The sequence below is a fragment of the Streptomyces sp. AC558_RSS880 genome, from assembly GCF_019049255.1.
Lineage (GTDB): Bacteria > Actinomycetota > Actinomycetes > Streptomycetales > Streptomycetaceae > Streptomyces.
Window position 1 is genome coordinate 1 of record NZ_JAGMUJ010000050.1, and the last position, 56,580, is coordinate 56,580.

The 56,580-nt window shown below is 72.0% G+C and carries 49 protein-coding genes, 2 tRNA genes and 2 pseudogenes (1 of these 53 only partly in view); 20 read left to right on the top strand and 33 right to left on the bottom strand.

Annotation, left to right across the window (positions count from 1 at the left end):
• The 6 genes and pseudogenes from KUM38_RS41950 to KUM38_RS19315 form a co-directional block, all read right to left on the bottom strand.
• A pseudogene (locus KUM38_RS41950) lies at positions 1-176 on the bottom strand (ABC transporter permease); the annotation flags it as partial.
• Between the two features lie 99 nt (positions 177-275).
• A complete protein-coding gene (locus KUM38_RS19295; RefSeq protein ID WP_217130699.1) occupies positions 276-1,148 on the bottom strand; it encodes a glycosyltransferase family 2 protein in 873 nt (290 codons plus the stop codon).
• Between the two features lie 8 nt (positions 1,149-1,156).
• Positions 1,157-1,936, bottom strand: coding sequence for a CDP-alcohol phosphatidyltransferase family protein (locus KUM38_RS19300; RefSeq protein WP_217130645.1), 780 nt, complete (start codon positions 1,934-1,936; stop codon positions 1,157-1,159).
• Entirely contained in the window at positions 1,914-2,975 is a 1,062-nt protein-coding gene (locus KUM38_RS19305; RefSeq protein ID WP_217130646.1) for an iron-containing alcohol dehydrogenase family protein, read from the bottom strand. Before KUM38_RS19305 ends, KUM38_RS19300 begins: the two co-directional genes overlap by 23 nt.
• Positions 2,963-3,715, bottom strand: coding sequence for a sugar phosphate nucleotidyltransferase (locus tag KUM38_RS19310; RefSeq protein ID WP_217130647.1), 753 nt, complete (start codon positions 3,713-3,715; stop codon positions 2,963-2,965). Before KUM38_RS19310 ends, KUM38_RS19305 begins: the two co-directional genes overlap by 13 nt.
• Positions 3,712-5,532, bottom strand: coding sequence for a DUF5941 domain-containing protein (locus KUM38_RS19315; RefSeq protein ID WP_217130648.1), 1,821 nt, complete (start codon positions 5,530-5,532; stop codon positions 3,712-3,714). The genes KUM38_RS19310 and KUM38_RS19315 overlap by 4 nt, the downstream gene beginning before the upstream one ends.
• Before the next feature lie 287 nt (positions 5,533-5,819).
• Between KUM38_RS19315 and galE the strand changes: the two genes are divergently transcribed.
• The 3 genes from galE (at position 5,820) to idi (ending at position 8,629) form a co-directional block, all read left to right on the top strand.
• Positions 5,820-6,791 (top strand): UDP-glucose 4-epimerase GalE, encoded by a 972-nt coding sequence (galE, locus tag KUM38_RS19320; protein ID WP_217130649.1) that lies wholly within the window; start codon positions 5,820-5,822, stop codon positions 6,789-6,791.
• Between the two features lie 146 nt (positions 6,792-6,937).
• Positions 6,938-7,876 (top strand): cation diffusion facilitator family transporter, encoded by a 939-nt coding sequence (locus KUM38_RS19325; RefSeq protein ID WP_217130650.1) that lies wholly within the window; start codon positions 6,938-6,940, stop codon positions 7,874-7,876.
• 159 nt (positions 7,877-8,035) lie between these two features.
• Entirely contained in the window at positions 8,036-8,629 is a 594-nt protein-coding gene (gene idi / locus KUM38_RS19330) for an isopentenyl-diphosphate Delta-isomerase (RefSeq protein WP_217130651.1), read from the top strand.
• Position 8,630: 1 nt separating this feature from the next.
• Here the strand turns inward: idi and KUM38_RS19335 are convergent, their stop codons facing one another.
• A complete protein-coding gene (locus KUM38_RS19335) occupies positions 8,631-9,092 on the bottom strand; it encodes an ATP-binding protein (protein WP_217130652.1) in 462 nt (153 codons plus the stop codon).
• Positions 9,093-9,230: 138 nt separating this feature from the next.
• Positions 9,231-9,887 carry an HdeD family acid-resistance protein gene (locus KUM38_RS19340; RefSeq protein WP_217130653.1) on the bottom strand — a complete coding sequence of 219 codons (657 nt, stop codon included), beginning with the start codon at positions 9,885-9,887 and terminating at the stop codon, positions 9,231-9,233.
• A gap of 113 nt (positions 9,888-10,000) precedes the next feature.
• On the opposite strand from KUM38_RS19340, the gene KUM38_RS19345 reads away from it, so the two are divergent.
• Positions 10,001-10,756, top strand: a complete 756-nt coding sequence (locus KUM38_RS19345; protein WP_217130654.1) for an enoyl-CoA hydratase/isomerase family protein — start codon at positions 10,001-10,003, stop codon at positions 10,754-10,756.
• On the opposite strand, the gene KUM38_RS19350 is transcribed toward KUM38_RS19345, so the two are convergent.
• The gene (locus KUM38_RS19350; RefSeq protein WP_217130655.1) at positions 10,743-11,378 is read right to left on the bottom strand and encodes a DJ-1/PfpI family protein; all 636 of its coding nucleotides are present in this window, start codon (positions 11,376-11,378) and stop codon (positions 10,743-10,745) included. The genes KUM38_RS19345 and KUM38_RS19350 overlap by 14 nt on opposite strands.
• A gap of 10 nt (positions 11,379-11,388) precedes the next feature.
• Complete coding sequence (locus KUM38_RS19355; RefSeq protein ID WP_217130656.1) at positions 11,389-12,357, bottom strand: GlxA family transcriptional regulator; 969 nt, start codon at positions 12,355-12,357, stop codon at positions 11,389-11,391.
• Positions 12,358-12,492: 135 nt separating this feature from the next.
• Here KUM38_RS19355 and KUM38_RS41955 point away from each other — a divergent pair, with 135 nt between their 5' ends.
• Together KUM38_RS41955 and KUM38_RS19360 are read left to right on the top strand one after the other, a co-directional pair.
• Complete coding sequence (locus tag KUM38_RS41955; RefSeq protein WP_271321520.1) at positions 12,493-12,624, top strand: LPFR motif small protein; 132 nt, start codon at positions 12,493-12,495, stop codon at positions 12,622-12,624.
• A gap of 105 nt (positions 12,625-12,729) precedes the next feature.
• The gene (locus KUM38_RS19360; RefSeq protein ID WP_217130657.1) at positions 12,730-15,075 is read left to right on the top strand and encodes a Tex family protein; all 2,346 of its coding nucleotides are present in this window, start codon (positions 12,730-12,732) and stop codon (positions 15,073-15,075) included.
• A gap of 144 nt (positions 15,076-15,219) precedes the next feature.
• Here KUM38_RS19360 and KUM38_RS19365 read toward each other — a convergent pair whose 3' ends face one another.
• Together KUM38_RS19365 and KUM38_RS19370 are read right to left on the bottom strand one after the other, a co-directional pair.
• Positions 15,220-16,866: an ABC-F family ATP-binding cassette domain-containing protein gene (locus tag KUM38_RS19365; protein WP_217130658.1), complete on the bottom strand. Its 1,647-nt coding sequence runs from the start codon at positions 16,864-16,866 to the stop codon at positions 15,220-15,222.
• Between the two features lie 48 nt (positions 16,867-16,914).
• Positions 16,915-17,937, bottom strand: a complete 1,023-nt coding sequence (locus KUM38_RS19370; protein WP_217130659.1) for an oxidoreductase — start codon at positions 17,935-17,937, stop codon at positions 16,915-16,917.
• A gap of 66 nt (positions 17,938-18,003) precedes the next feature.
• Between KUM38_RS19370 and KUM38_RS19375 the strand changes: the two genes are divergently transcribed.
• Complete coding sequence (locus KUM38_RS19375; protein WP_217130660.1) at positions 18,004-18,960, top strand: FAD-dependent oxidoreductase; 957 nt, start codon at positions 18,004-18,006, stop codon at positions 18,958-18,960.
• A gap of 216 nt (positions 18,961-19,176) precedes the next feature.
• Here KUM38_RS19375 and KUM38_RS19380 read toward each other — a convergent pair whose 3' ends face one another.
• The 4 genes from KUM38_RS19380 to KUM38_RS19395 form a co-directional block, all read right to left on the bottom strand.
• Complete coding sequence (locus tag KUM38_RS19380; protein WP_217130661.1) at positions 19,177-20,898, bottom strand: BCCT family transporter; 1,722 nt, start codon at positions 20,896-20,898, stop codon at positions 19,177-19,179.
• Positions 20,899-21,038: 140 nt separating this feature from the next.
• On the bottom strand, positions 21,039-22,997 hold the full coding sequence (locus KUM38_RS19385) for a Xaa-Pro dipeptidyl-peptidase (RefSeq protein WP_217130662.1): 1,959 nt from the start codon (positions 22,995-22,997) through the stop codon (positions 21,039-21,041).
• A 128-nt stretch (positions 22,998-23,125) separates the two neighbouring features.
• Positions 23,126-23,605 carry a macro domain-containing protein gene (locus tag KUM38_RS19390; RefSeq protein ID WP_217130663.1) on the bottom strand — a complete coding sequence of 160 codons (480 nt, stop codon included), beginning with the start codon at positions 23,603-23,605 and terminating at the stop codon, positions 23,126-23,128.
• A gap of 42 nt (positions 23,606-23,647) precedes the next feature.
• Positions 23,648-25,114: an amino acid permease gene (locus KUM38_RS19395; RefSeq protein ID WP_217130664.1), complete on the bottom strand. Its 1,467-nt coding sequence runs from the start codon at positions 25,112-25,114 to the stop codon at positions 23,648-23,650.
• 220 nt (positions 25,115-25,334) lie between these two features.
• Here KUM38_RS19395 and KUM38_RS19400 point away from each other — a divergent pair, with 220 nt between their 5' ends.
• On the top strand, positions 25,335-26,030 hold the full coding sequence (locus KUM38_RS19400) for a MerR family transcriptional regulator (RefSeq protein WP_217130665.1): 696 nt from the start codon (positions 25,335-25,337) through the stop codon (positions 26,028-26,030).
• A 31-nt stretch (positions 26,031-26,061) separates the two neighbouring features.
• On the opposite strand, the gene KUM38_RS19405 is transcribed toward KUM38_RS19400, so the two are convergent.
• The 4 genes and pseudogenes from KUM38_RS19405 to KUM38_RS43610 form a co-directional block, all read right to left on the bottom strand.
• On the bottom strand, positions 26,062-28,275 hold the full coding sequence (locus KUM38_RS19405) for a 3-hydroxyacyl-CoA dehydrogenase NAD-binding domain-containing protein (protein ID WP_217130666.1): 2,214 nt from the start codon (positions 28,273-28,275) through the stop codon (positions 26,062-26,064).
• Between the two features lie 39 nt (positions 28,276-28,314).
• Entirely contained in the window at positions 28,315-29,529 is a 1,215-nt protein-coding gene (locus KUM38_RS19410) for an acetyl-CoA C-acetyltransferase (protein WP_217130667.1), read from the bottom strand.
• A gap of 11 nt (positions 29,530-29,540) precedes the next feature.
• Positions 29,541-30,707: a CaiB/BaiF CoA-transferase family protein gene (locus KUM38_RS19415; protein WP_217130668.1), complete on the bottom strand. Its 1,167-nt coding sequence runs from the start codon at positions 30,705-30,707 to the stop codon at positions 29,541-29,543.
• A 114-nt stretch (positions 30,708-30,821) separates the two neighbouring features.
• Positions 30,822-30,914, bottom strand: a pseudogene (locus KUM38_RS43610) (MmcQ/YjbR family DNA-binding protein); the annotation flags it as partial.
• A 163-nt stretch (positions 30,915-31,077) separates the two neighbouring features.
• On the opposite strand from KUM38_RS43610, the gene KUM38_RS19420 reads away from it, so the two are divergent.
• Entirely contained in the window at positions 31,078-32,256 is a 1,179-nt protein-coding gene (locus KUM38_RS19420) for a trans-acting enoyl reductase family protein (protein ID WP_217130669.1), read from the top strand.
• A gap of 18 nt (positions 32,257-32,274) precedes the next feature.
• Here the strand turns inward: KUM38_RS19420 and mmpA are convergent, their stop codons facing one another.
• The 3 genes from mmpA to KUM38_RS19435 all read right to left on the bottom strand — a co-directional run bounded on the left by mmpA (position 32,275) and on the right by KUM38_RS19435 (position 33,655).
• Positions 32,275-32,421, bottom strand: coding sequence for a morphogenic membrane protein MmpA (gene mmpA, locus KUM38_RS19425; protein ID WP_217130670.1), 147 nt, complete (start codon positions 32,419-32,421; stop codon positions 32,275-32,277).
• Positions 32,422-32,547: 126 nt separating this feature from the next.
• Positions 32,548-33,252, bottom strand: a complete 705-nt coding sequence (locus KUM38_RS19430; protein ID WP_217130671.1) for an endonuclease V — start codon at positions 33,250-33,252, stop codon at positions 32,548-32,550.
• Between the two features lie 79 nt (positions 33,253-33,331).
• On the bottom strand, positions 33,332-33,655 hold the full coding sequence (locus tag KUM38_RS19435; RefSeq protein WP_217130672.1) for a plasmid stabilization protein: 324 nt from the start codon (positions 33,653-33,655) through the stop codon (positions 33,332-33,334).
• Positions 33,656-33,918: 263 nt separating this feature from the next.
• Between KUM38_RS19435 and KUM38_RS19440 the strand changes: the two genes are divergently transcribed.
• The gene (locus tag KUM38_RS19440; protein WP_217130673.1) at positions 33,919-34,332 is read left to right on the top strand and encodes an SsgA family sporulation/cell division regulator; all 414 of its coding nucleotides are present in this window, start codon (positions 33,919-33,921) and stop codon (positions 34,330-34,332) included.
• A 402-nt stretch (positions 34,333-34,734) separates the two neighbouring features.
• Here KUM38_RS19440 and KUM38_RS19445 read toward each other — a convergent pair whose 3' ends face one another.
• Positions 34,735-35,376, bottom strand: a complete 642-nt coding sequence (locus KUM38_RS19445) for a GPP34 family phosphoprotein (protein ID WP_217130674.1) — start codon at positions 35,374-35,376, stop codon at positions 34,735-34,737.
• A gap of 314 nt (positions 35,377-35,690) precedes the next feature.
• Between KUM38_RS19445 and KUM38_RS19450 the strand changes: the two genes are divergently transcribed.
• The 4 genes from KUM38_RS19450 (at position 35,691) to KUM38_RS19465 (ending at position 41,716) form a co-directional block, all read left to right on the top strand.
• A complete protein-coding gene (locus KUM38_RS19450) occupies positions 35,691-37,316 on the top strand; it encodes an ABC-F family ATP-binding cassette domain-containing protein (protein ID WP_217130675.1) in 1,626 nt (541 codons plus the stop codon).
• A 10-nt stretch (positions 37,317-37,326) separates the two neighbouring features.
• Positions 37,327-39,591 carry an excinuclease ABC subunit UvrA gene (locus tag KUM38_RS19455; RefSeq protein WP_217130676.1) on the top strand — a complete coding sequence of 755 codons (2,265 nt, stop codon included), beginning with the start codon at positions 37,327-37,329 and terminating at the stop codon, positions 39,589-39,591.
• A 153-nt stretch (positions 39,592-39,744) separates the two neighbouring features.
• Positions 39,745-40,521 (top strand): dimethylargininase, encoded by a 777-nt coding sequence (gene ddaH / locus KUM38_RS19460; protein ID WP_217130677.1) that lies wholly within the window; start codon positions 39,745-39,747, stop codon positions 40,519-40,521.
• 202 nt (positions 40,522-40,723) lie between these two features.
• Positions 40,724-41,716 (top strand): acyl-ACP desaturase, encoded by a 993-nt coding sequence (locus KUM38_RS19465; RefSeq protein ID WP_217130678.1) that lies wholly within the window; start codon positions 40,724-40,726, stop codon positions 41,714-41,716.
• Positions 41,717-41,721: 5 nt separating this feature from the next.
• Here KUM38_RS19465 and KUM38_RS19470 read toward each other — a convergent pair.
• The 7 genes from KUM38_RS19470 to KUM38_RS19500 all read right to left on the bottom strand — a co-directional run bounded on the left by KUM38_RS19470 (position 41,722) and on the right by KUM38_RS19500 (position 47,060).
• Positions 41,722-41,795, bottom strand: a tRNA-Trp gene (locus tag KUM38_RS19470).
• 204 nt (positions 41,796-41,999) lie between these two features.
• Entirely contained in the window at positions 42,000-43,328 is a 1,329-nt protein-coding gene (locus KUM38_RS19475; protein ID WP_217130679.1) for an SDR family NAD(P)-dependent oxidoreductase, read from the bottom strand.
• 108 nt (positions 43,329-43,436) lie between these two features.
• Positions 43,437-43,508 (bottom strand) — tRNA-Ser (locus tag KUM38_RS19480).
• A 79-nt stretch (positions 43,509-43,587) separates the two neighbouring features.
• Positions 43,588-43,833, bottom strand: a complete 246-nt coding sequence (locus KUM38_RS19485; protein ID WP_217130680.1) for a WhiB family transcriptional regulator — start codon at positions 43,831-43,833, stop codon at positions 43,588-43,590.
• A gap of 160 nt (positions 43,834-43,993) precedes the next feature.
• Positions 43,994-44,788 (bottom strand): VOC family protein, encoded by a 795-nt coding sequence (locus KUM38_RS19490; RefSeq protein ID WP_217130681.1) that lies wholly within the window; start codon positions 44,786-44,788, stop codon positions 43,994-43,996.
• A gap of 159 nt (positions 44,789-44,947) precedes the next feature.
• Positions 44,948-45,988, bottom strand: a complete 1,041-nt coding sequence (locus KUM38_RS19495) for a LacI family DNA-binding transcriptional regulator (protein WP_217130682.1) — start codon at positions 45,986-45,988, stop codon at positions 44,948-44,950.
• An 85-nt stretch (positions 45,989-46,073) separates the two neighbouring features.
• On the bottom strand, positions 46,074-47,060 hold the full coding sequence (locus KUM38_RS19500; RefSeq protein ID WP_217130683.1) for a multicopper oxidase domain-containing protein: 987 nt from the start codon (positions 47,058-47,060) through the stop codon (positions 46,074-46,076).
• Between the two features lie 201 nt (positions 47,061-47,261).
• Between KUM38_RS19500 and KUM38_RS19505 the strand changes: the two genes are divergently transcribed.
• Together KUM38_RS19505 and KUM38_RS19510 are read left to right on the top strand one after the other, a co-directional pair.
• A complete protein-coding gene (locus KUM38_RS19505) occupies positions 47,262-49,772 on the top strand; it encodes a ThuA domain-containing protein (RefSeq protein WP_254397444.1) in 2,511 nt (836 codons plus the stop codon).
• A 14-nt stretch (positions 49,773-49,786) separates the two neighbouring features.
• Positions 49,787-51,979, top strand: coding sequence for an OmpL47-type beta-barrel domain-containing protein (locus KUM38_RS19510; RefSeq protein WP_217130685.1), 2,193 nt, complete (start codon positions 49,787-49,789; stop codon positions 51,977-51,979).
• An 83-nt stretch (positions 51,980-52,062) separates the two neighbouring features.
• On the opposite strand, the gene KUM38_RS19515 is transcribed toward KUM38_RS19510, so the two are convergent.
• Positions 52,063-53,253, bottom strand: coding sequence for a zinc-dependent alcohol dehydrogenase (locus KUM38_RS19515; protein WP_217130686.1), 1,191 nt, complete (start codon positions 53,251-53,253; stop codon positions 52,063-52,065).
• 198 nt (positions 53,254-53,451) lie between these two features.
• Between KUM38_RS19515 and KUM38_RS19520 the strand changes: the two genes are divergently transcribed.
• The gene (locus KUM38_RS19520; RefSeq protein ID WP_217130687.1) at positions 53,452-54,432 is read left to right on the top strand and encodes a DUF3048 domain-containing protein; all 981 of its coding nucleotides are present in this window, start codon (positions 53,452-53,454) and stop codon (positions 54,430-54,432) included.
• Between the two features lie 3 nt (positions 54,433-54,435).
• On the opposite strand, the gene KUM38_RS19525 is transcribed toward KUM38_RS19520, so the two are convergent.
• Positions 54,436-54,900, bottom strand: coding sequence for a MarR family winged helix-turn-helix transcriptional regulator (locus KUM38_RS19525; protein WP_217130688.1), 465 nt, complete (start codon positions 54,898-54,900; stop codon positions 54,436-54,438).
• Positions 54,901-55,107: 207 nt separating this feature from the next.
• On the opposite strand from KUM38_RS19525, the gene KUM38_RS19530 reads away from it, so the two are divergent.
• The 3 genes in view from KUM38_RS19530 to pcaH are tightly spaced (each overlapping or abutting the next) and all read left to right on the top strand, a layout consistent with a single transcriptional unit that may run on beyond the window.
• Positions 55,108-55,863: a CoA transferase subunit A gene (locus KUM38_RS19530; RefSeq protein ID WP_217130689.1), complete on the top strand. Its 756-nt coding sequence runs from the start codon at positions 55,108-55,110 to the stop codon at positions 55,861-55,863.
• Positions 55,863-56,507 (top strand): CoA transferase subunit B, encoded by a 645-nt coding sequence (locus tag KUM38_RS19535; RefSeq protein WP_217130690.1) that lies wholly within the window; start codon positions 55,863-55,865, stop codon positions 56,505-56,507. Before KUM38_RS19530 ends, KUM38_RS19535 begins: the two co-directional genes overlap by 1 nt.
• Positions 56,504-56,580: the start of a protocatechuate 3,4-dioxygenase subunit beta gene (pcaH, locus tag KUM38_RS19540; protein WP_217130691.1), read on the top strand. Its footprint extends 703 nt past the window's final position; 77 of the gene's 780 nt are visible here — the first part of the coding sequence; it begins with the start codon at positions 56,504-56,506; its stop codon lies beyond the right edge, outside the window. Before KUM38_RS19535 ends, pcaH begins: the two co-directional genes overlap by 4 nt.

The window sequence follows — 56,580 nt, forward strand, 5'->3', positions numbered from 1 at the left end:
AAGGCGAGGATGAAGTGCCGCCGGTCCCAGAGCTGACGGACGTACTCGCCGAGGGACGGCCGGGCGCCGCTGACCGTGAGGCCGTACTTGGCGGCGAGCCGGTCCGCCGTCAGGCCCTCGTCGGGCGGCACGGTCGCGGTGACCGCGACCGTGCCGTCGTGCGTGGTCTCACTCACTGGTGGAAAACTTTCGTCCTCGAGATGCGCGGCCCACGGGGGGCCTGGCATGAGCCGGGGAGCCTGGGTACGGCCCCGATGTTCCCGGATACGAGCTTGTCAGATGACGGGGGGCCGGCCCAGTCGGGTCAGCCGCCACACCGTACGCCACTTCATGGGCCGGCGGGGTCCGCAGGGGGTGGCCCAGCCCTCCCGGAATCCACCGAACCACGCCTTCAGCGCGGGACGCGAGGGCCGGCGCAGGAGGGTGAGGAGCATCCAGACGCCCAGGTAGACCGGGACCAGGAGCGCGGGGAGGTTGCGGCGGGCCAGCCAGACCCGGTTGCGGGCGACCATGCGGTGGTAGACCGCGTGCCGCGAGGGGGCGGTGGTCGGGTGGTACAGCACCATGTCGGACCGGTAGTCGATCAGCCAGCCGGCGTCGAGGGCCCGCCAGGCCAGGTCGGTCTCCTCATGGGCGTAGAAGAACTCGTCCGGCAGCCCGCCGACCTCGGCGAGGACCTTGGTGCGTACGGCGTTGGCGCCGCCGAGGAAGGTGGTCACGCGGGAGGAGCGCATCGGGTCGGAGGCACGCAGCCGGGGCACGTGGCGGCGCTGGGTGACCCCGGTCTCCGGGTCGGCGATGCGGAAGCTGATGATGCCGAGCGCCGGGTCGGCCGCGAAGGCCTCGCGGCACAGCTCGGCGGTGTCGTGGCCGGCGAGCAGGCCGTCGTCGTCGAGGAACAGCAGGATGTCGACGTCGGTGCCGCCGGGGCCGAAGGCCTCGATGCCGACGTTGCGGCCGCCGGGTATGCCGAGGTTCTCCGGCAGTTCGACGGTGCGGACGCCCTCGGGGACCTCGGGGACGGGCGAGCCGTTGCCGACGACCACGACCTGGACGGGGTCGCCGTCCTGCTTGGCGACCGAGTCCAGCAGGGCGCGCAGTTCGTCGGGGCGGTTGCCCATGGTGATGATCACCGCGCCGACCTTCATGCCGGCGCTCACTTCAGCCTGCTGGAGGCGAGGACGGACACCAGGTGCAGCAGGGTCTGCAGCAGGGCGATGCCGGCGAGGACGGCGGTGCCCAGGCGGGTGAAGAACAGGTCGCCCTGGACCGCGTCCGCGATCGCGAGGACCAGGATCAGCAGGGACGCCTCGATGCCGAGGATGAGGCGGTGGAACTTGAACGCGGCGGCGGCCCGGCGGGCCAGCGCCATGCCGGAGGAGCGCATCTCGGAGGCGGCCTCCTTCACCGGCGGCAGCCCGTTCTGGTGGCGGGCGACGCCGACGAGGTCGGTCTCGGCCTTGATCAGGACCGCGCCGAGGGCGGCCAGGGTGCCGAGGAAGGCCCAGAGCCAGTCGATCCGGCCGGGACCCCACAGGTCGGCGGCGCGCAGACCGAGGCCGACCAGGACGGCCGCGTCGGTGAGGTAGGCGCCGACCCGGTCCAGGTAGACCCCGCCGAGCGAGTACTGCTTCCGCCAGCGGGCGATCTCCCCGTCGACGCAGTCCAGCAGCAGGTACAGCTGGACGGCGACCACGCCGAGGACGGCCCCCGTGATCCCCGGCACTAGCAGCGCCGGGGCCGCGAGGACGCCGAAGACGGTCATCAGGTACGTGAGCTGGTTGGGGGTGACCCTGGTGTTCACCAGGTAGCGGTCCACCCGCAGGGACACCTCGCGCATGTAGAGGCGCCCCATCCAGTGCTCACCGCTGCGCCGGTCCTTGACCCCCGGGGGGTGCACGACCGGACGGAGTTCAGCTACTGATGGCCTTGACATAGTCGGCGTAGACGTCCTTGATCTGTTCGGTCTTCAGGTCGAGATGTTCGAGGATGGTGAAGCGTCCGGGGCGGGTCTCCGGGGCGAACTCGACGGCCCGGACGAATTCGTCCGTCGTGAATCCGATCTCCTCCGGCAGCACCGGAAGTCCGTGCCGGCGCAGCACCTCGGCCATGTGGGCCGATTCCTCGTGGGCGCCGCGCAGGTACATCGCGAAGGCGGCGCCCAGTCCGCACTGCTCGCCGTGGGCGGCGGCCCGCTTGGGGTAGAGCAGGTCGAAGGCGTGGTTGATCTCGTGGCAGGCGCCGGAGGAGGGGCGGGAGTCGCCCGACACGGACATGGCGATGCCGGTGAGGACCAGCGCCTCGGCCAGCACCTGGAGGAAGCCGTCGTCGCCGACCCCGCCCGGGTGCCGCAGCACCGCCTCGCCGGCCTGCCGGGCCATGGCGGCGGCCAGGCCGTCGATCTTCTCCCCGTTGACGCGGTGGGCCAGCTCCCAGTCGGCGACCGCGGAGATGTTGGAGATGGCGTCGCCGATGCCGGACCGCACGAAACGGACCGGGGCCTCGCGGATGACGTTGAGGTCGATGACGACCGCGATCGGGTTCGGTACGCCGTACGAGCCGCGGCCCGCGTCGTTGTCGAGGGTCGCGACCGGCGAGCAGAGGCCGTCGTGCGCGAGGTTGGTGGCGACGGCGACCAGGGGCAGGCCGACGCGTGCCGACGCGAACTTGGCACAGTCGATGATCTTGCCCCCGCCGAGGCCCACGACCGCGTCGTAGTGACCGGCCTTTATCTCGCCGGCCAGCCGGACCGCGTCGTCGATGGTGCCGCCGCCGACCTCGTACCAGTCGGCGCCGGGCAGCGAGGGCGCGAGCCGCTCGCGCAGCCGGGCGCCCGAACCGCCGCTGACGGCGATGGCGAGCCGGCCCGACTGCGAGATGCGCTCGTCGGCGAGGACGCAGGCCAGGTCGTCGAGGGCACCCGGGCGGATGTCCACGACGACCGGCGAGGGGATGAGCCGGGTCAGTACTGGCACGCGATCTCCCGTCCACGGGCGAGGTCGTCGTGGTTGTCGATCTCCACCCACTCGACGTCGCCGATCGGCGCCACGTCGATCCGGAAGCCGCGGTTCACCAGTTCCTGGTAGCCGTGCTCGTAGAACTGCTGCGGGTCGGTCTCCCACACGGTCTTCAGGGCGTCGGCCAGTTCGGGGGCGGCGTCGCCCTCGATCAGGGTGACGCCGATGTACTCGCCGGTGGCCTCGGCGGGGTCCATCAGCTTGGTGATCCTCGTCATGCCCTTGGCGGGGTCGACGACGACCTTCATCTCCTCGTCGGCGAGCCGCTTGACCGTGTCGAGGGCGAGGATGATCCGCCTGCCCTCGCCACGGGCGGCGAGCAGGGTCTTCTCGACGGAGACCGGGTGCACGGTGTCGCCGTTGGCGAGGATCACGCCGTCCTTGAGGGCGTCACGGCCGCACCACAGGGAGTAGGCGTTGTTCCACTCCTCGGCCTTGTCGTTGTCGATGAGGGTGAGCTTGAGGCCGTACTTCGCCTCCAGGGCCGCCTTGCGCTCGTACACGGCCTCCTTGCGGTAGCCGACGATGACCGCGACCTCGGTCAAACCGATCTCGGCGAAGTTGCCGAGGGTGAGGTCCAGGACCGTCGGTTCGCCCTCTATGCCCGCGGGCCCCACCGGCACCAGCGCCTTGGGAAGGCTGTCGGTGTAGGGGCGCAGACGCCGTCCGGCGCCGGCCGCCAGCACGAGGCCGATCATGCGGTTTCTCCTTCATCGTGTACGGCGGGCGCCCCTGCGGACGCCCAGAAGCGGATGCTCTCGACGAGCACCACCAGGGCCACGGCCACGGCGAGGACCGTGAGTGCGACCGTGAACTGCAAGGCGGTGAGCAGTGCCGCCAGGGCGGCGACCACCAGGGTGCGGCCCTCGTGCCCCCCGATCGCCCGCACCAGCCAGCGCGGGGACGCGCCCGCGTTGCCGCGGATGCGGTAGACCGTGTCGTAGTGATGGTAGGCGACCGCGGCCACCAGCCCGTAGGCCGCCGGAAGGGCTCCGTTCACGTCCGCGTCGGCCGCCAGTGCCAGGACGGTGCCGTACTCGGCGGCGCGGAGGAACGGCGGGACCAGCCAGTCGAGGGCGCCCTTGAGGGGGCGGGCGACGGCGAGGGCGGAGGTCAGGACGTAGCCGCAGGCGGCGACGGTCGTCCAGGGACCGCCGAAGCCGGTGAGCACGGCCGTGGCGACGACCGCGAGACCGCCGGTCAGGGCGACGGCGGGGGCGGTGAAGCCGGGCAGCCGCCGCGCGGCGTGCTTCAGCGGGCCGGTGAGGGCCTGGGCGAGCGGGCCGGAGTCGGCGAGGTCCGCCAGCGCCTGCGCGGCCCGGTCGGTGCGGCGGGCCTTGCGGGTCAGCGAGCGCAGGACACGGCCCGCCGTGGTGTACGTCGCGGCGAAGGCGCAGCCGACGAGCAGGGCGTAGAAGGTGATCCGGGGGGTCGTGACGGCCGTGAGGACGGCGATCATCGCCCAGCGTTCGCCGATGGGCAGGACGATCATGCGGCGCACCCAGACCGTCCAGCCGACGCTGTCGAGCTTGTCGGAGAGCGCGGCGGTGGGGCTGGTGTTGGCGGTGGCGTCGTGGTTGGCCTCGTTGAAGGAGAAGTCGACCACGTGCCGGCAGGTCTGCAGCACCATCGCGCCGAGCGCGAGGGCCCACACGTCGTCACCGCCGCGGGCCGCGCCGAGCGCGAGGCCGGCGTAGTACGCGTACTCCTTGGCCCGGTCGAAGGTGGCGTCGAGCCAGGCGCCGAGGGTGGAGTACTGCAGGGAGTAGCGGGCGAGCTGGCCGTCGGTGCAGTCCAGCACGAAGGAGGCGATGAGCAGCGCGCCGGCGGCGACGAAGCCGCCGCGGGTGCCGGTGGCGGCGCAGGCGGCGGCTATGAGCGCGGTGAGCAGGGAGGCGGTGGTGACCTGGTTGGGGGTCAGTCCGCGGCGGGCGCACCAGCGGGCGATGTAGCGCGAGTACGGGCTGATGAAGTAGGTGGTGAAGAAGCCGTCGCGGGCCTTGACGGCCGACTTCAGGCGTACGGCCTCGTCGTCGACGGCGGCGACGGCCTGCCGGGCCTCGTTGCGGGTCTGGGGGTCGCCGGGGACGGTGGCGACGAGGCTGCCGAGCTCGGGGCGGTGCACGTCGGCGCCGTCGGCGTCGAGGGCCGCGACGACGCGGTCGGCGAGGCTGTCGACCAGGGTGGTGCCGCCGGCCCGCTCCGCGGTGACCGCGGAGTCCTCGCGGGCCATCGCGCGGATCAGGGCCTGGCGGCCGGCCGGCTGCGCGGTGACGGCGCCGGGGATCGCGGAGAGCGGGAAGCGGGGGTCGGTAAGGCCGAGGCGCAGCGCGTGCACATGGCCCACGAAGCGGGCGTCGACCACGGCGACCCGCTGTCCGGCGGGCACCCCGGCGAGCAGGGTCCCGGCCTCCGCGGTGCCGGACGCGATCCGCACGTCGAATCCGAGGGAGCGCAGATCGCCCTCGAGTGACGAACCGGGGACCGGTTGACCGGTCAGGATGGCGGTCGACAACCGAATCTCACTCCCTGGGTGCCGACGCGTCGACGCCGGTCATGTACACGATTGAGGTGCCCGTGCGGACCCCCGGGCGGCATGTCGGCAGAGGTTATCGGATGCCCGGAAGCCCGCGTTCACCGCCCGTTCGACGATTGGACCGGCATGGTTCGCCCGCGCGCCTCTGCCGCGATCATCATCGGTGATGCGGGGCTCGACCCACAAACCGCTCCACCAGAACGGAAATATGGCATGGATCGGGACATCGGGGACCGTCGCATCCGCTCGGCATAGGGTGGGCGACCATGACATGGCTGATCACCGGCGGGGCCGGTTACATCGGGGCACACGTGGCGCGGGCCATGACCGGTGCCGGGGAACGGGTCGTGGCGCTGGACGACCTCTCGGCCGGGGTACCGGCGCGGTTGCCCGCCGGCGTCCCGCTGGTCAGGGGCTCGTCGCTGGACGGCGCGCTGCTGAGGCGGGTGTGCGCGGAGCACGGGGTGACGGGCGTGGTGCACCTCGCCGCGCGCAAGCAGGCCGGTGAGTCCGTGGCGCAGCCGACCCGGTACTACCGGGAGAACGTGGGCGGCCTCGCGACGCTCCTGGACGCCGTCACCGACGCCGGGATCGAGCGCTTCGTCTTCTCCTCGTCCGCGGCCGTGTACGGCGACCCCGGTGTGGACCTCATCACGGAGGACGCGCCCTGCGCCCCGGTGAACCCCTACGGCGAGACCAAGCTCGCCGGTGAGTGGCTGGTCCGGGCGGCGGGCCGGGCGCACGGCATCGACACGGTGTGCCTGCGCTACTTCAACGTGGCGGGGGCGGCGGCGCCGGAGCTGGCCGACACCGGTGTCTTCAACATCGTGCCGATGGTCTTCGACCGGCTCACCCGTGACGAGGCCCCGCGCGTCTTCGGCGACGACTATCCGACGCCGGACGGCACGTGCGTCCGTGACTACATCCACGTGGCCGATCTGGCGGAGGCGCACCTGGCGGCGGCCCGCAAGCTGTCCGAGGGGAAGCTCACGGGAGACCTGACGGTGAACATCGGCCGCGGCGAGGGCGTCTCGGTGCGCGAGCTGATCACGGTCATCGGCGAGGTCACCGGCGACACCCGGGCCCCGCTCGTCGAGGGCCGCCGCCCCGGCGACGCGCCCCGCGCGGTGGCGTCGGCCGCCCTCGCGGCCGAGCGGCTCGGCTGGACCGCCCGGCGCTCGGTGCCCGAGATGATCGAGTCGGCGTGGCGGGGGTGGCGGCTGCACCACGGCGGCTGAGCCGCGAGCGGCGTCGGCCACCACCTGACCTGCGGATCGTTTGCGCAGGTCAGGGCAGATGACAACGGTGTTCAGTGCCGCGTTGCGGATACCCCCTCCCCGTAGTTCACTGTGATCCGGACGGGGACACGGGAAGGGGCCTTTCGATGGGGGCTGGGCACGATCACGGGCATGCGCACGGCGCGCCCGCCGGCGGTACCGCGAGTGCGGCGTACCGCGGCAGGCTGCGGGTGGCGCTGGCGATCACGCTCGGTGTCATGGTGGTCCAGCTCGTCGGCGGCGTACTGGCCGACTCGCTCGCCCTGGTCGCGGACGCGGCCCACATGGCGACGGACGCCCTGGGCCTGGGCATGGCGCTGCTCGCGATCCACTTCGCGAGCCGCCCGCCGAGCGAGCGCCGCACCTTCGGGCTGGCCCGCGCGGAGATCCTGGCCGCGCTGGCCAACTGCCTGCTGCTGCTCGGCGTCGGCGGTTATGTGCTGTACGAGGCGATCGAGCGGTTCGTCACCCCGGCCGACACCAAGGGCGGCCTGACGGTGGTGTTCGGCGCGATCGGCCTGGTCGCCAACCTGGTGTCGCTCATGCTGCTGATGCGCGGGCAGAAGGAGAGCCTGAACGTGCGCGGCGCCTTCCTGGAGGTGGCGGCGGACGCGCTCGGCTCGGTCACGGTGATCGTGTCCGCGCTGGTGATCCTGGCCACCGGCTGGACGGCCGCCGACCCGATCGCCTCCCTGGTGATCGCGGTGATGATCGTGCCGCGGACGTGGAAGCTGCTGCGCGAGACCCTGGACGTGCTGCTGGAGGCCGCGCCCAAGGGCGTCGACATGGGGCAGGTACGGGCGCACATCCTGGCCACGGACGGCGTGGAGGACGTGCACGACCTGCACGCCTGGACGATCACCTCGGGGATGCCGGTGCTCTCCGCGCACGTGGTCGTCAGCTCCGACGTCCTGAACACCATCGGACACGAGAAGATGCTGCACGAGCTGCAGAACTGCCTGGGCGCCCACTTCGACGTGGAGCACTGCACCTTCCAGCTGGAGCCCGGCGGGCACGCGGAGCACGAGGCGCGCCTCTGCCATTAGGACCGGTCCGCACGCGCCACCGCGCGTCAATGCGCCGGAGAGCGCGGCCTTCCGCCCCCCGCGCGGGCGCCCTGGGGACATGCGGGCGCGTCGGGGAGTGCCGGGAGTGCCGGATTCGTGCGGCAGACTTGGGGCGCGAAGACCGAGTGAAGGATGGGTATGCCGATCACACCTGCCACCGCGACGCACAGTCCGTCGAACGGCGCCGCCGAGCCGATTTTGCTGGAACTGGTCGACGAGGACGGCGTGACGACCGGCACGGCGGAGAAGCTCGCCGCCCATCAGCCGCCGGGGCTGCTGCACCGGGCGTTCTCGGTGTTCCTGTTCGACGAGCACGGGCGGCTGCTGCTGCAGCAGCGGGCGCTGGGCAAGTACCACTCCCCCGGTGTGTGGTCCAACACCTGCTGCGGTCACCCCTACCCCGGTGAGGCGCCGTTCGCGGCGGCGGCCCGGCGGACCTTCGAGGAGCTGGGCGTGTCCCCGTCGCTGCTCGCCGAGGCCGGCACGGTCCGCTACAACCACCCGGACCCGGCCTCGGGCCTGGTGGAGCAGGAGTACAACCACCTCTTCGTCGGCATGGTGCAGTCGTCGCCGCGGCCGGATCCGCGGGAGGTGGCGTCCACGGCGTTCGTGACGCCGGCGGAGCTGGCGGAGCGGCACGCCGAGGACGCCTTCTCGGCCTGGTTCCCGACCGTCCTGGACGCGGCCCGCCCGGCGGTCCGCGAACTGACCGGACCGTCGGCGGGCTGGTGACCTAGACGGTCCGCGTGGGTTTGAGCGGCAGGGCGGCCCAGATCACCTTGCCGCCGGTGGCGGTGTGCTCGACGTCGCACGCCCCGCCCGCCTCGCGGGTGATCTCCCGCACCAGGAGCAGTCCGCGGCCGCCGGTGCGGCCGTGGTCGGTCTCCAGGGCGGTGGGCCGGTAGGGGTGGTTGTCCTCCACGGACACCCGGATCCACTCGGCGCCGACGGCGACCTCGACGGCCAGCGTCGGGGACAGCAGTGCCGCGTGCCGTACGGCGTTGGTGACCAGCTCGGAGACGATCAGCAGCAGTCCCTGCACTACGTCGTCCGCGACCGGCACCCCTTGGCGCAGCAGCAGGTCCCGCACGGCGTGGCGGGCCTGCGGGACCGAGGCGTCGACGGCCGGGGCGGTGAACCGCCAGACACCTTCGTACGGCAGCGAATCGCCGCTCTCACGCTCGATTGTCACCACACGTCGAGTGTTGGCACCGGCCGGCTCCGCACCTCGACCCTGAACAGAAGTCAGCGGATATCGAGCGTTCTCGACCGCCCGTGCATGACAAAGTCGCTTGTGGGACCGTTCCGGCCCGCCCCGTGCCGGAACGGCGAACTATTCGGGTTGTACGGGTTCGGCGGCCCGGTGATCGCCGCCGTGCGGCCCCTTCTCCTGCGCCCGCGCGGTCTCCTCGCCGGCCAGCCGGTCGGAGACCATGCCGACGATCCGGCGTCCGCCGTAGCCGGTGGCGATCAGGCCGAGCCCGTCGAAGAGCAGGGAGAGGGAGAAGAACGTACCGATGACGTACTGGCTGCTGCTGGGCCAGGTGGCCAGCACCAGGACGCCGAGGAGCAGCCCGAAGGCGCCCTGCACCAGCGTCCAGCCGAACTGCGGCCCGCGCACCACCAGGCTGCCGACGAGACGGAACACCCCGCCGGTGAGGAACAGCAGCGCGGCGAACATGGTGAGCGCCTCGGCCGCGGCCTCCGGTGTCCTCAGGACGACCACGCCGGCCGCGATGTTCAGGGCCGCGACGACCACGCCGAGCCAGAAGAAGTTGGTGTGCCGCGCCTGGACGGCGTGCAGCAGTCCGACCAGGCCGCCGATCAGCAGCAGCCAGCCGAACAGCACCATCGAGGTCAGGGTGGCGAGGCCGGTGTAGACCAGGCCGATCAGGCCCGCGACGACCAGGACCACGCCGAGCACGGCGAGCCAGCTGAAGCCGCGGCTCAGTTTCGCGGCCTCGCCCTGGGGCTTGGTGGACTTGGCCATGACTGCCTCCTCGCTCCCGTCTCCCCTCTCCCAGTCTCCGCCGTCCGCCCGCCTCCCGCCGGGTGGAGTCCCTGCCGGCCGGGGCGCCGGCCCGGGCGGATAGCATCCGGCGCATGGAGCCCCAGCTGCTGCACGGCGTCACCGAGCACGTCGCCACGGTCGTCATCCGCAATCCCGCGAAGCGCAACGCCATGACGGCCGCGATGTGGGGTTCCCTGCCGCCGCTGCTGGAAACGCTGGCGGCCGACCCTGACGTACGGGTGCTGGTGCTCACCGGTGAGGGCGGGACGTTCTGCGCCGGTGCCGACATCTCCACGCTCCGGGGGTCGCCGCTTCAGGCGCAGCGGCTGGCCGTGGCGGCGGAGGAGGCGCTCGCCGCCTTCCCCAAGCCGACCCTGGCGGCGGTCCGCGGGCACTGCGTGGGCGGCGGGGCACAGCTGGCGGCGGCCTGTGATCTGCGGTTCGCCGAGGAGGGGGCGCGGTTCGGGGTGACCCCGGCCAAGCTCGGCATCGTCTACCCGGCCTCCGCGACCCGGCGGCTGGTGTCCCTGGTCGGCCCGGCCACCGCCAAGTACCTCTTGTTCTCCGGCGAGTTGATCGAGGCCGGACGGGCGCTGCGCACCGGTCTGGTGGACGAGGTGCTGCCCGAGGGGGAACTGGACGGGCGGGTGGCCGGGTTCACCCGGATCCTGGCGTCCCGGTCGCAGCTGACGCAGGCGGCGGCGAAGGAGTTCGCGGACGGCCGCACCGACCGGGACGCGTACTGGGGCGAGCGGGCCGGGGAGAGCGGCGACACCGCGGAGGGCGTCGCCGCGTTCCTGGAGCGCCGGGCGCCGCGCTTCACCTGGAGCGTGTCTACGTCAGGATGAAGCGGCTCTTCGACCGGAACTCCTCGACGAGGTGCGCGGGCGCCTTCCGCGGGGAGCCCGCGTCGTAGGGCGGCTGCGGGTCGTACTCGGTGAGCAGCTGGACGGCCTGGGCGTGTTCGTCGCCGGCGATCCGGCCGAGCAGGGTGAGCCCCATGTCGATGCCGGAGGAGACGCCGGCCGCGGTGACGTACTTGCCGTCGGTCACCACCCGCTCCCCGGTCGGCTCGGCGCCGTACCGCTTCAGGTGGTCGAGCGCGAGCCAGTGGGAGGTGGCCCGGCGTCCTCGGAGGAGCCCGGCCGCGGCCAGCAGCAGGGATCCGGTGCACACGGACGTCGTCCAAGCGCTGGACGCGTCGGCGGCGCGCAGCCAGTCCAGCAGCACCTCGTTCTCCATCTGGGGAGTCTGTCCGGGGCCGCCGGGGACGACGACGACGTCCGGGTGCGGCACCTCGGCCAGGGCACGGTCCGCGGTGATCGCGAGCGTGCCGGTGTCGGTGCGCACGGGACCGGTCCGCTCGGCGACGAACACGGTCTCCGCGTCCGGGAGCCGGCCGAGGGTCTCGTACGGGCCCACCGCGTCGAGGGCGGTGAAGCGGTCGAAGAGGACGATGGCGATCTGCATCGGCGGCCTTTCAGATGTGGGCGGGTGCGGGGGCGGGCCGGAAGCGGCGGCGGTACTCCGCCGGTGACGCCCCGAGGGTCCGGACGAAGGCGCGCCGCATCGCCTCGGAGGTGCCGTAGCCGCTGGCGCGGGAGATCTCCTCGACACCGTCACCGGTGTCCTCCAGCAGCCGCCGGGCGTGTTCGAGGCGTACGCGGTCGACGTAGCGGCCCGGCGTCATGCCGGTCTCGGTGCGGAAGGCACGGGCGAAGTGGCGCGGCGAGAGGGCCGCGCGGGCGGCGAGCGCCTCGACGCTCAGATCGGCGTCGGGGTGCTCGGTGATCCACTGCTGCACCTCGCGCAGCGGCTCGCGCCGTGCGGTCTGGGCGGCGAGCTGGGCGCTGAACTGGGCCTGGTTCCCGGGCCGGCGCAGGAACACCACCAGGTGCCGGGCCACCGTGAGCGCGACCTGGCGGCCGAGGTCCTCCTCGACCAGGGCGAGCGCGAGGTCGATGCCCGAGGTGACGCCGGCGGAGGTGGCGACGTGGCCGTCCCGGACGTAGATGGGGTCCGGGTCGACCTCGACGGCCGGGTGGTTCCGGGCCAGCGTGTCGCAGTAGGCCCAGTGCGTGGTGGCGCGTCGGCCGTCCAGCAGTCCGGCCCCGGCGAGCAGGGCCGCTCCCGTGCAGACGGAGACCAGCCGCTCGGCGCGCGGCGCGTGCCGCCGCAGCCAGTCGGTCAGCCGCGGGTCGGGCCGGCGGGTGCCCCAACCACCGGGCACGAGCAGCGTGTGCGGTTCCGGCGCGTCGGCCAGCGCTCCGTCCGGTACGACGGTCAGTCCGCTGGTCGTGCGTACGGGAGCGCCGTCCAGGGAGGCGGTGCGCAGCCGGTACGTCCCCGGGGTGTGCTGCTCGGCGCCCGCGAAGACCTCCACGGGACCGGTGACGTCGAGGCTCTGCACCTGGTCGAAGAGGACGACGAGAACGGTTCGCTGCGCCATGCGGACGATTCTTCGCGATGCCCGTGGTGGCTGCAACGACGGGTTCCCCACCTTTCCTGCCATGCATGTTGAAGCGTTGACGAGGTACCCGCATCTCCCCCGGCCGGGAAGGCCGGGAGACGAAAGGGGAAACACGTGTTCCGTGCCATCGCAGATGTCCTGCGCCAGATCGGCGGTGCCGTCGCCACCGTCGTGACACTGCCGTTCCGGGCGCTCGCCCGGCTGTTCGGCGGGGCCTCGTCCGCCACCCGCGGCCGTCGCGCCTGACGCCGCCCGTGCGGTCCCCGGGCGAGTCGCCGCCCTGATCCCCGGTTGTCGGCGTCACCTGCCACAATTGCCGCGCAACCTCAGTGGAGAAGGCGGTACGGGAACGTGACGACACCCCTCGCAGGGTCCATCGAAGGCAGGATCGCCGAAGAGCTCGGCGTACGGGAGCGGCAGGTCAGGGCTGCCGTCGAACTGCTCGACGGCGGTTCGACGGTGCCCTTCATCGCCCGCTACCGCAAGGAAGCGACCGAGATGCTCGACGACGCGCAGCTGCGCACGCTCGAGGAGCGGCTGCGCTATCTGCGGGAGCTGGAGGAGCGCCGGACGGCGATCCTGGAGTCGGTGCGCGAGCAGGGCAAGCTGACGGACGAGCTCGAGGCGCGGATCCGCGGTGCGGAGACCAAGGCGCGCCTGGAGGACGTCTATCTGCCGTACAAGCCCAAGCGGCGCACCAAGGCGCAGATCGCGCGTGAGGCGGGGCTCGAGCCGCTGGCGGAGGGGCTGCTCGGTGATCCGGGTGTCGAGCCCCTCGCCGCGGCCGCCGCGTTCGTGGACGCGGAGAAGGGTGTCGCCGATCCGGGGGCCGCCCTGGACGGCGCGCGGGCCATCCTCACCGAGCGGTTCTCGGAGGACGCCGACCTGATCGGTGAGCTGCGCGAGCGCATGTGGGTGCGCGGGCGGCTGGCCGCGAAGGTGCGCGACGGCAAGGAGGAGGCGGGCGCGAAGTTCTCCGACTACTTCGACTTCGCCGAGCCGTTCACCGACCTGCCCTCGCACCGGATCCTGGCGATGCTGCGCGGCGAGAAGGAGGAGGTCCTCGATCTCGTCCTGGAGCCGGAGGAGCCGGTGGACGGCCCGTCGTCGTACGAGGGGATCGTCGCGAACCGGTTCGGGATCTCCGACCGAGGGCGTCCGGCCGACAAGTGGCTGGGCGACACGGTCCGCTGGGCCTGGCGCACGCGCATCCTGGTGCACCTCGGCATCGATCTGCGGCTGCGGCTGCGTACGGCGGCCGAGGACGAGGCGGTGCGGGTCTTCGCGGCGAACCTGCGCGACCTGCTGCTCGCCGCCCCGGCCGGTACGCGCGCGACGCTCGGCCTCGACCCCGGTTTCCGTACGGGTGTGAAGGTCGCCGTGGTGGACGCGACCGGCAAGGTCGTCGCCACGGACGTCATCCATCCGCATGTCCCGGCCAACCGGTGGGACGAGGCGATCGCGAAGCTGGCGCGGCTGGCGAGGGAGCACGCGGTCGAGCTGATCGCGATCGGCAACGGCACGGCGTCCCGTGAGACCGACAAGCTCGCCGGTGAACTCATCACCAAGCACCCCGAGCTGAAGCTGACCAAGGTGATGGTGTCCGAGGCGGGCGCCTCCGTGTACTCGGCCTCCGCCTTCGCCTCCCAGGAGCTGCCCGACATGGACGTGTCGCTGCGCGGCGCGGTGTCGATCGCGCGCCGGCTCCAGGACCCGCTGGCCGAGCTGGTGAAGATCGACCCGAAGTCGATCGGGGTCGGCCAGTACCAGCACGACCTGTCCGAGGTGAAGCTGTCGCGTTCGCTGGACGCGGTCGTGGAGGACTGTGTGAACGGCGTGGGCGTGGACGTCAACACCGCGTCGGCACCGCTGCTCGCGCGGGTCTCCGGCATCACCTCCGGGCTCGCCGAGAACATCGTGGCGCACCGGGACTCCAACGGGCCGTTCCGGTCGCGCGGCGAGCTGAAGAAGGTGGCGCGGCTCGGCCCGAAGGCGTACGAGCAGTGTGCGGGCTTCCTGCGGATCCGCGGCGGTGACGATCCGCTGGACGCGTCCAGTGTGCACCCGGAGGCGTACCCGGTGGTGCGGCGGATGGTGAAGTCCTCCGGGACGGAGGTCGCCGCGCTGATCGGGAACACGGCGGTGCTGCGGTCGCTGCGGCCGGGGGACTTCGTGGACGAGACGTTCGGTCTGCCGACCGTGAGCGACATCCTGAAGGAGCTGGAGAAGCCGGGGCGGGACCCGCGGCCGGCGTTCAAGACCGCCGTCTTCAAGGAGGGGGTGGAGAAGATCTCCGACCTGGCCTCCGGGATGGTGCTGGAGGGTGTCGTCACGAACGTGGCCGCGTTCGGGGCGTTCGTGGACGTCGGTGTGCACCAGGACGGGCTGGTGCATGTGTCGGCCATGTCGAAGACGTTCGTCAAGGATCCGCGGGACGTGGTGAAGCCGGGGGACATCGTCAAGGTGAAGGTGCTTGATGTGGACATCCCGCGGAAGCGGATCTCGCTGACGTTGCGGCTGGACGACGAGGCTGCGCCTCAGGGGGAGCAGCGGGGGCAGCGCGGGGAGCGGCAGGGGGGCCGGCCGCCGAAGCAGCGGCAGCAGGGGCGTTCCTCCGGAGGGAAGGGGCAGTCCGCTGCGCCTGCTCCGGCCAACGGGGCGATGGCTGACGCGTTGCGGCGGGCCGGGTTGGCGTAGGCGCCCGGCGTTGTGGCTGGGCGGGGGTGGTGCGCGTGGGCCGGTGCTTACTGGGTGCCTCCCCCAGAGGGGGCACCCCCAGCGCCCACCCGTGCCGCCCTGCGGCACGATTGCCCGCGGAGGGGGCGGGGCGACAGCCCGCAGTCAGGCAGGGGTCTCCGTCACCTTGCCGTTCGTTACCTCCAGGCGTCTGGTCACCTTCACCGCGTCGAGCATGCGGCGGTCGTGGGTGATCAGGAGGAGGGTGCCCTGGTAGGTGTTGAGGGCTGATTCGAGTTGTTCGATGGCCGGCAGGTCCAGGTGGTTGGTCGGCTCGTCGAGGATCAGGAGGTTGACGCCCCTGCCCTGGAGGAGGGCCAGGGCGGCCCTCGTGCGTTCGCCCGGGGAGAGGGTGGCCGCCGGGCGCATGACGTGGTCCGCCTTGAGGCCGAACTTGGCCAGCAGCGTGCGGATGTCGGCCGGTTCCAGGTCGGGGACCGCCGGGCGGAACGCGTCGAGCAGGGCTTCGGGGCCGTGGAACAGCGCGCGGGCCTGGTCGACCTCGCCGAGGAGTACGCCCGAGCCCAGGGCGGCGTGCCCGGCGTCGAGCGGGACGCGGCCCAGCAGGGCGCCGAGGAGCGTGGACTTGCCCGCGCCGTTGGCGCCCGTGACGGCCACCCGGTCCGCCCAGTCGATCTGCAGGGACACCGGGCCGAGGGTGAAGTCGCCGCGCCGTACCTCGGCGTCCCGCAGCGTCGCCACCACCGCGCCGGAGCGGGGCGCCGACGCGATCTCCATGCGCAGCTCCCACTCCTTGCGCGGCTCCTCGACCACCTCCAGGCGTTCGATCATGCGCTGCGTCTGACGCGCCTTCGCGGCCTGTTTCTCGCTGGCCTCGCTGCGGAACTTGCGGCCGATCTTGTCGTTGTCGTTGCCCGCCTTGCGGCGCGCGTTCTTCACGCCCTTGTCCATCCAGGCCCGCTGTGTCTGCGCCCGGTCCTGGAGCGCGGTCTTCTTGTCGGCGTACTCCTCGTACTCGTCGCGGGCGTGCCGGCGGGCCACGTCCCGCTCCTCCAGGTAGGCCTCGTAGCCACCGCCGTAGAGGTTGATCTGCCGCTGGGCGAGGTCGAGTTCGAGGACCTTGGTGACCGTGCGGGTGAGGAACTCGCGGTCGTGGCTGACGACGACCGTGCCGGCGCGCAGGCCGGTCACGAAGCGTTCGAGGCGTTCCAGGCCGTCCAGGTCGAGGTCGTTGGTCGGCTCGTCGAGGAGGAAGACGTCGTAGCGGGAGAGGAGGAGGGAGGCGAGTCCGGCGCGGGCCGCCTGGCCGCCGGACAGTGAGGTCATCGGCTGGTCCAGGCCGACGGCCAGGCCGAGGGAGTCGGCGACCTCCTCGGCGCGCTCGTCGAGGTCGGCGCCGCCCAGGGACAGCCAGCGCTCCAGGCTGGTGGCGTACGCGTCGTCCGCGCCCGGCGCGCCGTCGACCAGGGCCTGGGTCGCCTCGTCCATCGCCCGCTGGGCCTCGGCGACGCCGGTACGGCGGGCCAGGAACGCCCGTACGCTCTCGCCGGGCCGGCGCTCCGGCTCCTGCGGGAGGTGCCCGACGGTCGCGGTGGGCGGCGAGAGGCGCAGCTCGCCCTGTTCCGGTGCGGTGAGGCCGGCGAGCAGGCGCAGCAGCGTGGACTTGCCCGCGCCGTTGGCACCGACCAGGCCGATCACGTCGCCGGGCGCGACGACGAGGTCGAGACCGGTGAACAGGGAGCGGTCGCCGTGCCCGGCGGCGAGGTTCTTGGCGACGAGGGTGGCAGTCATCAGACCGCCGATCCTAACGGCCGGGCGCGGCCGGTCGCGCCCCGGTTCTCACCGCCCCACCTCCGTCACCCGTACCGTCCCGCCGGTGCGCGCGACGAGGTACGCCTCGCCCTTCACCGCCTTGCCGTCCAGCGGGACCCGGTGGCGGCCGGGTTCGAGTACGCCGTCGAAGAGGTCCTGGACGTGGGTGCGGGAGAGGCGGTCGAGCCGGTACGCGGTGAGCCGGACCCGGCAGGACGAGGTGACCTCCAGCTCCGCCGCGTCGCCGGTGGCGGTGAGTTCCGTCAGGCGGCGCCGGTCCCGCGCGCCTCGTTCCAGGGCCTGTTCGGTCTGGGCGACGAGGAGCGGGACGACCGGGGCGAAGCCGTCGACGCAGGGCACGTCGACGCCGGCGGTGGCGAAGGCGTGGCGGACGGCCGCGCGTTCGCCGTCGCTCACCGACCGGCCGAAGACCACGGCGCCGTAGCCGCGCAGTTCGTCGGCGGGGACGCCGTCGGCGTCGTGGGCGATGTCGGCGCCGATGCCGATGGTGCGCAGGGCCGCGGCGAGCCGGGCGAGCAGGGCGACCCGGGCGCCGATCAGCAGGACGCGGCGGCGGGCGCCGGGGGCGTGGCCGTCGAGGAGGGCGGTGAGGGCCGTACGGTACTCGGTGCCGCGGAAGCGGAACGGGCCTATGCCATGGTAGCCGTTGAGGTCCAGGTCGGCGTGCTCGTCGGTCTGCCAGGCGAAGTCGCGCCAGATGACGTCCTCGCCGTCCCGTTCGATGACCGCGGTCACCGCGCCGCAGGCGAGGTCCTCGCACTCGGGGCAGCCGTAGACGATGTACCGGCCGGCGGGCAGCGGCGCCTCGGTCTCCAGCAGCAGGCTGTGGATCTGGGCGGTGAAGAGGGAGGGCGGGACGTCGGAGGCGAGCGGGGAGACGGCGTCCAGGTCGGAGAGGCGGAAGAGCAGCGGGCGGCCGTCGACGACGAAGTCGACGAAGTCCCGGTGGACTTGGTAGTCACCGTTGGCGAGGAGTCCACCGGCTCTCGTCGCCGGTGCCAGGCCGAAGGTCGCGTACTCGGCAGACATGCCGTGAGTATTCCCACCGGGGGACGGACCTGAGCACGGCATGACATATTCCGCTACGGTCCACCGATGGGAACCGAACTGGACTGCGATGTCCTGGTGATCGGCGGCGGGGTCGTCGGGCTGACGACGGCCGTGGTGCTCGCCGAGCGCGGCGTACGGGTACGGCTGTGGACGCGCGACCCGGTCGAACGGACCACCTCGGCGGTCGCGGGCGCGCTGTGGTGGCCGTACCGGATCGAGCCGGTGGTGCCGGTGCGCGCGTGGGCGCTGCGCTCGCTGGAGGTGTACGAGGAGCTGGCGGCGCGGCCGGAGGCCACGGGCGTACGGATGGTCGAAGGGGTGCTGGGCGAGACGGGGCTCGACGAGGTCGGCGCGTGGGCCGCCGCGCGTCTGCCGGGGCTGCGCGTGGCGACGGTCGAGGAGTATCCCCTCGGGTCGGGGGTGCGGGCGCGGCTGCCGCTCATCGACATGCCGGTTCACCTGCCGTGGCTGCGGGAGCGGTTCCTGGCGGCGGGAGGTGTCGTCGAGGCCCGTACGGTGGCGGACCTGTCGGAGACCGGTGTGCCGGTCGTGGTCAACTGCTCCGGGCTGGGGGCGCGGGAGCTGGTGCCGGATCCCTCGGTGCGGCCGGTGCGGGGGCAGCTGGTGGTCGTGGAGAACCCGGGGGTCCGTACGTGGACGGTGTCCACGGGGGCGGACGGTTCGATGGCGTACCTCTTCCCGCAGCCGGGGCGGCGGCTGGTGCTGGGGGGTACGGCGGAGGAGGACGTGTGGTCCCCGGAGCCGGATCCGGGGGTGGCCGAGGCGATCGTGCGGCGGTGTGCGGTGCTGTGCCCGGCCGTCGCGGGGGCGCGTGTTCTGGAGCACCGGGTGGGGTTGCGGCCGGCTCGGGACGCGGTGCGTCTGGAGCGTGTGCCGCTGCCGGGCGGGCGGGTGCTGGTGCACAACTACGGTCACGGGGGTGCGGGGGTCACGGTGGCGTGGGGTTGTGCGGAGGAGGCGGCAGTGCTTGCCGCCCGCTGAACCGGGCCGGGGCCGTGCCTGGCCGACTGGCGTTCGCAAGGTGCCTCCCCCAGAGGGGGTACCCCCAGCGCCCACCCGTGCCGCCCTGCGGCACGACTGCCCGCGGTTGGCACGGCGTGGGGAGGCGCGACTGACCGTGGTGGGGATGGCCCATGGTGTCGCGCGGGGCCCGTGCTGCGCTGAGGGCACGGGCGTCGCGCGGCTCGCCAGGGGGTGTCAGTGTTTGCCGATGGGGTCGCCCTCCACGTCCGGGCCTCGGCCCGGGCCCACTCGGATCTCGAATTCGCCGTCGTATTTCTTGTGGCCCTCGATGACCGCGAGTTCCACCGCTTCCGAGCCCATCTCGCCCCGCACGATGAGCGGATCGCGGCGCAGGTCGCGCATGAGTGCCACGCACATGAAGACCATCACGACGACGAACGGGGCCGCCGCGAGGATCGTGAGGTTCTGCAGGCCGGTCAGCGCGTCACCCTGCCCGCTGCCGACCAGCAGCATGATCGCCGCCACCGCGCCGGTGACCACGCCCCAGAACACCACCACCCAGCGGCTGGGCTCGAGCGCGCCCTTCTGCGAGAGGGTGCCCATCACGATGGAGGCCGCGTCGGCGCCCGAGACGAAGAAGATGCCGACGAGGACCATCACCAGCAGGCTGGTGGCGGTGGCGACGGGGTACTCCTGCAGCACGGCGAAGAGCCGGCCCTCGGGGGTCGTCTCGTCGCCGAGCCGGTTCTGCTCCTGGAGCCTCATCGCCGAGCCGCCGAAGACCGCGAACCAGACCAGGCTGACCGTGCTGGGCACGAGGATGACTCCGCCGATGAACTGGCGGATGGTCCGGCCCCGGCTGATCCGGGCGATGAACATGCCGACGAAGGGCGTCCAGGAGATCCACCAGGCCCAGTAGAAGACGGTCCAGCTGCCCAGCCAGTCGGCGACGCCCTCGCCGCCGCTGATCTCGGTGCGGCCGGCCAGGTCGGGCAGATCGCCGAGGTAGGCGAAGACCGAGGTCGGCAGCAGGTCCAGGATGAGGATGGTCGGGCCCGCGGCGAACACGAACACGGCGAGGATCAGGGCCAGCACCATGTTGGTGTTGGACAGCCACTGGATGCCCTTCTCCACACCGGAGACCGCGGAGGCCACGAACGCCAGGGTCAGCACCGCGATGATGCCGACCAGCAGCCCGGTGCTGACCTTGTCCATCCAGTCGAGCTTCTCCACACCGGAGCCGATCTGCAGCGCGCCGAGGCCGAGCGAGGCCGCGGAGCCGAAGACCGTCGCGATGATGGCGAGCACGTCGATGACCCGGCCGCCGACGCCGCCCGCGTTCTTCTCCCCGATGAGCGGGGTGAACACGGCGCTGATGGTCTGCCGGCGGCGCCTGCGGAAGGTGCTGTAGGCGATGGCGAGGCCGACCACCGCGTAGATCGCCCACGGGTGGAGCGTCCAGTGGAAGAGGGTGGTCGCCATGGCCGTCTCCATGCGATCGCCCGAGTCGGCCGGGCTGGTGCCCGGCGGGGGTGTCGTGTAGTGCGCGAGCGGTTCGCTCACGCCCCAGAACATCAGGCCGATGCCCATGCCGGCGCTGAACATCATGGCGATCCACGACACCGTGCGGAACTCCGGCTTCTCGCCCTCGGTGCCGAGGTGGATCCGGCCGTAGCGGCTGGCCGCCAGCCAGAGGGCGAAGACGACGAAGCCGGAGGCTGCCAGCATGAACGCCCAGCCGCCGTTGTGCATCAGCCCGCCGAGCAGGGTGCCGGACGCGTCTTCGAGCGAGTCCGTCCCGACGGCGCCCCACAGCACGAACGCGAGGGTGAGTACGGCCGTGACGCCGAACACCACCCGGTCGGTCCGTGGGTGCCCCCGGCCCGGCAGGCCCGCTTCGGAGCCCGGCAGCGGGCCCGCCGTGTCGTCCTTGTCGCTGTGCTGGTCGTGCGTCACAGGCGGCACCTTCCCTCAGAGCCGTTGGGCGGAGAGCACTCCTCCCGTTACGCCCCTACCACCTTTGGCGCAAAACTCACCTCAGCGACGGAAAGTGTCAACCTCCCCTTCCACCGGGTGACGCGCCGCGCGGGCTCGTTTCACCGGGTCTCCCCGGGGACGCGGTGGGTGGTGACGTCCGGTCGGCCCACGCCGTCCAGGACGGTGTCCGGGGCCGTGGTGTGCGACCCCGCCGTGGCGCGGGCGAAAGCGGCCGTTCCGCCGACGAACGGCACCCGCGCGGAGGTGCGGGCCAGGTCGAGGGTGAGCGTCGGGGTGTCGGCCGGGGGATCGATCAGGCCCCGGTCGGTACCGGCGACGATCAGTGCCAGGCGGTGGCCCCGGGGGACGACGTGGTCGGTGGCCGCCAGGTCGAGGGTGAGGGTGTACCGCTTGCCGGGGGTGAGCGGCTCGCCCTTCCCGTCGTCGGCGTGGTTGCCGAGGTCGGCCCAGCCACGGCTGACGATCGTGTGCTCGACGTCGGTGGTCGTGGCGCGGGTCTCCTGGAAGCAGGAGCTGTCGCCCGCGGTGCTCGCGCCCCAGCAGGTGCGCTCGGGAAGGGTGGTGATGCCTTCTCCGTCGGCGGTGTAGTCGCGGACGGTGTCGGGGCCGAGGTCCACGAGTACGGCGGAGAGGTGGGCCGTGGGCGTGCTGGGGGTGGCGGTGACGGTGACCCGGGAGGCGCCGGACAGACGCAGGTCGCGGGTGAGCGGGCCGGTGACGAAGCCGGCCTTGTCCGGGGTCGGGGTGTCGACGCGGGCGGCCCAGTCGGTCTCGCTCAGCCGCGGGTCGTCGGTGAAGGCCTCGGTCCCCTTGCCCTTGCTCAGGCCGAGGGTGCCGACGCCGGCCTCGGTGCCCTGCGCGGGGCGCAGGGTCGTGGTGTGCGTGCCGCGCGGCGGCCAGCTCTTCGAGGTCACCCACTGGTCGGGCCGGCGTTCGATGTCGGCCACGGGCTCGCGGTCGATGCCGTTGTCGTAGCCGAGGAGTTCGTGGTCGAACCAGCGGTGCAGGGTGTCGACCCACTCGGCGCGGCGGAAGTCGAAGGGGTCGACGTGGCCGGTCTGGGAGAGCCAGATCTTGCGCTCGACGCCGTTCTTCGCGAGGGCGTCCCACCAGGGGCCGACGTGCTGCATCCGTACGTTGAGGTCCTGCATTCCGTGCACCAGGAAGACGCTGGCCTTCACCTTCTTCGCGGCGCGCACGTAGTCGCGTTCGGTCCACAGGGGTGTCCGGTCGCCGGTGCGCGGGGCGCCCTCGACGAGTTCGCGCTGGACCTCGTCGCACCGGTCGCGGGCCTCGGGCGTCTCGACGTACTGGGACAGCCAGTCGGGGCCCGAGTCGTAGAGCGGGGCGCCCTGGGTGAAGTAGTAGTCGTACCAGGAGGAGATGGCGGCGATCGGGACGATGGTCTCCAGACCCTCGACGCCGGTGGCGGCGACGCCGTTGGCGATGGTGCCGTCCCAGCTCTTGCCGATCATGCCGGTGCGGCCGTTGGTCCAGTCGGCCCGGGCCCGTTCGGTGCCGGTGCGGGTGGTGTACGCCGTGCCGCGGCCGTTCAGCCAGTCGACGACGGCCTTCGCGGACTGGATGTCGGAGCGGCCCCCGACGTCCACACAGCCGTCGGACCGGTTGGTTCCGGCCAGGTCGACGCCGACGACGGCGTAGCCGCGCGGCACGAAGTAGTTGTCGTAGAACAGCGGCATCTGGACGACGTCGCCGTTCGCGTCGTAGGTCTTCTTCTGGCTCTCGTTGCCGCGCCCGCAGCAGGAGTAGTACGGGCTGGCGTCCATGATGACGGGAACCTTCCGGCCCCGCTGTGCGGGTTCGCGGGGCCGGACGATGTCGACGGCGACCCGGTCGGTGCGTCCGTCCCGGTCCTCGTCGAGTCCGGTGTCCACCCAGACGGCCTCGCGGACGGCGTCGGCGTAGGAGTGGACGGGCAGGCTCTCGCGCGGCGGCGCGGCGTGTGCCGCCACGGGGGTGAGGAGCGTGGCCGTCAGGGCGGCGGTGGCCACCGTCGCGAGCGGTCTCCAGGTCGTGAAGCGCGTGCGTTTTGGCATGCGCGGGACGGTACAGGGGCGAACTCGGGTGCAGAAGAGGGCGGTTGGCGCCCCATGAAGTCACCGGTGGCTGAAACCACGCCTGGTGGGACGCGCCGGTTCACACGCGGGAGCGGTGACGGGTCCGCTCAGTCACCGTGGTCGTACACCGTCACCGGTATCCCGCGCCGTACCAGCCGCTCGGTGATCAGGGGTTCGACGCGGGACCACTTGCCGCCGGCCAGGCCGCAGCCGATGCGGGGCATGTGCACGGAGGCGTTCAGCTCCGTCGCCCTGTCGGCGAGGCGGCCGAGCGCCGTGTCGATCGCCTCGTAGCGGACGGGCACGCCCTTGCTGCCCGTCCGTGTGCCGCGCTGGCCGATCATGTTGGCCACCCAGACGTACCGCTCGACCTGGACCAGCTGGACCGCGCCCAGACCGAAGTCGTTCGCGGCGCGGTCCCGGTGCCAGGCGCGGTAGGCGGCCTCCGGTTCGGGCCAGCGGCGCGACACGGCCAGGACGAAGCCCTTCCCCCACCCGCCGATGTCGTTGCAGACATGGGCGATGACCTTGACGCCCTTCGCCGACGGAACGGTGGCGTCACCCCGGACGTAAGTGATCTCCGACATGACGCCACCGTAGACCTCGCCACTGACAGTGGCTCCGGCCCGCTACTTCGTCAGCCGCGAGAGTTCCCGGTCCGCGTTCCGCGCCACCCGGCGGCGGACGCCGTACCAGCCGCCGACCAGCATCGCGGCGATCACGGGGACGAGCAGCAGCGTCTTGCGGCCGACCTCCGGGTCGTTCCACATCAGGCCGAGGACGGAGAGCAGGAAGGCGATGGTGGCGATCTCGGTCACCGGGCTGCCGGGGAGCCGGAAGGACGGGCGGGCGACGAGTCCGGCGCGGGCGCGGCGGACGAAGACCAGGTGGCAGATCATGATGATCACCCAGGTGCTGATGATGCCGAGGGAGGCGACGTTCAGCACGATCTCGAAGGCCTGGGCCGGCATGAGGAAGTTCAGGCCGACACCGAGGACGCACACGCCGCAGGTCAGCAGGATGCCGCCGTAGGGCACCTGGCTGCGGTTCATGCGGGCGGTGAACTTCGGGGCGGAGCCCGCCATGGCCATGGAGCGCAGGATGCGGCCGGTGGAGTACAGGCCGGAGTTCAGGGACGACATCGCGGCCGTGAGGACGACGAGGTTCATCACGTCGCCGGCGGCCGGGACGCCGATCTTCGACAGGACCGTGACGAAGGGGCTCTCGCCGGCCGAGTACATCGAGCCGGGGAGCAGGAGGGCGAGCAGGACGACGGAGCCGACGTAGAAGAGGCCGACGCGCCACATGATGGAGTTCACCGCGCGGGGGACGACCTTCTCCGGTTCGGCGGTCTCGCCCGCGGCGACGCCGACCAGTTCCAGCGCCGCGTACGCGAAGATCACGCCCTGCATGACGAGGACGACGGGCAGCACGCCGTGCGGGAGGATTCCGCCGTTGTCGGTGATCATGTTCAGGCCGGGGGTGCCGCCGCCCACCTCGTGCCGGGTGGCGAGCAGGAAGACGCCGACGAACATGAAGGCGACGAGGGTGGCGACCTTGACGATCGCGAACCAGAACTCCATCTCGCCGAAGATCTTCACCGAGATCAGGTTCACCGCCAGGACCACGGCGAGGGCGATCAGCGCGAGCACCCACTGCGGGATGTCGGTAAACGCGCTCCAGTAGTGCGTGTAGAGGGCGATCGCGGTGATGTCGGCGATGCCGGTGGTCGACCAGTTCAGGAAGTACATCCAGCCGGCGACGTACGCGCCCTTCTCGCCGAGGAACTCGCGCGCGTACGACACGAAGGATCCGGACGACGGCCGGTACAGGACCAGCTCGCCCAGGGCGCGCACGACGAAGAAGGCGAAGACGCCGCAGACCAGGTAGGCGATCGCGAGCGCCGGGCCCGCGTCGTGCAGGCGTCCTCCGGCGCCCAGGAAGAGTCCGGTGCCGATCGCGCCTCCGATGGCGATCATGTTGACGTGGCGGGCCTTGAGGTCCTTGCTGTAGCCGGCGTCGCCCGCGTCCGCGGGCGTCGGGGCCGCGGCGGTGCGCTCTGCGGCCGTTGCCGTGGTGACGGCGTCCTTGCTCACGAAGTGGTTCCACTCTCTGGTGCGCTCGGGCGGATCGCGCCCGGGTGTCCGGATTGCCTCGGCCGGCGCGCTCGGATCACGGCACAGACCGAGGGGGCACCTTTCCCGAAGTGCGGTGCCTCACGCGATGGCGCACGTCACACCGCGGAACATCTCACACGCCCGCGCGGGGTGACAGCCGAGGTGTCACAGCGGTGGTGGGACAGCGATACTGCTGCGCATGACGACCGAGACCGAGCAGCCGCTCACGATCGACGAACTGGCGGCCCGGGCCGGTGTCACCGTGCGCACGGTCCGCTTCTACGGCACCAAGGGGCTGCTGCCGCCGCCGGTGATCGGTCCCCGGCGGGTCGGTCACTACGGGCGGGAGCACCTGGCCCGGCTGGAGCTCATCGAGGAGTTGCAGCACCGGGGCATGACGCTGGCGGCGATCGAACGGTACCTGGGGCAGCTGCCGCCGGATCTGAGCGTCCGGGACCTGGCGATCCAGCGGGCGGTGGTGGCCTCCTGGGCGCCCGAGGCGGTGGAGACGGTGTCGCGCGGGGAGCTGGAGCGCCGGGCGGGGCGGGCGCTGGGCGAGGAGGATCTCCAGCGGCTGGCGGCGATGGGAGTCGTCGAGCGGGACGGCGAGGTGTTCCGGGTCGACCCCGGGCTGCTGCGGCTCGGGGCGGAGCTGCTGGACGTACCGCTGTCCCACGAGACGGTCCTCGCCGCGCGCACCGCGCTCATCGAGCACTCCCGCGCGGCCGCCCGCGAGCTGTCGCGGCTGCTGCGCGACGCGGTCGCGGAGCGGGACGCGCGGGACGTGCGGTCCCTGTCCGCCCGGATGCATCCGCTGGTGGTGCAGGCGCTGCTGACCACGTTCCAGCGGTCGCTGCGAGAGGAACTGGCCCAGTGGCTCGACGAGGAGGGGTGACGGGGCGCGCCCCGTCACCCCTCGCTGCGGATCAGCGGGCGTCCGTGAAGACCTCACCCCGCTCCGCCTTCGCCACCAGCAGCGCCGGCGGGGTGAAGCGCTCGCCGTAGCGCTCGGCGAGTTCCCGCGCGCGGGCCACGAATCCGGGCAGGCCGCCCTCGTAGCCGTTGATGTACTGGAGTACGCCGCCGGTCCAGCCGGGGAAGCCGATGCCGAGGATGGAGCCGATGTTGGCGTCGGCGACGGAGGTCAGCACGCCTTCCTCCAGCAGCCGGACGGTGTCCAGTGCCTCGGCGAACAGCATGCGCTCCTGCATGTCGCGGAACGGGATCTCGTGTCCGGCCTTCGTGCTGTGCTTGCCCGGGGGACGACCCCCGGAACCCCCGAAATGCTCGCGCAGCCCGGGCCACAGGCTGCCGCGCTTGCCGTCCTCGCCGTACTCGTAGAAGCCCGCTCCGCCGCTGCGGCCGGGGCGCCCGAACTCGTCGACCATGCGGTCGATAACCGCTTCGGCGGGGTGCGCGGTCCAGGTGCCGCCGGCCTCCTCGACGGCCCGCTTCGTCTCGTTCCGGATCTTGCGCGGGAGGGTGAGCGTCAGCTCGTCCATCAGGGAGAGCACCTTGGCCGGGTAGCCCGCCTGGGCCGCCGCCTGCTCGACCGACGCGGGCTCGATGCCCTCGCCGACCATGGCGACGCCCTCGTTGATGAAGTGCCCGATGACGCGCGAGGTGAAGAAGCCGCGCGAGTCGTTGACGACGATCGGGGTCTTGTCGATCTGCCGGACCAGGTCGAAGGCGCGGGCCAGCGCCTCGTCGCCGGTGCGCCCGCCCTTGATGATCTCGACCAGCGGCATCCTGTCGACGGGCGAGAAGAAGTGCAGCCCGATGAAGTCGGCCTGGCGCTCGACGCCCTCGGCGAGGGCGGTGATGGGCAGGGTGGAGGTGTTGGAGCACAGCAGCGCGTCGGGGGCGACGACGTCCTGGACCTCCTGGAACACCTTGTGCTTGAGGGAGGTGTCCTCGAAGACGGCCTCGATGACCGCGTCGCAGCCGGCGAGGTCGGCGGCCTCGGCGGTGGGCGTGATGCGGGCGAGCAGCGCGTCGGCCTTCTCCTGGCTGGTACGGCCCTTGGCGACGGCCTTGGCGCACAGCTTCTCGGAGTAGCCCTTGCCCTTGACGGCGGCTTCCAGGGAGACGTCCTTCAGGACGACGTCGATCCCCGCGCGGGCGCACGAGTAGGCGATGCCGGCGCCCATCATCCCGGCGCCGAGGACGGCGACCTTGGTGACCTTGCGCGGCTCGATGCCCTGGGGGCGGTTGGCGCCGGAGTTGACGGCCTGCAGGTCGAAGAAGAACGCCTGGATCATGTTCTTCGCGGTCTGTCCGGCGGCCAGTTCGACGAAGTAGCGGGCCTCGATGACCTGGGCGGTCTCGAAGTCGACCTGGGAGCCCTCGACGGCGGCGGCCATGATGTTGCGCGGGGCCGGGTAGGGGGCGCCGCCCGTCTGCTTGCGCAGGTTGGCCGGGAAGGCGGGGAGGTTGGCGGCGAACTTCGGGTGGGCGGGGGTGCCGCCCGGGATGCGGTAGCCGGGCCGGTCCCAGGGCTGGGCGGACTCGGGGTGGGCGTCGATGAAGGCGCGGGCCTTGGCGAGCATGTCCTCGCGCGTGTCGGCGACCTCGTCGACCAGGCCGTTGTCCAGGGCGCGGCGCGGGCTGTACTGGGTGCCCTGGAGGAGCACCTTCAGCAGCGCGTCGGTGATGCCGAGCATGCGGACGGTGCGGACGACGCCGCCGCCTCCGGGGAGCAGTCCGAGGGTGACCTCGGGGCAGCCGATCTTGGAGCCGGGGGCGTCGAGGGCGATCCGGTGGTGGCAGGCGAGGGCGAGTTCGTAGCCGCCGCCGAGGGCGGCGCCGTTGATCGCCGCGACGACGGGCTTGCCGAGGGTCTCGATGCGGCGCAGGTGCCGCTTGAGGGCCATGCCGCCGTCGAAGAGGTCCTGTGCCGTCTCGGGGGTGACCCGGATCAGGTCGCGCAGGTCGCCGCCGGCGAAGAAGGTCTTCTTGGCGGAGGTGATGATGACGCCGCGGAGGGAGTCCTTCTCCGCCTCCAGGCGGTCGGTGATCACGGCGAGGGAGTCCCGGAACGCCTGGTTCATGGTGTTCGCGGACTGGTGGGGATCGTCGATGACGAGCGTGACGACGCCGGTGCGGTCCTGTTCCCAGCGGATGGTGGTGCTCTCGGTCATGGGGAAGTCTCCGTGAGTGAGGTGGCGGGTCGCTGGGGTTCAGAGGCGTTCGACGACGGTGGCGATGCCCATGCCGCCGCCCACGCACAGCGTGGCGAGGCCGTAGCGCTTGTCCTGGCGTTCGAGTTCGTCGACGAGGGTGCCGAGGATCATCGCGCCGGTGGCGCCGAGCGGGTGGCCCAGCGCGATGGCGCCGCCGTTGACGTTGACCTTGTCCAGGGACAGGCCCATGTCCTTCACGAAACGCAGGACGACGGCGGCGAACGCCTCGTTGATCTCGACGAGGTCGATGTCGTCGATGGTCAGGCCGGCCTTGGCGAGGGCCTTGCGGGTGGCGGGGGCGGGACCGGTGAGCATGATGGTGGGCTCGGAACCGGACACGGCGGCGGAGACGATCCTGGCGCGCGGGGTGAGTCCGTAGCGGTCGCCGACCTCCTTGGAGCCGATGGCGACGAGCGCGGCGCCGTCGACGATGCCGGAGGAGTTGCCCGCGTGGTGGACGTGGTCGATCTTCTCGACCCAGTGGTACTTCTGCAGGGCCACGGCGTCGAAACCGCCCAGCTCGCCGATGTCGGCGAAGGACGGCTTCAGCTTGGCCAGCGAGTCGGCGGTGGTGCCGGGGCGCAGGTGCTCGTCGTGGTCGAGGACGGTGAGGCCGCTGCGGTCCCGCACCGGGACGACGGACCGCTCGAAGCGGTTCTCCTTCCAGGCCGTGGCCGCGCGCTCCTGCGACAGGGCGGCGTACTCGTCGACGTCCCGCCGGGAGAAGCCCTCGATGGTGGCGATCAGGTCGGCGCCGATGCCCTGGGGGACGAAATTGGTAGCGAGGTTGGTCATCGGGTCGTTGAACCAGGCGCCGCCGTCCGAGGCCATCGGCACCCGGGACATCGACTCGACGCCGCCCGCGAGGACCAGGTCCTCCCAGCCGGAACGGACCTTGGCGGCGGCCAGGTTGACGGCCTCGAGGCCCGAGGCGCAGAAGCGGTTCTCCTGGACGCCGGCCACCGTGTCGGGCAGTCCGGCCGCGATGGCGGCGATGCGGGCGATGTCGGAGCCCTGGTCGCCGACCGGGCCGACGACGCCGAGCACGATGTCGTCGACGGCCGCCGGGTCGAGGCCGGGGAAGCGGTCGCGGATCTCGTGGATGAGGCCGACGACCAGGTCGACGGGCTTGGTGCCGTGCAGGGCGCCGTTGGCCTTGCCGCGCCCGCGCGGGGTGCGGATCGCGTCGTACACGTACGCTTCGGTGCTCACGAGGGGGCCTTTCACTGAGGGTTCGAGGGCTTGGAGGAGTGCGAGGGGGCCGGGGCCGTCAGTCCGGGTACGTCCCAGTCGCGGGCCACGTCGTCGGTGTCGGCGCCCGGCCGGGCGGGCCCGGTGCGCACGGTGGTGGGGGTCGCGGAGAACCGCGGGGCCGGTGCGGGCTGGGTGATGCCGGCGTGGTCGGTGAAGGTGGAGCGGGCGGCGAGGTGCGGGTGGTGCGGGGCCTCGCGCAGGGACAGCACCGGCGCCACGCACGCGTCGGAGCCGTCGAAACGGGCCGTCCACTCGTCGCGGGTGCGGGTCCTGAAGCGGGCGGTGACCTGTGCGCGCAGCTCCGGCCAGCGGGTGACGTCGGTGTGCGCCCCGGTCTGGTCGTCCAGGCCGAGCAGGCGCAGGAACTCGGCGTAGAACCGCGGTTCCAGCGCGCCCACCGCCATGTGCTTGCCGTCGGCGGTCTCGTAGGTGCCGTAGTAGGGGCAGCCGCCGTCGAGGAGGTTGGCGCCGCGCCCGTCCTGCCAGGCGCCGGCGGCGAGCATGCCGTGGATCATCGTGGAGAGGTGGGTGGTGCCGTCCACGATGGCGGCGTCGACGACCTGCCCGGTGCCGGTCGCGCGTGCGTGGTGCAGCGCGGCGAGGACACCGACGACGAGGTAGAGGGAGCCGCCCGCGTAGTCGCCGAGCAGGTTGGCCGGGACGGCCGGGGGCCTGTCCGGGTCGCCGATCATGCCGAGGGTGCCGGTGAGGGCGATGTAGGCGATGTCGTGGCCCGCGCGGTCGGCGAGGGGCCCTTGCTGGCCCCAGCCGGTCATCCGGCCGTAGACCAGGCGCGGGTTGCGGGTGCGGCAGTCCCCGGGGCCGACGCCGAGCCGCTCGGCGACTCCGGGGCGGTAGCCCTCGATGAGGACGTCGGCGCGTTCGGCCAGGTCGAGGACGCGCGCCGGACCGTCGGGGGCCTTCAGGTCGACGATCACGGAGCGCTTGTTGCGGTTGGTCACGTCGAGGGCGGGGTCGATCCCGAGTGCGGGGCCCCCGGGGCGGTCCACGCGTACGACGTCGGCGCCCAGGTCGGCGAGGAGCATGGCGGCGAACGGGCCGGGCCCGATCCCGGCCAGCTCGACCACGCGCACGCCGCTGAGCGGACCGTGTCCCGGCGCCTTCGCCTCCGTCATCGAGCCCCCATCGGCTGTGACACTACTGGTGTAACACCTGCGATGTTAGGAACGCGTTCCACCCGGCACAAGACCGGGCGAGCAAGCGCTTGGCCACTTTACGGCGCGGCACTGCTCCCCGGTGCCGTACCCGGCGGGCTCGGCACCGGGGCGGGTCAGCGCGTGGGCGTGCGCCGTCTCGCCCTCGAGCTCCACCGTCGCCCCCAGGGCACGGTCACGCGCCTTTTCCCCTTTCTTCAGGGCGTTCGGGTCTCTTCAGGGCGTTCGGGGACACGGCCATCGGTCTCCTCCGGGCTCGCCGTCGGGCTCCGCACCCCTCACGCTAGCCTCGGCCAGCGACAGCGGCGCGGCTGCACGACCAAGGGGTGTCATGAGCAGGCTGAACAGGACGGACCGTCCGTACGACATCGTGCTCTTCGGAGCGACCGGCTTCGTCGGCACGCTGACCGCGGAGTACCTCGCCGACCATGCCCCCGCCGGGCTGCGCTGGGCGATCGCCGGCCGCAGCACGGAGAAGCTGGAACGGCTGCGGGAGCGGCTGCCCGGCGGCGCGGGGATCGGGCTGCTGCGGGCGGACGTGTCCGACCCGGCCTCGCTGCGCGCCCTCGCCGAGCACGCGCGCGTGGTCGCCACCACCGTCGGCCCCTACGTGGAGTACGGCGAGGAACTCGTCGCCGCCTGCGCGGACACCGGGGCGGACTACGTCGACCTCACGGGTGAACCGGAGTTCGTGGACCTGGTGTACGTCCGGCACGACGCCCGCGCGCGGGAGACCGGGGCGCGGCTGGTGCACGCCTGCGGCTTCGACTCGGTGCCGCACGACCTGGGCGCGTACTTCACCGTGCGGCAGCTTCCGGAAGGGGTGCCGCTGACCGTGGACGGCTTCGTGACCGTCGACGCGGCCTTCTCGGGCGGGACCTTCGCCTCGGCGCTGAACCAGTTCGCCCGGCACCGCGGGCTCCGCGCGGCGGCCCTGGACCGCCGGCGCCATGAACCGCGGCTGGTGGGCCGCCGGGTGTCCGCTTCGGCCGGCGCGCCGCGCTACGCGCCGGAGGTCAGCGCCTGGGCCCTGCCCCTGCCGACCCTCGACGCGCGGATCGTGCGCCGTTCGGCCAGGGCACTCGACCGGTACGGCCCCGACTTCCGCTACCGGCACTACGCGGCCGTGCGGCGGCTCCCGGTGGCGGTGGGCGGGGTGGCGGCCGTGGGCGCGCTGGTGACGGCGGCCCAGCTCCCGCCACTGCGGCGCAGGCTCTCCGACCGGCTCGGGCCCGGCGACGGGCCGGGCCCCGAGAAGCGCGCCCGGAGCTGGTTCTCCGTCCGCTTCGTCGGCGAGGGCGGCGGGCGCCGGGTGTACACGGAGGTCGCGGGCGGTGACCCCGGTTACGACGAGACGGCGAAGATGCTGGCCGAGGGTGCTCTCTGCCTGGCCTTCGACGACCTCCCGCCGACGGCCGGCCAGGTCACGACGGCGGTGGCGATGGGCGACGCGCTGATCGGCCGCCTCCGCGCGGCGGGACTCCGCTTCCGCGTCGCCGCGACCCGCTGACGTCCGGCCGGGCGGAGGTTACAGCGGCCACTCGACCAGCGTGTAGATCATCCCGGCGATCCAGCCCAGCCCCGCCAGTACGGCGAGGGTGAGCCCGACGGTCACGGCCCGCTCGACGGGCCGTCCGTCGGCGGCGACAGGCTTGGGTGCGCGGTGCGTTGTCATGCACGCCAGCCTGGCGGGGCGGGCGGGGGACGGCATCCGTACAGGTACTCAGGACCGGTACTCAGGACCGGTACTCAGGACCGGTACTCAGGACCGGTACTCAGGACCGGTACTCAGACCGCACGGTCACCCGGAAGCCTCCTGCGGGGCGGCCTCGGCGAGCGCCCGGCGGCACAGGGCGTCGGCCCTGCGGGTGGTCTCCGGGAGACGGTAGGCGGGGCTCAGGGCGAGGGTGTGGGCGCAGGCGTTGTCCAGGCCCACGCGGTGGCCGACCGAGACGAACACCGGCTTGACGGCGTCCCTGGTGCGCAGGGCACGGCCGACCTCCTCGCGGCCGGCGAGCAGCGGAGAGGTGCTGCCGCGCGGGGTGCCCGGTTCGTCGTGGGTGAAGGTGAAGGGGTTCTTGGCGACGCCGATCGTCGGCAGGCCGGTGAGGACGCCGAGGTGGCTGGCCAGGCCGAAGCGGCGGGGGTGGGCGAGGCCGTAGCCGTCGCAGACCACCAGGCCGGGCGGGCACGGCAGGGCTTCGAGGGCGGCCAGCACGGTGGGGATCTCGCGGAAGGCGAGCAGTCCGGGGACGTACGGGAAGGAGATCCGGCCGACGGCCGTGGACTCGGCGACGACGTCGAGGGTCACCGCGTCGAGGACGACGGCCGCGGCGGCGACGACGTCCCGCTCGTCGTCGTACGCCACGTCGACTCCGGTGACATGGCCCGTCCCGGGCGGCGGGCCCGGTTCGTCGAGCACCACCCGCGCGCGGAGTGCGTCCTGGACCGCGCGGGCCTCTTCCTCGGTCACGGGCCAGTCGGCCGGTGTGCGTACGGTCGTCATGGTGCCCCTGAGCCTACTGGGGTGCGCGTGCTCCGCGCGGAGGGTGCCTCCCGGCCCGCCGCCTCCGCGCGGAGGCGGCTCACTTGCCGAGCGCCCGCTGGAGCTGACCCTTGTTCATGTTCGAACGGCCCTCGATGCCGCGCTTCTTGGCCTCCTCGTACAGCTGGTCGCGCGTGGGGCCCTGGGATCCCTTGCCGGACCGCTGGCCGCCGCGCTTGCCGGACGACATGTCCTGCGTGGAGGTGCGGCTGGCCGTCTTCGACTCACCGGACCGGGCACGCTCCTTGTTCACCGTCCGGGCGGCGATCTCCTTGGCGCGTCCGGTGCTCTCGCCCCGGTCCTCGGCGCTGTCCTTGATGTGCTCGTACTGACGCTCCCGTTTGGGGCTGGAACCGCGTGGCATGTCCGCTCACTTCCTCTCGCGTACAGCGCACGGGTACCCACGTCGGCAGCGATCAGGGCACACCGCACGCATCAGTGCTCCAGGCGGGCGGCACGAGCGTCCCGGAGGACGTCCGGGAAGAGCCGTGTCACTCGGGTGCATGAAGGCGGTGACAGAGGTCACTCGCCTTTCGTGTGCACGGATTGGTCGATTCCGTCGTCTCATCCAGTAGCCGACCCGATCCGCCCCGGAAGCCTGTCCAGCCGTCATGAGGGAGCAAGGCGTTGTCCACCGTCATCGAGCAGACCGTCGAGGCCCGTCTCGTCGCCGCCGCGCCGCGGATGCCGAGCATTCCCGCCACCCTGCACTACGACCGCGACGACCCGTTCGCCGTCCGCATGACCTTCCCCGCGCCCGCCACCCTGGAGGGCGTCGAGGTCTGCTGGACCTTCGCCCGCGATCTGCTCGCCGCGGGGATGCAGGAGCCCGAGGGCGACGGCGACGTACGGGTCCGGCCGTACGGCTACGACCGCACCGTGCTGGAGTTCCACGCCCCCGAGGGGACCGCCGTCGTGCATGTCCGCTCGGGCGAGCTGCGCCGGTTCCTGGAGGCCACCGGCGAGCTGGTGCCGACCGGTCTGGAGCACCTCCGGCTCGACCTGGACCACGAGCTCGCGGAGCTGATGCGCGACGCGTGAGGGGCCGGTCCGACGCCCGCCGTCCGTCGGGGTGTTGAGCGCGCAGTACGCCGGACCGTCGGCCTGCGCGCCGACCGGCGTTCGCGCGGGCGGCGCCCGGCGCACCGGTTCCGTCGGCGGCTCCCTCCACGGTCCCCGGGTCGACGGCCCCGGGGACGAAGATCCCGTCGCGTCGGCACCCGGGCGGGGCCGGAGGTGGCGCGCTCCGGGGTGCCGCGTCCACTCCCCCGGCACCGCGCGTGGCCACGGAGCGCGGAGTCCGGCGAAGACGACGGCGTAGGCGCGAGCGCGGGCGTCGCCCGACCGGCGGAGCCATCCGCCGTGGCCCTCCGTGGCTCCCGTGGTCCTTCGTGGCTCCCGTGATCGCCCGTGGGCGGCCCTCGTGGCCCCGCGGGCCCTGGGTCACCGCCCCCGCGCGAGCGTGGGCAGCGGCGCGGTGTCGGCCAGCCCCGCGCGCAGCTCGCGCAGGACGGCACCGAGGGCGGGCGTCGTTGCGGCGTGGTGCGCCAGCGCCTCGGCGCACCGGTCGTGGGAGGAGCCCTCCGGGCCCGGCAGCAGGCCCGACGCCCGTGCGAGGACGAGGGCCGTCGCCGTCTGCTCGGGGACGTCCTCGGGCGGTGTCGGTCCGTCGAGGATCTGCCGCGCCTGCCGCCGCAGGGCCCGTACCCGGCCCGCGTCGGCCAGGACGTGCTCCACCGACGGGAACACCCCGAGGACCCGGTGCTTCTCGGCGCGCAGCACTCCCTGGGCCACCAGTTGTTCCCGGACCGCGTCCAGGGTGTACCGCGCGCGCAGCGTCACCCAGACGCGCCAGCGGTGCGGGCAGGACTCGCTGACCAGTTCCAGAAGACCGTCCAGCACCGGGTCACCGGTCCGGGAGTCGAGGTCACGGGGTGCGGCGATGCCGTCGTCGTCGATCAGCAGGCCCCGCCGGGCCAGCTCGGCGAGGGCTCCGGCCCGCACCACGGGGGCCTGCCGGGACGGGTCGGCGTCCCAGACCAGCAGGGACAGGCGGGCCGGCAGCGAGAGCGGGCCGTTGGGCACGGGGCCTCCTCGGGGGCGGTGACGTCGTGCTCCGAAAAGCCGTTGACAGCCGTTCCGGGCACTCCTACGGTGTACAGCGGTCCTGTTGCCGTCGAATGGAGAAGGACGTTGCTCGTCTGAGGTTCTGAGACACCGCGTCACACCACACGTGTGTGTACGTCGCGTGCGACCTCGGCGTTCGAGCCGTCCTTGCGGTCCTTGCGGAACAGGGCTCTTCTCATGCCCAGGCCTTCCCTCCCGGCTGCCGGTCCTCGTCCCGCGGTGTCTCGATACGCGTTTGCCCCTGATCGCCCCGAGCAACCGCGGAGGCCCGCATGTCACCATCCATCACCTGTACGTCCCTCGCCTTCACCTGGCCCGACGGCACCGCCGTCCTCGAGGGCCTCGACGTCGCCTTCGGCCCCGGTCGCACCGGCCTCGTCGGCGTCAACGGGTCGGGGAAGTCGACCCTGTTGAAGCTGATCGCCGGTGAGCTCCGGCCGGCCGACGGCACCGTCCGGGTCGCCGGCGAGGTGGGGTACCTGCCGCAGAACGTGACGCTCGACACCGCGCTGAGGGTCGACGAGGCGCTCGGCATCGCCGGCCGGCGGGCCGCGCTGCACGCCATCGAGGCGGGCGACGTGGCCGAGGAGCACTTCGAGACCGTCGGTGACGACTGGGACGTCGAGGAGCGCGCCCTGGCCACGCTCGGCGAACTCGGCCTCGGGCACATCGGGCTCGACCGCACCGTCGGCGAGGTGTCCGGCGGCGAGTCGGTGCTGCTGCGGCTGGCCGCGCTGCTGCTGGGCCGCCCGGACGTGCTGCTGCTCGACGAGCCCACCAACAACCTCGACCTGTACGCCCGCAGGCGGCTGTACGCGGCCGTCGCCAACTGGCCGGGTGTCATGGTCGTGGTCAGCCACGACCGTGAACTGCTGGAACTGGTGGACCAGATCGCGGATCTGCGCTCCGGGGAGGTCACCTGGTACGGCGGCAACTTCTCGGCGTACGAGGAGGCCCTGGCCGTCGAACAGGAGGCCGCCGAGCGCATGGTGCGCGTCGCCGAGGCGGACTTCCGCAAGCAGAAGCGCGAACTGGCCGACGCCCAGGTCAAGCTGGCCCGCCGCAAGCGGTACGGGCAGAAGATGTTCGAGCAGAAACGCGAGCCGAAGATCGTCATGGGGGCGCGCAAGCGCGCGGCGCAGGAGTCCGCGGGCAAGCACCGCATCATGCACGAGGAGAAGCTCGCCGAGGCCAGGGAACGCCTCGACGACGCGGTGGACGCCGTACGGGACGACGACGAGATCCGCGTCGACCTGCCGTACACGGCCGTACCGCCGGGCCGTGACGTCCTCACCCTCATGGACCTGGAACTGGCGTACGGCGCCCGGGTGGACGGCGGCTTCGATCTGCGCGGCCCGGAGCGGGTGGCGCTGATCGGGCGCAACGGCGCCGGCAAGACGACCTTGCTGCGCACGATCGCCGGGGAGCTGGAGCCGGTCTCCGGCGAGGTGCGGGCCCACGTGCCCCTGCGGTTCCTGCCGCAGCGGCTCGACGTCCTCGACGCGGAGCTGACCGTCGCCGAGAACGTGGCCCGGTTCGCGCCGGGCGCCACCAACAACCGGGTCCGGGCCCGGCTCGCCCGCTTCCTGTTCCGGGGCGCCCGCGCCGACCAGAAGGCGGCGACGCTCTCCGGCGGCGAGCGCTTCCGTGCGGCGCTGGCGGCGCTGATGCTGGCGGAGCCCGCGCCACAGCTGCTGATGCTGGACGAGCCGACCAACAACCTCGACATGGCGAGCGTCCGGCAGCTGACCACGGCGCTGGAGTCGTACGAGGGTGCCCTGATCGTGGCCAGTCACGATCTGCCGTTCCTGGAGTCGATCGGCATCACCCGGTGGCTGCTGATGGAGGAAGGGGAGCTGAAGGAAATCACGACAGAAGCTGTCGGGTATTCCGCCTAGCGTCGGCAGCATGAGCCAGTCCAGCGAGTTCATCACCATCACCGGAGCCAGGGAGAACAACCTCAAGGACGTCACGCTCCGCATCCCGAAGGGCCGGCTGACCGTGTTCACCGGCGTTTCGGGGTCGGGGAAGTCGTCGGTCGTCTTCGACACGATCGCGGTCGAGTCTCAGCGGCAGCTCAACGAGACGTTCACCTGGTTCGTCCGCAACCGGCTGCCGAAGTACGAGCGGCCGCACGCGGAGACCCTGGAGGATCTGACGCCCGCGATCGTCGTCGACCAGCGGCCCGTCGGCGGCCACTCCCGGTCGACGGTCGGCACGATGACGGACGTGTACTCGGTGCTGCGGGTGCTGTTCTCGCGGCACGGCACGCCGAGCGCCGGACCGGCGACGGCGTACTCGTTCAACGACCCGTCGGGCATGTGCCGCGTGTGCGACGGCCTGGGCCGGACCGTACGGCCGGACTGGGACCGCATCCTCGATGCGGACCGCTCCCTCGCCGAGGGGGCGGTCCGCTTCCCGCCGTTCACCGCGGGGACCTGGCAGGGGCAGGCGTACACCAACAGCGACGAGCTGGACCCGCACAAACCGGTGCGGGAGTTCACCACGGCCGAGCGGGAGTTCCTGATGCGGGGGCGCCCCGGAAGCAAGGTCACCGTGAACGGCACGGGCGGCACCTGGACCACCGAGTACGAAGGGCTCGCCGACCGCTTCGAACGGCTGTACCTGAAGCGGGACCTGGCGGGGATGAGCCAGAAGACCCGTGACATGGTGCGGGAGTTCCTGGCCGAGGGTGTCTGCCCGGCCTGCCGGGGCGCGAGGCTGAACGAGGCGGCGCTGGCCTCCCGGATCGGGGGCCGGTCCATCGCCGACTGCGCAGCCATGCAGGTCACCGATCTCATCGCCGCACTGAGGGAGATCGACGATCCGGTGGCCGGCGCGGTCGCCGGGGCCGCCGTCGCCGCCCTGGAGCGGATCGAGACGATCGGGCTCGGCTATCTGAGCCTGGACCGGGAGACGAGCACGCTCTCCGGCGGCGAGGGGCAGCGGCTGAAGACCGTACGGCACCTCGGATCGAGCCTGACCGGGATGACGTACATCTTCGACGAACCCAGCGTCGGACTGCATCCGCGTGACGTGCACCGCCTCGGCGAACTGCTGCTGCGGCTGCGCGACAAGGGCAACACCGTGCTGGTCGTCGAGCACGACCCGGACGTCATCGCGCTGGCCGACCACGTGGTCGACATGGGCCCGGGCGCGGGGGCCGGGGGCGGCCGGGTGGTGTTCGAGGGGACCCCGCGGGAGCTGGCCGCCTCGGGCACCCTGACGGGGCGGTGCCTCGGACGGCGCACGACGGTCAAGGGAGCGGTGCGGGGGGCGACGGGCGAGCTGTGGGTGAAGGGGGCCGACCGGCACAATCTGCGGGAGGTCACCGTGCGGTTCCCGGCCGGGGTGCTCACCGCCGTGACCGGGGTGGCCGGCTCGGGCAAGAGCACACTGGTCGCCGAGTTCACCGCCGTGCACCGTGACACCGTGGTGGTCGACCAGTCCTCGATCGGCATTTCGGCGCGGTCCACTCCGGCGACGTACCTCGGGATCATGGACACGGTACGGAAAATCTTCGCGCGGGAGACGGGAGCGGAGCCGGGGCTGTTCAGCTTCAACTCCGGCGGCGCCTGCGGGACCTGCGAGGGCCGCGGGATCATGTACACCGACCTGGCCTTCATGGACCCGGTGACCACGACCTGCCCCGCCTGCGAGGGGCGGCGGTTCAAGGACGAGGTGCTGCGGCTGGTGGTCGGCGGCCGCTCCGTCGCCGATGTGCTCGGGATGACCGCCGAGGAGGCGCTGGACTTCTTCCACGACACGGGCGTACGGCGCCGGCTGCGCGCCCTGCGGGACGTGGGCCTCACTTACCTCACGCTGGGCCAGCCGCTGTCCACCCTTTCCGGCGGTGAACGACAGCGGATCAAGCTCGCCACCCGGCTGCACCGAAAAGGGGTGGTGTACGTGCTGGACGAGCCGACGACCGGGCTGCACATGGCGGACGTGGACGGTCTCGTCGGTCTCCTGGACCGGCTGGTGGACGCGGGCAACACCGTGATCGTCGTCGAGCACAACCTCGATGTCGTCGCACGCGCCGACTGGGTGATCGACCTCGGTCCGGACGGCGGGAGGGACGGTGGTCGGGTGGTCTTCGAGGGCACACCGGCCGAGTTGCTGGCCTCCCAGGGGTCCTTCACCGGGGAGCATCTGCGGCGGGCCGGACGTTGAGACCGTTACCGATGGTACATCCCGTCGCCGTCCTGGGTGGTCCTGTCCGGATCCGGCCTGCATGATGGCTGCGCGACGCCCGCGGGAGGCAGACCGCTCCACGGACTCCCCGGCGCGGCGCAGACAGGCCCCGTCCGATCCGAAAGGCGCCCCGTGCCCAGCAAGAAGGCCCTCGTCCGTCGTCCCGCTCCCCGTCTGGCGGAGGGGCTGGTGACGCACATCGAGCGGGAGGGCGTCGACGTCGACCGCGCGGTGGAGCAGTGGGAGGCGTACACGGAGGCGTTGCGCGCCCACAGCTGGGAGACGATCGAGGTCGACCCGGCCGACGACTGCCCGGACTCCGTGTTCGTCGAGGACACGGTGGTGATGTACCGGAACGTGGCGCTGATCGCCCGTTCCGGAGCCGAGTCCCGCCGCGCGGAGACCCTGGGCGTCGAGGAGGCCGTGGCGTCGCTGGGCTGCTCGGTGAACTGGGTCTGGGAGCCGGGCACCCTGGACGGCGGGGACGTGCTGAAGGTCGGCGACACGGTGTACGTGGGCCGCGGCGGGAGGACCAACGCGGCCGGGGTGCGGCAGGTGCGGGCCGCGTTCGAGCCGCTGGGGGCGCGGGTGGTCGCCGTGCCGGTCGCCAAGGTGCTGCACCTGAAGTCGGCGGTCACGGCGCTGCCGGACGGGACGGTCGTCGGGTACGTCCCGCACATGGACGCGCCGTCGCTGTTCCCGCGCTTCCTTCCGGTGCCGGAGGCGGCCGGGGCGCACGTGGTGCTGCTCGGCGGGGACAGGCTGCTGATGGCGGCGAGCGCGCCGAAGACCGCGGAACTGTTCGCGGACCTCGGCTACGAGCCGGTCCCGGTGGACATCGGCGAGTTCGAGAAGCTCGAGGGTTGTGTGACGTGCCTCTCGGTGCGTCTGCGGGAGCTGTACGCCTGACCGGTGCCCGTGTCACCCGTACGGCGCAGCGACCTGCGGCTCGACGCCGGGAAGGTACTCCATCTGGACCCCGCTGATCAGGGCTCTTTACGGCACCCTTAACCTACGGCTACGTAACCTACGGCTACGTAGCCTACGATTCCGTAGGTTCCCGGCCCGCTCGCCGGGACTTCCACATGTCACCGTCCCCCTGGAGTCACCCGTGTCGCTCACTTCTCCCCATCTCGGCAGCCCCTCGGTCTGGACCGACGCCCGGCTGTTGTACGCACTGGAGGAAGTGGTCGAGAAGGAGCTCAACCGGCATCTGAAGGTCACCAAGGACTGGATGCCGCACGAGTACGTGCCGTGGAGCGACGGCCGCAACTTCCCGGGCTTCTTCGAGGACGGCGAGGCCTGGGACAAGGAGCAGTCGAAGGTCACCGAGGTCGGCAAGATCGCCCTGGTGGTCAACCTGCTGACCGAGGACAACCTCCCCAGCTACCACCACGAGATCGCCACCCTGTTCGGCCGGGAGGGGGCCTGGGGCACCTGGGTGCACCGCTGGACGGCCGAGGAGGGCCGGCACGGCATCGTGATGCGGGACTACCTGCTCGCCTCGCGGGCGGTGGACCCGGACAAGCTGGAGCAGTTCCGCATGTCGCACATGAGCGAGGGCTTCGAGTCGGACAACCGGCACTCGATGCTCCACTCGATCGCCTACGTCGCCTTCCAGGAGCTGGCCACCCGCATCTCGCACCGCAACACCGGCCACCAGTCCGGTGACCCGGTCTGCGACCGCATGCTGGCCCGCATCGCGACCGACGAGAACCTGCACATGGTCTTCTACCGCAACCTGCTCAAGGCGGCGTTCGAACTGACTCCGGACCTCACGATGCAGGCGGTCCGCGACGTCGTCGTGAACTTCCGGATGCCCGGCCACGGCATCCCCGGCTTCGAGCGGGCCGCGGCGCAGATGGCGATCGGCGAGGTCTACAACCTGCGCATCCACCACGACGACGTGCTCCAGCCGGTGCTGCGCTTCCTGAAGGTCATGGAGATCGACGGGCTGGGCCCCGAGGGCCTCAAGGCCCAGGAGGAACTGGGCCTGTTCATGGGCGGCCTGGACGCGGAGGCCTCGAAGTTCGACGAGAAGCTGGCGGCCCGCAAGGCCCGGATGGCGGCCCGCGCCGGCCACGGAGCACCGGCCCGGACGTGAGGGGGCGGGGCGGCTGGATGTGAACCAGCCTGTCCCGGTTCTGGAGACCCGGCGCGTCGGCCTCCGCGCCACGGCCCCGTCCTCGGGCTGCGGCACAGAGGTCCGGTGCCGGGTCTCACCCGTGGTTACCGGCCGCTCGTCGGCGGTGCCGGCCGGAAAGTCCGGCCGCTGCTCCGCCGGGCGTCCGGTGCGCAGCCACGCGAGCAGCGGGCCGGGTTCGGCGAGCGGGCGGGGGACGGCGCGGAGCCGAAGCCCGACCCGGGTCGTGCGAGGGGGCCGGCGGTCACCACTCCGCCTCCTTGTAGTCCTTCAGGAACACTCCGGCCACCGGATCCCCGGCCTCTCCCCGCACGATGGGGTCGTACACCCGGGCCGCCCCGTCGACGACGTCCAGCGGGGTGCGGAAACCGGCCCGCGCCATGCGGGACTTCTTCGGCGCGGGGTTCTCGTCGGTGATCCAGCCGGTGTCCACGGCGCACATGTACACGCCCTGCTCGACAAGTCCGGCCGCGCTGGTGCGGGTGAGCATGTTGAGCGCGGCCTTGGCCATGTTGGTGTGCGGATGGCCCGGCATCTTGTTGCGCACCGCGAACCGGCCCTCCACCGCGGTCACGTTGACGACGTAGCGCCGTGGGTGCGGTGAGGCGAGCAGCAGGGGCAGCAGCCGGTCGCACAGCAGCACCGGGGCGAGGGCGTTGACGAGCTGGGTCTCCAGGACTTCGGCGGGGTCGAGCGCTCCGAGCCGGGCCGACCAGGAGTTCTCCGGGGACGGGTCGGGCAGCAGCCCGGCCTCGTCGGCCTCCCGCAGGGCCACCGGCAGCGTGGCGCCCCCGTCGCCGAGCATCCGCATCGGGGTGAAGCCCGGTGCCTGCCGCGCGCCTTCGGGCAGTCCGTCCCGCTCCCCCGAAGCGAGCAGCGCGTACGACTCCGGCGGCCGCCGTACGGTCTGCGCGGCGTTGTTGACGAGGATGTCCAGGGGCGCGCCCTCGTGGCGCAGTTCCTCGCACAGGCCCAGCACCTGACGGGGGTCGCGCAGGTCGACGGCGAGTATACGGAGCCGGTCGAGCCACTTCGCGCTGTCCGGCTCGGCCCGGAAGCGGCGGGCGGTGTCGTGCGGGAAGCGGCTGGTGACGATCAGTTCGACGCCGTCGCGCAGCATCATGAGCGCCAGCTGGAAGCCGATCTTCACCCGGCCGCCGGTGAGCAGGGCGCGGCGGCCGGTCAGGTCGGTGGCGAGTGCGCGCCGGGCGCGGTTGTCGACGGCGCAGCTCGGGCAGAGCCGGTGGTAGAAGGCGTCGACCTGTCGATAGGACGTCTTGCAGACGTAGCAGCGGCGGCCCTTGTGGAAGACGCCCGGGCGGCCCGGGGCCGTCAGGGGTGCGTCCTCGCGGCGGTGCGGGGCGCCGGTGGCCGTGGCGGCCATCGTCGCGGCGTCGGCCGCGGACGCCGCCTCGTTGCGGGCCCTGCGGCGCCGCGCCTGGCCGTCGCGGGTGAAAGAGGCCGCGACGTGTTCGGCGTGCAGGCGCACCGGGTCGTCCGCGGGCAGCCGGCGCAGCCGGCCGACCGTGCGGTGGAAGGCGGACAGCTCTTCCTCGGTGATGCCGTCGCCCATGAGACGCCCCCTTGTGTGCCGTGCCGAGGGCCGAACCCGGATGCGGACCGGTGTGCCCTCCGTGTCATGGAGGTGCGCCCGCCCTCTGCACCGCCGACCCCCGTGCGGCCCGGACGACCGGATTCGAACCGGCGTGTCCGCCTGAGCAAGGCGGTGCGTCTGCCTCTGCGCCACGTCCGGCCGCGCGTTGATCCTAGCCACGGGGGCGGCGCCGGCCGTACCGGTTTTTCACGGGCCGACCGCCGGTGACCGGCGGGAACTACCGTGCGACGCGCCGCAGTTCCAGGCGCTCCTTCTCCGACATGCCGCCCCAGACGCCGAAGCGCATGTCGTGGGTCAGGGCGTACTCCAGGCAGGCGGCGCGGATCGGGCAGAGACCGCAGATGCGCTTGGCCTCGCGAACCGAGCTACCGGGCTCGGGAAAGAAGAAGTCTCCTCCCGTCTGCGCGCACAACGCCTCCTCCTGCCAGGCGAGGTCGGGCGACGGGAACGTGTCGATGTGCATGGCCGGAAGCATGCCGGGCGGCGAAAAACGTTCGATCAACGCCACATCAACGCGGGTCCGCACCGCGGTCCTCCTGGGGCTCCTCCCCCTGCCCCTGCCTTCCGTGACCGCATGATGATGGCGCCGGGGAACCCGGCGCGCACGGCGGCGCGCCGGGCGTTCAGGTCTGGCGCGCATCGCCCTCGATGACCGCGAAGCGCGCGCCGTACGGATCCTCCAGGCGGGCCAGCCGGCCGACACCGGCGAGGGAGGTGGCGGGCATCCGCACCCTGCCGCCCAGCTCGACGGCCCTGTCGACGACGGCGTCCGGGTCCTCCACCCCGATGTAGGGCAGCCAGTAGGGGCGCCCGCTCCGCGCCTCGACGGGATCGTCGGCCAGCGGGACCAGCCCGCCGAACATGCCGTCCTCCCCCGTCCCGGCGGGGTTGACGGAGGTGTAGACGCCGCCGGGGAAGGTCACCGCCGAGGTCTCCCAGCCGAGGGTGGAGTGGTAGAAGGCGGCGGTCCGGGCGATGTCCGGGGTGTAGAGCTCGACCCAGCACAGTGTGCCGGCCTCGCCTGCGGCCTCGATGCCTTTGCGCAGCGCCGGCTCCCAAATGCCGAAGGGGACGCCCGCCTGGTCGGCGAGGATCGCCGTTCTGCCCTGTTCCCTCACGTCCATGGGTGGCACGGTCACGCCGCCGCGGGCCTGCTGGACGGCCTTCGCGGTGGCGTCCGCGTCGGGGCTCTGGAAGTAGACGGTCCACGCGGGCGGACCCTGCTCCGGTGCGGACCGCACACCGCCCGCGACGATCCGCCCGGCCAGCCGGAAGAAGCCGTAGCCGCCGGCGTCGGGTCCCGCCGGGGCGAACTCCCAGCCGAACAGGCCGCCGTAGAAGGACGCGGCGCCTTCGATGTCGGACGTGCCGACGTCGATCCAGTTCGGGGCGCCGTCGACGAAGCGGGTGGTGAGCATGGTGCCTCCTCCGAGAGGTCCCGTCGCCTGCTCTGCCGAGTCTTCCACCGCCCACTGACAATCACCGCCGGGGCACCCGCACGGCCGAACCGTTCCTCGCCCCCGCCGTCACGGTGGGGCCGTGGAACCCCCGGCGGGTCAGGGCTCGGCGCCGGCGTTCTACGCGGACGACCGTCGGATCAGCGTCGTCGGGAGGATCAGGCCGTCGGGGCCGGCGCCCGCGGCCTCCTCCGGCGTGCCGGTGCGGTCGAGGTCGCGCAGCAGGAGGCGGGCCATCAGGCGGCCCATCTCCTCGATGTCCTGGCGGACCGTGGTGAGCGGTGGTTCGGTCTGTTCGGCGATCGGCAGCATGTCGTCGAACCCGACGACCGCCACGTCGTCCGGCACCCGCCGCCCGTGCTCGCGCAGCACACGCAGGGCGCCCGCCGCCATGAGGTCGTTGCCGGCGAACACCGCGTCCAGGCCGGGGCAGCGGTCGAGGAGCCGCCGCATCGCCCGCTCGCCGCTCGCGGGGGTGAAGTCGCCCTCCACGACCAGCCGGGGATCGGCGTCGGTCATGACGTCCCGGAAGCCGTCGAGCCGGTCCACCGCCGCGGTCTGGTCGAGGGCGCCGGTGATGTGGGCGATGCGGTCGCGGCCGAGGCCGAGCAGGTGCCGTACGGCGTCGCGGGCGCCGCCCCGGTTGTCGCTGTCGACGTAGGAGACGCCGCGCCGGCCGCCGTTCCAGTCGGGCCGGCCGCCGTACACCGTCGGCAGGCCGGCCCGCTGAATCAGTTCGGGCAGCGGGTCGTCGATGTGCAGGGAGAACACCAGGGCGCCGTCGACGTGGCCCCCGGCGAGGTAGCGGCCGACGCGCGCGTGGTCGTCGCGGTCCTCGGTGAGCAGCAGGACGAGCTGGTTGTCGTGGGCCGTCAGCTCCTTGCTGATGCCGCGCAGCTGCCGGGCGAAGAAGGGGTCGGCGAAGACCCGGGTCTCCGGTTCGGCGACGATGACGGCGATGGCGTCGTGCCGCTTCGTCACCAGGCTGCGGGCGGCCTGGTTCGGCACGTACCCGAGTTCCTCCACCGCCCTCCTCACCCGTTCGGCCAGGCGTTCCCGCACCCCGTCGGAGCCGTTGACCACGCGGGAGACCGTGGCCCGGGAGACCCCGGCCCGCGCGGCCACGGCCTCCAGCGTGGGGCGCGGCACTGTGTCGGTCACTTCGGGGCTCCTCACCTGCGGCTGCGGGCAAGGATAGCCCCGGCCCGGCCACGGGCGAGAGCGCTCCCGGATCATGTCCGGCGCGTCAGTGCTCGTGCTCGTGCCCCTCCTCCGCGGCCGCCCCGTGGACGTGCTCGTGCGGGTCGTAGCCCGGGATGGTGCCGTCCGGTTTCTTCACCAGGAACAGGCCGACCATGCCCATGTCGGAGTGGCTCTGGACGTGGCAGTGGTACATCCAGGCGCCCGCTCCGACGCCCTCCCCCGCGATGATCTGGAAGCCGAAGGAGTCGGCCGGGCCGCAGATCTTGTTGTCGATGACCTGGCTCGGGTCGTCGGGTCCGGTGAGCATGCCGGTGCGGTTGTCGGCCCAGCGGTGACCGTGCATGTGGAAGGTGTGGTAGTACTCGCCGTGCGTGATCATGACGATCTCGACGCGGTCGCCCACGGTGGCCTCGAAGTTCGGGCCGGTGTGGGCCGGCTTGTTGTTGATCATCATGTCGTTGAAGACGATGGTGTGGGTCGCGTCGGGCAGGACGTCGCCCTTGCGGCGGACGATCACCGGGCCGTACAGCCCGTTGCGGATGCCGCCGGTGCCGTGCACGGTGCCGACGACGTGGTCGTGGTAGTGCCAGTAGCCCGCGCTGCCGGCGCGCCAGGTGCCGTCGGAGCGCCGGCCGGGTTTGTGGGTGCGCCAGGTGTAGGTGCGGGTGCCGCCGGGCTCGACGTCGCTCTTGTTCTGCTTGGTGCCGTCGCTGGAGATCTCGTAGTCCAGGCCGTGGACGTGCAGGCTCACGGGCACGTCCATGGTGTTCTCGAACTCGACGTGCAGGGTGTCGCCCTCGTTGAGCTCGATCAGCGGGCCGGGGATGGACGCCTTGCCCTTCTCGAAGCCGTAGCCCATCTGTCCGCCGTCCAGCCGCTCGGCGTACATCTTGACGCGCCGCACCTCGCCCCCGGCGGGCGCGGTCTTCGCCGGTGCCGCCGCGCCCACGGCCTCGGGCGCGACGGACAACGATGTCGCGGCGACCGCGCCGCCCAGGAGTACCCGCCGGTTGAAACCGCGTCTGTCCATGCCGAACTCCCCACGTGGCTGTCATGAACCTGTGAAACCGTAGCGGCCGCCCCGTTGTTTATCCACACTCAGGACAAAGTTCGTTTCATTGCTGCGATAGGTATTGGCGTATGGCGCAAAGAGGTCTAGCTTCCTTGACGCTGTTGCTGCGACCGAGGAGGGGTGGGTGGCCACATGCGGTCCACATCGCATCAAGAACCCATGCGCTTACGAGGGTTGAGCACGAGAAGCACCAGGAACGCACGGAGGACGAGAACGAGACGACGCGTCTGGGCGGTCGGCGTGACCGCCGGGGTCGTCGCCGCCGGGCTGCTGTCGGGTCCCGCCGCCAGCGCGCGCCCGGCCCCGGATCCGTCCCTGATAACGATGTCCATCAAGTCGCCCCCGGGCGGCGCGAACGTACGCGTGCTGCTGTTCCACGGCTCCGCGGCCGGCGGTGACGAGTCGCCGCTCGTGAACGCCGGGATCGCGGCGATCGAGAAGATCGGGCTGTCCGGCCCGGCGGACCAGCGGTTCAAGGTCACCGCCACCGACGACGCCTCGGTCTTCACCGATGCCAGGAAGCTGGGCCGGTTCAACACCATCGTGTTCCTGACCGGCGGCGGGGACGTCCTCGACCCGGACCAGGAGGCGGGCCTGGAGGCGTACATGGAGGCCGGCGGCGGTTTCGTCGGCCTGCACGACGCGGCCCGCGCGGAGCCGTACTCGGACTGGTTCACCGGTCTGATCGGCGCCCGCCCGGCCGCGTCCGGCCCCGACAAGGTGCAGCGGGCGACCGTCGAGGTCGGCGACCGCGCGCACCCGGCGACCAAGAGCCTGCCGACGCAGTGGAAGCGGCCCGACAAGTGGCTGAACTGGGTGAAGAACCCCTCCGGCGACGTGCACACGGTCGCCAGGGTGCGCGAGTCGACCTACCAGCCCGGTGCGAGCGCCAACGGCTGGGACCATCCGGTGAGCTGGTGCCGTGACTACGACGGCGGCCGGTCCTTCTACACCGGCATGGGCGGCACGGTGTCGTCGTACGACGAGACCGACTTCCGTGACCATCTGCGCGGCGCCCTGCTGTGGACCAACCGCCTGGTGCAGGCCGACTGCAAGGCGACCATCACCGGCAACTACAAGGCGGAGCGGCTGACCCGGCCCAACCAGCCGGGCCAGAACGACCAGATCGGCGAACCGCACGGCCTGGTCACCGCCCCCGACGGCCGGGTCTTCTACATCGGCCGGGGCGGCGCGGACGCCTCCCAGCCCGTCGTCACCGACTGGAACGACCCGGACATCGGCAAGGGCACGGGCGAGATCCACGTCTACGACCCGAAGACCGAGAAGGTCACCCTCGCCGGGGCGCTCACCGTCTTCGGCAACAAGGGCGGCGGCGACGAGCTGCGGAAGGTCGAGGAGGGCCTGCTCGGCATCGAGCTGGACCCCGCGTTCGAGCAGAACGGGTGGGTGTACCTGCACTACACGCCCCACTCCGAGATCAACCGGGACACGCACATGGCCGAGCGGCGGGTCTCCCGCTTCACGCTCGATCAGGCCACGAACAAGCTGGACCTGGCCAGCGAGAAGGTGCTGCTGAAGTGGCCGGTGCAGATCCACAGCTGCTGCCACGCGGGCGGCGGGATGGCCTGGGACTCCAAGGGGAACCTGTACATCGCCACCGGTGACAACAACTCCAGCGGGTTCAGCGACGGTTACTCGGGCAACAACCCCGAGCCCGACTTCAAGGGCGTGTCCTTCGCGGACGCGCGCCGCACCGCCGGCAACACCAACAACCTCAACGGCAAGATCCTGCGCATCCACCCCGAGCCGGACGGCACGTACACCCTCCCCGAGGGCAACCTGTTCACCGGCAAGGAGACCGCCGAGGGCGGCGGCAAGACGCGCGGCGAGATCTACGTGATGGGTGTGCGCAACCCGGCGCGCATCTCCGTCGACAAGGAGACCGACGTCCTCTACGCGGGCTGGGTCGGCCCGGACGCCGGCGCCCCCTCGCCCACCTGGGGGCCGGCGAAGTACGACACGTTCGCCGCGATCACCGAGGCGTCCAACCGCGGCTGGCCCTACTGCATGGGCAACAAGCAGCCGTACCGGGACCGGAACCTGCCGGACCCGTCCAAGCCGCTGGGCTGGTACGACTGCGACGCCCCGAAGAACGAGTCGCCGAACAACGACGGTCTGGTCAACCTGCCGCCGGTGACCGGCAACAACATCTGGTACTCGCCGCAGGGCGGCGGCCCCGACTACCCGCGCGACGAGAACGGCGTCCCGTCGTACGAGCAGAGCGAGGCCACGTACCGGCTGCCCTGGCTGAAGGGCGGCGGCCAGGCCGCGATGAACGGCCCGGTCTACCGCTACGACGCCGACAGCGCCAGTGACGTGAAGTGGCCGGCGTACTGGGACGGCAAGTGGTTCGTCGGTGACTTCTACGACACCGACCAGCCGCGCAACGCGGTGCTGATGGACCCGAAGACGCAGGGCGACGGCGGTCTTCCGGTGCACTCGGAGTCCCTGAAGAAGATCGTGCCGGTCGGCAACGACGGCATCAAGAACCTGATGGACTGGAAGTTCGGTCCGGACGGCTCGCTGTACGTCCTCGACTACGGGCGCGGCTTCTTCACCTCCGACACCAAGTCCGCGCTGTGGCGGGTCACCTACACGGGCGGCGGGCCGACCCCGGCCGCCGGTCAGCTGGCGAGGGGAACCGAGTGATACGGCAACGAAGAATGTGGGCCGCCCTGCTGGCCGCCCTCCTCATGATGCTCGGCCTGCAGGCGACGACCTCCGCGGCCGACGGAACCGGTTCCGCCGATACGGCGGCGGCGGAGCAGGTGCTCACCTGGACCGCCGGTGACAGCATCACCGAGTACACGTCCGCGCCGACGACCGCGGTGGCCGGTCCGGCGACCATCGTGTTCGAGAACAGCGCGGCGACCGGCAACACCACCGGGATGCCGCACACGCTGACGTTCGTGACCTCCGACCCGGAGTTCAACAACGACGTCCAGCTGAACATCCTGGCCAACCCGGCCGACGCCCAGGGCGGTAAGCACACCGCCGAGGTGACGCTCACCCCGGGCCGCTACTTCTACCACTGCACCATCCCCGGCCACGGCGAGATGCAGGGCATCCTGACGGTGACCGAGGGCAGTGGCGAGGACACCACCGCGCCCGAGGCCACGGCGAAGGTGACCGGCTCGCAGAACGCCGAGGGCCAGTACGTGGGTTCGGCGAGCGTGACGGTCGAGGCCACCGACGAGGGCTCGGGCGTGGACCGGATCGAGTACGCGGTCGGGGCCGACGGCGCCTGGCAGCCGTACACCGCCCCGGTCGTGGTCGACCAGGTCGGCGCGCACACCGTGCGCTACCGCGCCCTGGACAAGGCGGGCAATGTCTCGGCGGAGAAGAGCGTCGCCTTCACGGTCGTCGCACCTCCGACGGACGACACCACAGCGCCGGAGACCTCGGCCACGGTGGACGGCGAGAAGAACGCCGACGGTGCCTACATCGACATGGCGACGGTCACCGTCACCGCGTCGGACACCGGCACCGGCGTCAACACCATCGAGTACGCGATCGGCGCCGACGGTGCCTGGCAGGCGTACACCGGTCCGGTGATGGTGCACCAGGTGGGCACCCACACCGTGCGCTACCGCGCCACCGACAGGGCGGGCAACACGGCGGCGGAGAAGAGCGTGGAGTTCACGGTCGTCGCCGCTCCCCCGCAGGACACCACCCCGCCGGCGACCGGTGTGACCGTGGAGGGGACCAAGAACTCCGACGGCGCCTACGTCGGTGACGCCACGGTGACCCTCAGCGCCGACGACGGACACGGCGGTTCGGGTGTCGCGGCCATCGAGTACTCGCTCGACGGCGGGCCGTACCTGGCCTACACCGAGCCCGTGGTCGTCGACCGGGCGGGCCGGCACACGGTCGCGTACCGGGCGAGCGACAAGGCCGGCAACACCTCCGAACCGCTCACGGTGAGCTTCACGGTCGTGGCGGACGGCGGGGTGCCCGCGCCGAACTGCCCCGAGTACGACGAGCGGTTGACGGTGATCGTCGGCACGGTCGACTCGGGCGTGCCGAACCGGGTCACCAACAACCGGTGCCGGATCGGCGAGCTGATCGAGGACGAGAAGGAGTGGACCTCGCAGGCGCTGTTCCTGAAGCACGTGAAGAGCGTGCTGGACAAGCTCAAGAAGGAAGGGGTCGTCGACCAGCGGGAGTACCGGGCGATCAACAAGGCGGCCCGCCAGTCCGGCATCGGCAAGCCCGGCCAGACCGACGGCTACCGCAAGATCATGGACGGCACCCAGGAGTCGTTCGCCAAGTGGGAGCAGGTGGGCGGCGGTTCGTTCGCGCTGAACCCGGACGGGTCGATCACCTCCGGCACCACCAAGGGCGGGCTCGGCATGCTGTGGTTCCCCGAGCGTACGTACGGCGACTTCTCGCTGAAGCTCCAGTGGCGTGACGACGCCCCGGGCACCGGCAACGCCAACTCGGGTGTGTTCGTGCGGTTCCCGCAGATCCACGACCACCCGGAGGAGCCACGGCCGGAGTGGGCCGCCATCAAGTACGGCCACGAGATCCAGGTGTTCGACTCGCCGACCGGCGACATGTACAAGACGGGCTCCGTCTACGGCTTCGACCGGGTCGGCCTGGCCGGCGCGGGCGTGACGCAGAAGGGCACCTGGAACGACTATGAGATCCGCGTGGTGGACCAGCACTACTCGGTCTACCGCAACGGTGTGCTGATCAACGAGTTCGACAACACCGGCGGCCAGGACTTCACCCCGCCGCGCTCGGACGACCCGGGCACGGACGGGCGGCGGTTCGCCTCCGGCTACATCGGACTGCAGGTGCACGGCACGACGGACGTCGTCTCCTACCGGGACGTCCGGATCAGGGAGCTGTAGTCACGGCGGGTCGGGAGGCCGGGGGTTCGTTCCGGTCTCCCGACCCGGCTCGGCCGCACCCGGCGGGTCCCCCGGCTCCCGGGTCAGGGCTTGATCAGTACCTTGACCGCGCCGTCCTGCTTCTTCTGGAACATGTCGTAGGCCCGCGGTGCCTCGTCGAGCGGCACGCGGTGGGTGGCGAAGTCGTCGACGCCGAGCGGGTCCTCGTCGGTGAGGTAGGGGATGATCTCGTCGCTCCAGCGGCGTACGTTCGCCTGACCCATGCGCATCTGGATCTGCTTGTCGAACAGGGTGAGCATGGGCATCGGGTCGGCCATGCCGCCGTAGACGCCGCTGATCGAGATGGTGCCGCCGCGCCGCACCAGTTCGATGGCGGTGTGCAGGGCGGCGAGCCGGTCGACGCTGAAGCGTTCCGCCATCGGGCCGCTGAGTTTGCGGGGCAGCAGCGCCGAGGCGTTCTGCACCATGCGGGCCGCCGCGCTGCCGTGCGCCTCGGTGCCGACGGCGTCGATCACGGCGTCGGGGCCGCGGCCGTCGGTCTGGTCGCGGATCGCGGCGACGAGTTCCTTCTCGTCGTCGAAGGAGCGCAGGTCGAAGGTCTCCACGCCCCGCTCGCGCGCCCGGTTCAGCCGCTCGGGGACCAGGTCCACGCCGAACACCCGCCCGGCGCCCCTGACCTGGGCGATCCGGCAGGCCATGTCGCCGATGGGGCCGAGCCCGAGCACGGCGACGCTGCCGCCCTGCGGGACACCGGCGTAGGCGACCGCCTGCCAGGCGGTGGGCAGGACGTCGGAGAGGTAGACGAACCGGTCGTCGGACGGCCCCTCGGGCACCTTGATCGGGCCGTACTGGGCCTGCGGGACCCGCAGGTACTCGGCCTGGGCGCCCGGAACCGCGCCGTACAGCCGGGTGTAGCCGAACAGGGCCGCGCCCATGCCCTCGGCGCTGACCTGGGTGGTCTCGCACTGGGTGGGCAGTCCGGTGAGGCACATCCAGCAGTTGCCGCAGGCGATCTGGAACGGCACCACGACCCGGTCGCCGACCTGGAGGTCGGGCACCGCCGCGCCGACCTCCTCGACGATGCCCATCGGCTCGTGGCCGAGGATGTCGCCCGGGGTCATGAACGGGGTGAGGACCTCGTACAGATGCAGATCGGATCCGCACAGTCCGGTGGAGGTGATGCGGATGACCGCGTCCGTCGGCTCCTCGATCCGGGGATCGGGCACGTTCTCCACCCTCACGTCCCGCTTTCCCTGCCAGGTCAGTGCCCTCATCGCCGCCCGCTCCCTCCGTGGTGGCCGGTGTGTCGCTCGTGCGGTGGGCGTCCGGGTACCCGAGCGGCCGCATGCCGAACCGCCGGCTCTCGAGCCGATCGGCGGAGGCCACCGCGCGGGAGCACCTCTGATCGACCATGGCCAACGGCGATCAGAAAAGCGCATAATCAAGACAACGGATGATATGAGGCGAATGCGGTGGCGACGGCGGGCACGGAGCGAGGGACGCGCCGACGGCGCGGCACGGGGGTGGGGGTGCTGGTGGCCGCGGTGCTCGCGGCCGGGCCGGTGGCGGGCTGCACGACGTCGGACGGGCCGCGTGACGACGGGCGGGGGTCGCCGACACGGCCCGGCGGACAGGACAGCCCGCCGGTACTCGCCGTGAAGATCGACAACGCCCCCGCAGCCCGGCCTCAGACAGGCGTGGACGCCGCCGACGTGGTGTACGCCGAGCAGGTCGAGGGCGGGACCAGCAGACTGATCGCCGTGTACGCCACCGAGCTGCCGGAGTCCGTCGGTCCGGTGCGCAGCGCCCGGGAGTCGGATCTGGAACTGCTGCACCAGTTCGACCGGCCGGTGCTGGCCCACTCCGGGGCGCAGAGCAAGCTGATGCCGCTGATCGAGCGGGCACCGCTCGAGGCGGTGACACCCGGGTCGGAGCCCGAGGCCTACACCCGGGACCCCGGCCGGTCCGCTCCCCACAACCTGTACCTGCGACCGGAGCGGCTCATGGACGACCCGCCCGGCGAGGCCGCCCTGACCACCGGTTTCCGCTTCGGCCGGCCCCCGGCGGACGGCGAGCCCCGAAACGAACTCACGGTGCGGTACCCGGCCTCCCGTACCACCTTCACCTGGTCCGATGCCCGCGACCGCTGGCTGGTCTCGATGGACGGCACCCCGGCACTCACCGCGGAGGGCGAGCGACTGGCGCCCGCGACGGTGGTCGTGCAGTACGTGACCGTGCGCCCCTCCGGGTTCCGGGACTTCCTCGGCAACAACACCCCGTACACCGAGACGGTGGGCTCCGGGGAGGCCACCGTGCTGCGCGACGGACGCGGGTACGAGGCGAACTGGAGCCGTCCGGCCGCCGAGGACGGCACCTCGTTCACCACCGAGGCGGGCGAACGGATGAACTTCGCCCACGGCCAGGTCTGGGTGGTGTACGCGAAGACGCCCTGAGTCTCAGCGCGGTGCGGCCAGGGAGGGCGCCGGATCGCGCAGTCCTTCGGCCGCGTCCGCGACCCGCCGGATCAGGTCGATGAAGAGCGCCTGCTCGTCGGCGTCGAGCGGGGCCAGGAAGACCTGGTTCATCCGCGCGGTGCGCACCGTCAGCCTGCGGTGGGTGCGCACGCCGTCGTCGGTGAGGCGCAGCAGGAAGCGGCGGCCGTCCTGCGGATCGCGGACCTTGTCCAGCAGCCCGCGCCGGATGAGCCGGCCGATCACCTCGGCGATGGTGGACCGGTCAAGGCCGACCCGCTCCCCCACGGTGCGCTGGTCCAGGCCCGGCTCGGCGACGAGCGCGTTGAGGACCGCGAACTGCGGCGAGGTGATCTCCTCGGAGACCATCGTGTTCCACAGCAGGTAGTGCGCCTGCTGGAGCCGCCGGGCGAGGTGCCCGGGATGGGTGGTGAGGTCCACCGCGGCCATGTGCGCTCCCCGGTCGTTTTCGTTGGTGCACTGAACAATACCCGCACGGGTGCGCCTTCGCCGTGACCTCGTGTGTCGTTCGATGCGGAAATGACCAGGCTATTGACGCTCCGGCCCTCTCGATGACAGCGTGAGGCCGATCTCGCGGAAATACTCAGTGCCCTGACTAACTCGGTCGGGCCGCCTCGAAGGGACGGGATTCCTCGGATGGACAAGGTGGTCGCCTCGGCTGCGGAGGCGGTGGCTGACGTGCCGGACGGCGCGTCACTGGCGGTGGGCGGCTTCGGCCTCAGCGGCGTGCCGAACGTGCTGATCCAGGCGCTGTACGAGCGGGGGGTCGACGGTCTGTCGGTCGTCTCGAACAACTGCGGGGCGATGGAGTCCGGGCTCGCGGTGCTGCTGGCGGCGGGCCGGATCGCCCGGGTGACCGGTTCCTACATCGGCGCGAACAAGGAGTTCGCGCGGCAGTACCTGGCCGGCGAGCTGGAGGTGGAGCTGATCCCGCAGGGCACGCTCGCCGAAAGGCTGCGCGCCGGGGGCGCCGGCGTCCCCGCGTTCTACACCCCGGCGGGTGTGGGCACACAGGTCGCCGAGGGCGGACTGCCCTGGCGCTACGACGGCTCCGGCGGAGTGGCCATCGCCTCGCCGCCCAAGGAGGTCCGGGAGTTCGACGGCACGGAGTACGTGCTGGAGCGCGGCATCCGCACCGACTACGCGCTGGTGCGGGCGGCGAAGGGCGACCGGCACGGGAACCTGGTGTTCAACAAGTCCGCCCGCAACTTCAACCCCCTCGCGGCGATGGCGGGCAAGGTCACCGTCGCCGAGGTGGAGGAGCTGGTCGAGCCCGGGGAGATCGAGCCGGACGCCGTGCACCTGCCGGGCGTCTTCGTGCAGCGGGTGGTCGCCCTCACGCCCGAGCAGGCGGCGGACAAGAAGATCGAGCGGCGGACGGTGAGCGGCTGATGGCCTGGACACGGGAAGAGATGGCCGCGCGGGCGGCCCGGGAACTGCGCGACGGCCAGTACGTCAACCTCGGCATCGGCCTGCCCACGCTGATCCCCAACCATCTCCCGGCCGGTGTCGAGGTGGTGCTGGAGAGCGAGAACGGCATCCTGGGCACCGGCCCGTACCCCACCGAGGACGCCGTCGACCCGGACCTGATCAACGCGGGCAAGGAGACCGTCACCGTCCTTCCGGGCGCCTCCTTCTTCGACTCGGCGCTGTCCTTCGGGATGATCCGGGGCGGGCACATCGACGTCGCGGTGCTGGGCGCGATGCAGGTCTCCGCGCGGGGCGACCTGGCCAACTGGGCGGTGCCCGGCAAGCTCGTCACCGGCATCGGCGGCGCGATGGACCTGGTCCACGGCGCCCGCACGGTGATCGTGGTGATGACCCACACCGCCAAGGACGGCTCGCCGAAGATCGTGACGGAGTGCGCGCTGCCGCTGACCGGCAAGGCGTGCGTGGACCGGATCATCACCGACCTCGGCGTCCTCGACGTCACCGACGACGGGCTCGTCCTCGTCGAGACCGCTCCCGGTGTCACCGCCGAGGAGATCACCGCCAAGACCGGAGCCGAACTCACCCTCGGGAAGGGCCTGTCGTGACCGACGTACTCACTCAAGCCGACATCGACCGGGAGATCGCGGCCGAGCACGCCGCGTACGAGAAGCGGGTCGC

Bases quoted from the DNA above. Each gene is read 5' to 3' on its own strand.
- KUM38_RS19535 (WP_217130690.1), top strand. From the start codon at position 55,863: ATGGCCTGGACACGGGAAGAGATGGCCGCGCGGGCGGCCCGGGAACTG.
- KUM38_RS19405 (WP_217130666.1), bottom strand. From the start codon at position 28,275: ATGACCGAGAGCACCACCATCCGCTGGGAACAGGACCGCACCGGCGTC.
- mmpA (WP_217130670.1), bottom strand. From the start codon at position 32,421: ATGACAACGCACCGCGCACCCAAGCCTGTCGCCGCCGACGGACGGCCC.
- KUM38_RS19485 (WP_217130680.1), bottom strand. From the start codon at position 43,833: ATGCACATCGACACGTTCCCGTCGCCCGACCTCGCCTGGCAGGAGGAG.
- KUM38_RS19515 (WP_217130686.1), bottom strand. From the start codon at position 53,253: ATGAGGGCACTGACCTGGCAGGGAAAGCGGGACGTGAGGGTGGAGAAC.
- KUM38_RS19365 (WP_217130658.1), bottom strand. From the start codon at position 16,866: ATGACTGCCACCCTCGTCGCCAAGAACCTCGCCGCCGGGCACGGCGAC.
- KUM38_RS19415 (WP_217130668.1), bottom strand. From the start codon at position 30,707: ATGACGGAGGCGAAGGCGCCGGGACACGGTCCGCTCAGCGGCGTGCGC.
- KUM38_RS19355 (WP_217130656.1), bottom strand. From the start codon at position 12,357: ATGGCGCAGCGAACCGTTCTCGTCGTCCTCTTCGACCAGGTGCAGAGC.
- KUM38_RS19345 (WP_217130654.1), top strand. From the start codon at position 10,001: ATGGAGCCCCAGCTGCTGCACGGCGTCACCGAGCACGTCGCCACGGTC.
- KUM38_RS19475 (WP_217130679.1), bottom strand. From the start codon at position 43,328: ATGGGCGACGGCATCACCGAGGAAGAGCTGTCCGCCTTCCACCGCACG.
- KUM38_RS19530 (WP_217130689.1), top strand. From the start codon at position 55,108: ATGGACAAGGTGGTCGCCTCGGCTGCGGAGGCGGTGGCTGACGTGCCG.
- KUM38_RS19400 (WP_217130665.1), top strand. From the start codon at position 25,335: ATGACGACCGAGACCGAGCAGCCGCTCACGATCGACGAACTGGCGGCC.
- idi (WP_217130651.1), top strand. From the start codon at position 8,036: ATGCCGATCACACCTGCCACCGCGACGCACAGTCCGTCGAACGGCGCC.
- KUM38_RS19300 (WP_217130645.1), bottom strand. From the start codon at position 1,936: ATGTCAAGGCCATCAGTAGCTGAACTCCGTCCGGTCGTGCACCCCCCG.
- KUM38_RS19505 (WP_254397444.1), top strand. From the start codon at position 47,262: ATGCGCTTACGAGGGTTGAGCACGAGAAGCACCAGGAACGCACGGAGG.
- KUM38_RS19325 (WP_217130650.1), top strand. From the start codon at position 6,938: ATGGGGGCTGGGCACGATCACGGGCATGCGCACGGCGCGCCCGCCGGC.
- KUM38_RS19375 (WP_217130660.1), top strand. From the start codon at position 18,004: ATGGGAACCGAACTGGACTGCGATGTCCTGGTGATCGGCGGCGGGGTC.
- KUM38_RS19370 (WP_217130659.1), bottom strand. From the start codon at position 17,937: ATGTCTGCCGAGTACGCGACCTTCGGCCTGGCACCGGCGACGAGAGCC.
- KUM38_RS19435 (WP_217130672.1), bottom strand. From the start codon at position 33,655: ATGCCACGCGGTTCCAGCCCCAAACGGGAGCGTCAGTACGAGCACATC.
- KUM38_RS19350 (WP_217130655.1), bottom strand. From the start codon at position 11,378: ATGCAGATCGCCATCGTCCTCTTCGACCGCTTCACCGCCCTCGACGCG.
- KUM38_RS19500 (WP_217130683.1), bottom strand. From the start codon at position 47,060: ATGGACAGACGCGGTTTCAACCGGCGGGTACTCCTGGGCGGCGCGGTC.
- KUM38_RS19310 (WP_217130647.1), bottom strand. From the start codon at position 3,715: ATGATCGGCCTCGTGCTGGCGGCCGGCGCCGGACGGCGTCTGCGCCCC.
- galE (WP_217130649.1), top strand. From the start codon at position 5,820: ATGACATGGCTGATCACCGGCGGGGCCGGTTACATCGGGGCACACGTG.
- KUM38_RS19385 (WP_217130662.1), bottom strand. From the start codon at position 22,997: ATGCCAAAACGCACGCGCTTCACGACCTGGAGACCGCTCGCGACGGTG.
- KUM38_RS19390 (WP_217130663.1), bottom strand. From the start codon at position 23,605: ATGTCGGAGATCACTTACGTCCGGGGTGACGCCACCGTTCCGTCGGCG.
- KUM38_RS19525 (WP_217130688.1), bottom strand. From the start codon at position 54,900: ATGGCCGCGGTGGACCTCACCACCCATCCCGGGCACCTCGCCCGGCGG.
- KUM38_RS19450 (WP_217130675.1), top strand. From the start codon at position 35,691: ATGTCACCATCCATCACCTGTACGTCCCTCGCCTTCACCTGGCCCGAC.
- KUM38_RS19455 (WP_217130676.1), top strand. From the start codon at position 37,327: ATGAGCCAGTCCAGCGAGTTCATCACCATCACCGGAGCCAGGGAGAAC.
- KUM38_RS19430 (WP_217130671.1), bottom strand. From the start codon at position 33,252: ATGACGACCGTACGCACACCGGCCGACTGGCCCGTGACCGAGGAAGAG.
- KUM38_RS19340 (WP_217130653.1), bottom strand. From the start codon at position 9,887: ATGGCCAAGTCCACCAAGCCCCAGGGCGAGGCCGCGAAACTGAGCCGC.
- KUM38_RS19420 (WP_217130669.1), top strand. From the start codon at position 31,078: ATGAGCAGGCTGAACAGGACGGACCGTCCGTACGACATCGTGCTCTTC.
- KUM38_RS19295 (WP_217130699.1), bottom strand. From the start codon at position 1,148: ATGAAGGTCGGCGCGGTGATCATCACCATGGGCAACCGCCCCGACGAA.
- KUM38_RS19490 (WP_217130681.1), bottom strand. From the start codon at position 44,788: ATGCTCACCACCCGCTTCGTCGACGGCGCCCCGAACTGGATCGACGTC.
- KUM38_RS19510 (WP_217130685.1), top strand. From the start codon at position 49,787: ATGTGGGCCGCCCTGCTGGCCGCCCTCCTCATGATGCTCGGCCTGCAG.